This window comes from Vibrio splendidus (assembly GCF_003345295.1).
Lineage (GTDB): Bacteria > Pseudomonadota > Gammaproteobacteria > Enterobacterales > Vibrionaceae > Vibrio > Vibrio splendidus_K.
Genome location: NZ_CP031056.1, coordinates 57,672 through 113,451, shown reverse-complemented (window position 1 = coordinate 113,451; position 55,780 = coordinate 57,672). Strand labels below are relative to the sequence as shown.

Below are 55,780 nucleotides of genomic sequence, written 5' to 3'. Positions count from 1 at the left end.
TTTTGTCGGAGTTTTGTCAGCAATACCCCGACGTTATTCCCTACCTTTATTTGAACGACAATCTGTCGAATATCGCTGAATCTGGCATGGATATCGTTATCCGCTACGGTGAGTTGGTCGACAGCAGTTTGATATCCAGACGCTTATCACCGAGCCGACGTGTGCTGTGCGCGTCCCCAGAATACCTCGCCAAACACGGGACGCCGATCAAGCCTCAAGATTTGGTTGATCATGCGTGTCTGGCGATGCTTCGCAGCAACGAAGAACTCAAAACTTGGCACTTCCAAGATCATGACATGAAGAAGGCTGTGACGGTGGTTCCTAAGCGATTTTCGGATGATGGCGAAGTGATCCGTTATTGGGCGCTACAAGGAGAGGGGATTGCACTGAAATCCATTCTGGATGTGCAAGATGACATCAATAACCAGCGCCTCGTGACGTTACTTAACGGCTACATGAAGAACTTCAATACCGCGATGTCGGTGTCCAGTGCCGATTTGAATGTGGTGTACATCAGCAAAAAGTATCAGCCGAAGCGTATCCGACTGTTTCTGGATTTTCTATTTGAAAATTTTGGCGGTTTGGTTGAGAAATCAGATCAGTCAGATAAAGAAGAATCGCTCACTCGCTAGCTAGCTTATGACGGATCTCTCGAACTCAATGCTAGGTTACGGACAAGGTAAATGGTTCTCGTTAAGATAGTTCGATTACAAGGACGTGATTGGAGAGAAAAATGAAAGTAGTCGGCAACACGGTTATCCAACCTTTTCACAAAGCCACCTGCCACTGTGGTGCAATCGAACTTGAACTCAGCCTACCTAACGGGATAGAAAAGCCACGTCGTTGTGATTGCTCTATCTGTCGTCGCAGGGGAGCGATTGTGGGCTCTGTTGCGCTAGATGGCATCAAGATCCTCAAAGGTGCGGAGCATCTTAAGCTTTATCAATTCAATACCAACACCGCGAAGCATTACTTCTGCTCAAACTGCGGTATCTATACCCATCACCAACGCCGCTCAAGCCCAAATGAATACGGTTTTAACATCGGTTGTTTGGAAGGAGTGAACCCTTTTGATATTGGTGATGTGGTGACCAACGATGGTGTGAATCATCCTGCTGATCGTTAAGTAATGAACATTAAAAAGGAATGGTTCTATGTCTGAATATGGTGCGCTCATTCGTTGGCAAAAAGCGGCAGATGAAGCCTTTAGCGACAATCAATACAGCCGCGGTCATACGTGGGAATTTGATGGTGGAATCACTGTGCCTGCTTCATCTTCTCCTCATGTTGTGCCGCTCCCATTCTCGGTGGAAGCGAATGTTGACCCAGAAGAAGCCTTTATTGCGGCACTTTCTAGCTGTCATATGCTGACTTTTCTAGGAATCGCTGCGAAGCAGAAGTATGTGATCGAGTCTTATGTGGATGATGCGATTGGTGTGCTTGAGGAAGATGAATCAGGCCGCTCATCGGTCACTAAGGTGACTCTGCGACCTGACATTGTGTTTCTAGGCACCAAACAACCAACCGCCAAACAACTCGAAAAACTGCATCACTTGGCGCACAAAAACTGCTTTATCGCGAACTCGGTAAAAACAGAGATAAAGGTCGAGATGCGAGATTGATTTAAATTAATCACAAGATTTCTTTAAAAGCTTCGTCTTTTTGATTTTGCCGTCGTCTTAAGGGTATTCATGCAATTTAGTTGATTGCAAAAAGACCGAACACACTATTTGAGGACATCTCCATGACAGCGTTTAACAGCACATCGAACTATGGTGAAAATGCGTTTATCAAAAGCAAACCGCAGATGCTACAGAACATTTATAACACCACAGATGTATTCCCCTATTGGGTTGCCGATATGGATTTTCAGGTGGCGGAACCCATAACTCAAGAGTTGAACCGTTTGGTTGATCGCGGTGTGTACTCTTATGAGTTTCATGAGCAGGCTGTATTTGAAGCGCTTTCTCAATGGTATTCAAAGCGTCATGGTTTAAACCTTTCTACAGACAAGTTTGTTCAGGTACCGGGTGTGCTTTCTGGTATCGCGCTGTTACTGCGCCAATTCACCAACGAAGGCGATGGTGTGCTTATCCATACGCCGGCGTATCACCAGTTTGCTAATTTGGTGAATAAAGCAGGACGTCAGGTCGTGAGAAGCCCATTGCTCAATGATGAACAGGGTTACCAGATTGATTTCGATGGTATGGAGCAACAGATCATCGAGCAAAAAGTGAAGACGATGATTTTCTGTAATCCGCATAACCCGACTGGGCGAGTGTGGACACCTCAAGAAATTGAACAAGTCATCGAAATCGCCAAGCGCCACGATGTGCTGATCATCAGCGACGAAGTTCATTCCGACATTATTTTTGAAGGTCATTCTTTTACGAGTTTAACCAGCTTTGACTACGACAAGGTTATTACCTTAATTGGTTCTCCGGCAAAAACCTTCGGTATGCACAGCATCTCAAACGGCTATGTGTTCACGAACAATGATGAACTATTTGAAGCGTTCAAAACCAACGTCGCGGCGATGTACCTTGACCATGGCAATGCCTTGACGACCTTTGCGACGGTTGCCGCCTTTGAAAAAGGCGAAGAGTGGCTAGACGGTATGTTGGTTTATCTGCAAGACACGGTTAAGTGGATCACTGAGTTTGCTGAGCAGCGAATTCCTCAATTGAAAGTCTTCCAGCCACAAGGGACTTATCAAGTGTGGTTTGATTTCTCAGAGCTCGGCTTTTCGGAAGAAGAGCTAAAAAACGTGGTGTTTGAGCAGGCTAAAATGGGATTAACGCCGGGCGGTTGGTTTGGTGCTGAAAGTCCTAACTTCATGCGAATGAATATCGCGACTTCACGTGACAATATTGAGCAATCATTTACTGCGTTGGCGGATGCAATTGAGGGGTTTGAGCGAGGAAGTCAGGAGAGTTCAAACTGCTGTGATAGCGGCGCTTCAAAAAGCTGCTGCTGATATCGAGCGTTAGGCTCTAAAGAACAAAAAACCGCGAGGCTGCTTAGTGCATCACTGGCGGTTTTTTTATGTCTGTGTAATCCTACGTACGGTTTTATTGAGTGACAGTTAGAAAGTACTGAGAGATAGGTAGCGATCTCTTGAATGGTAGGAATAGATTGGTTAGCAGAGAGTTATGTTTAGCGTCCCACTGAATAGTTTTGTACATCGTGTGAGTGATAAAAGCCAAGTGATGGCGCATGCTGCAGAATGTGGATGCCAGTTGAAGCGAGTTCGTCGTTCACGCAATTGGCTGTTGGTCGCTCAAGAGCATCAACTCGTTGAATTTAAAACGATGTTAACTCACGAAAAAGACGGTTGGATAGCAATCGCAATCGATAAAGTGCTGCCTAAACCTGTGGTGTGTTTGGCATCTCTGTTGGCCGCGACACCCTCAATGACCGTCGCTCAACTGGTGATGGAATCTGGATGTTCAATGGCAGAAGCAAGGCGTGCTATTGATGAACATGAAGGGCTGTAGGCGTATTCGAATCGTGTGAAAAGAGAATCGCGAGCAGCAAAAAGCCCGTAACGATATTACGCTGGAAAGCGTTATATCGTTACGGGCTTTATCATCTGTGCTTGTGCTGCTTAAGCTAAGCCATGTGGCTTATAAAGCGTTTACACGATTAAGAGTTAGCTACTTTTACACGAATCGTGTTTTTGCCAAGCTTTGACAAGTTCAGCTTGTTTAGTGCCGCTTTAGCTTCTTCGTGCTCTGGCATTTCAACAAAAGCAAAGCCTTTAGATTCGCCAGTTTCTTGGTCTAAAACTAGGCTGCACTCTTTTACTGAGCCGAACTCAGAAAATAGAACACGGATGTCTTGCTCTGCAGTAGAGCGCGATAGGTTACGAACTAGAAGTTTCATAATAAACCTTGAATATGAATTTACGCCGAGCATTGTCGCACACTTTCGTGCTCACCCTCACAAATAATTAGCGGAATAGCTCGGTTTACCTGTTCGCTGCTCTCATTAGCCGTTAACCGCGGTTTATCGTGATATCTGACACATATCCATGCTCGGTGCTGGTTAACGCCTGCTGCAGCATTTGAGCGGTTTCTTGTGCGGTCATAAAGCTTGAGGTATCCATCGCTTTGCCGCTGGTTCTCCAGAACTCGGTTGCCATCCCGCCGGGGTAAACCGCAACGATTTTCATTGGGTGACCTTTTAACTCCAACCTGACCGATTCAATAAAGCCCTTAACTGCCCATTTTGCTGCGCAGTAAGTCGACTCTTCTGCTTTAGCGCCTTGAGCCGCGGTCGACATTACGACAGCAATGGTGACAGATTGATCCTTGTAACGCTGAACAAGCTCGCGAATCAGAAATATCGAGGACTCGATGTTGTTTTTCAGCATGTCGCTAATAGCTGTGGGATCTTGTTGTTCAATTTTACCGAAGTACCCACTGCCTGCGCTATGAATCACCAGCTTTGGTGTTTCTGGTAAGGCATCAAGCAGTTCGCTCACGGAGCGCGGGTCACACAAGTCACAGGCTTGGCTAACGGTATCTGCTGGTAGGTTTTTCGCTAATTCAGCTAAACGTTGGGAGCTGCGGCCAGTGATCATTAAGCGCTGACGGCTGTTTGATGTGTTCGCATATTGCTTGGCTAAAGCTGCGCCTAAACCGCTGCTTGATCCGGTGATTAAAATCATGGTGACTCGGAATTGTTGAATTGAATCGAGATAGTAAGGCTTTGAATATCTGTTTGCTGAGATCTAAGACCAAGATGCAGAGATCCATGAGTAAGATCGATAAAACAGAGGTTTGAGAAAGTCGTAGGAAGATAGGAAGATAGGAAGATAATCAGAAAGGAAAAAATGCCTAAAGGTAAAGCGCGTAAGGTAAAAGCGCCGGCATAGAGCCAGCGCTTTTGAAATCAGATTACTCTTCGTCGAACTGTTTGGTCGTGAATGAGTCTTCGATTCTGTTGAGTTCTTCTTGATCTTTCACTCGCTGTTCTTCTTGGCGAATGACTTTCGCTTCATTGAAGCGTTTCTTTTCCGACTTAGTCAGGAATTTTACAGCTTTCTTGTTGGTCAGTGCGTAAGCAACTACGTCTTCGCCTTTTTCTCTGCGGTCGTTTACACGTTGTGAGAAACGTTCATTGTCGCGAGCTTTACGCTCCGCTGAGGTCAACTTGCTCATGCTTTAAAGCCTTTTCAATTATTCATGGTAGGGAATCTACGCTTAGCGAAACAATGGGGAAGTGCTCTGAATTGGTGGAACTGTGTATCACATCCGCTCAACTGAGTTTAGCCCATTTGTATGCTGGTGGCGCATCTTAGCACAAAGGCTTGAGCATACAGGTATGCTATTCGAGGGATTAAACAGAACAACCCACAATTTTCTGTTGTGGGTTGAGATTGCATTGTGGGCTGAGATTATATGGTAGGCTGAAAGTGTCTTTTGGGGTAAGGGCTACCGTTGATGAAAATGGGAACAGGAAAGAGCGGTTAAATTAAATCTTCTCTATGTATAAGATGACCTCTCCGACTTTAAAGCCGAACTTAGACATCTCGGTTTTATTGAACAGGCGTTTGTCGTCCATCAAGAACATCCAGTCGTCTAATACGACTTCATAGGTGCTGCCGTCGACTTCGATTTCTAAGTCATATTTCCAATACAGAGCAGAACCTAGAGTCTCGCCATAAGCGGTACCGACTACATCATTAGCAGTGCCTGAATAGGTGTTTTCGCCGGTTTTTATCAGGTTCCAAACGCGTGTTGAGCGCTCGCCATCAGCAAAAGAGAACCACTCTTTGATTTCGCCTTTGTCACCGTCCCAAGTCGCGACAAGCTTAGCGTCAAAACGGCGTAGTAGGTTACCAGAGCGGTCTAGTACCATGCCGTAAGCCATTAGCTCCCCATTGAAAAAGGTTTCTAGCTTGAGCTCTGGCGTAGTGTCTACGTGGTTTTCTAAACTCGCAGAGCCGCACCCCGTCAGCCAAGTGAGTGAAAACAGTGCCAAAGCAAATTTTGTTATTGTTGTTTTTGGATTCATTTGTTCAAACCTAATAGTTGCTTGCGTAGACCAGGCTCGGATGTGTTTTCAGATAACCAAATCGCGAGAAAGGCTTCACCAAATTGCTTGTCTTGGATGGTGCCGATGGGTTGCTCATCGAAATAGAACCGACTTACGTTGTCTTCAGCAACTCGGATAGTCAGCGTGCTGCCTTCCTCAACGTTGGGCCACATTGCGTACAAAGGCTTCAACCAACGTTGGATATTGTTGCTGGAGTAACCGAGTTTGCTCCACTGGTCTTTGGTTGCGTCTACAAGGTCTTTGCTGTCAATTGCTCGGTAGTACTCAAGTTTCAAAGCACGCTCAGAGTTAGACGGAGTGGTGTAGAACTCTGCAGAATACAAAGTCCAAAACAAGTAGCTCATTTCTCCCTGACCGCGCTTATTTAAATCATCGACAGCAGAAGCTTTGGCATTCCCGGTAAATAGGAGTGCTGCGTAAATGAGGGTTAAGGTGACTAAGCTAAATAGTCGGATTCTTGATTGCTCGCTTGTTTGAGTGCGAACGCGACTAATATCGCTCTCAGATTTGAACGCTTGCGTAGGGTTGCGTGGAAAAGCCATAAGTCACCTCGTTGTTGCCATTTTGGGTTGTACTAAGTTGGAGTAAGCGGCCACCAGTAAGGGCAACAAAATCCCCCAACTTATTGCAAGGGCAGCTAACACCGATGCGTCTGGCCAAGTAGTCAGAAGGGCGCCTGCTTTGATGCCTCCCCAATAACTACTAGTACCTGCTACGAACCCTATGACAAACAAGATCACTTTCGAGCATTTTAAAAGCCAATTTAGGCTGTGGTTAAAGCTGATTAAAAACATGATCCACAGGCAAACGAGCCAGACTGGAAACCACGATTGATTCGCAATTTCAGAGTCGACTGCAAACACGCCGAAGTGAAGCAAGAGGCTATCAAGCAACAGCCCTAATGGTAATAAAATGAGTATTTTCAGATCGCTACTGCGAGTAGGGGAGAGAAGGAAGTGAACGGCCACAATCAGTGGCGCCACGAACGGGGCTTGCGCGGTAAAGAACGCGCTGCAAACCCAGGTCGCTTGAAACAGAACGAGATTAATAATCCAAAACCGTTTCATCTTTTGCTCCAAAGTAACGAGGTTTTCTAGCAACTAAGTGATGAGTACTGATCACGCGCTCTTTGAATGCACCTTCACAGTAGCAGAAGTAGAAGATCCACAAGCGCTTAAACTCTTCTGAATAGCCGAGAGACTCTAACTCTTCCCAACTGTTTTCAAAGGCAACATTCCAATCATTAAGCGTTCGAGCGTAGTGCAGGCCAATATCATCGATTTCTTGGACAACAAGGTCTGTACTGGTCGCAAGGTGTTGAGTCATCACTGAAACCGAAGGTAGGCAACCGCCGGGGAAGATGTACTTTTGAATAAAGTCGACACCTTTACGGTATTTATCGTAACGGCTGTCGGCAATAGTAATCGCTTGGATCAGCATCTTGCCTGAAGGTTTAAGTAGCGATGAACATTTCTCAAAGAAGGTCTGGAGATATTCATGACCGACCGCCTCAATCATCTCGATAGAGACCAACTTGTCATACTCACCAGTGAGGTTACGATAATCCTCTTTAAGCAGGGTGATTTTGTCTGTTAAGCCAAGCGCTTTTACTCTCTCTTCTGCAAGCGCGTGTTGGGCATCTGAGATTGTGGTAGTGGTGACATGGCATCCGTAGTGTTGCGCCATGAATATCGCTAAGCCACCCCAGCCTGTGCCTATCTCGACCACGTTATCTTTCTCTGACAACTCTAATCGCTCACAGATGGTTTTCATTTTGTTTTGCTGAGCTTTGGATAGGGTTTCTGCTTCTTCGCTGTAGATAGCGGAAGAGTACTGCATCGAGCTGTCTAGGAAGCGCTCGTACAACTCATTGCCAATATCGTAGTGCGCAAGAATATTGCGCTTAGAACCTTGCTCGGTGTTGGCATTCTTACGACGCAGCAATAGGTTTTTGATGCGAGAAATCCATTGTGTTTTATCGTCAAGCTCGTCGAGTTGAGATTGATTTCGAGCCATGATTTGAATCACTTTGGTGAGATCTGGGCTTGTCCATTTTCCATCAATGTAGGCCTCAGATGCGCCAATACTGCCGTCAATCACGACATCTCTAAAAAAGGTTGCATCGTGAATCACGATTCGACCTTTCAAGTCGGCTTCTCGATCGCCGAACACCGAATGCTGGTCGCGCTCAATGATCTCAAGCGTCGCGAATTGCAGGCTTTCTAGAACCTTAAAGATTAAAGCTCGATATTTACAGTTGCTTGAAACAGCAACGGCTTTAGCTTGTTGTTCAATGTTGTTGTTTTGTTTGGCAAGCTGTTCCATGTAAACCTCGCTGATAACTCATTCTAATATTTTGTGCCAACTAAGCTGGGTTATGCCCTTGGTTGGAGCGAACCCAAGCTAAGGTCGAGTTCTATTATTTAGTTGCTGTGAAGACACTTAAGACGTTGAGTCTGGGTGCCCCACAAACGGTACTTTCTTCAGGAATAATTTGAGAGCCTGATAATAAATGCCCATCACGACTTTTATCGTCATCGCCGGAATCTTGAATACCGTTTGTCTAATGTTTGTCTTGGTTACTGACTGTTTCGTCAAGGCCAGTGTCGCATCGAAAAGCTTGTCGTCTCGGCGGCTTTCAATGTGGACCAAGGTGCGTTTCGCTGGTGGCTTAATCTTCCAAAAATAAGTCATATTCAAATCCATGAACGGCGAAACGTGAAACTCTTTCTTAACCTTTAATTCTTGGTGCATGTCGATTAGGTAGTAGTGTCTTTCTCGCCAAGGCGTGTTACTCACTTCAGCCAACATGTACTTACAATCTCCTGTTTCGTCGTAACAGAAGAAACAGTTGATTGGGCTGAAATAGATACCTAAACAGCGGCACTGAGCCAGCATCGTCACACTGTTTGAATCAGACCAAACCCCACCAAGTTTTTGCACTTTGGAAGCTATACGTTGTTTAAGTGATTTTGGTTCATCCGTGGTGGTATTTTCTTTTTTTTCAGCGAGATAATCCGATTCGACGAAGCGAATCGGGTTGTACCATCGAGTTCCGAACAGCGCACTACGCGCTGTGGTTTGGGGCAGTTCATCGAGATCTAACCCCATCATATACAGCTGATAGCTGAACTCATGAGTGATGTCGCCAAAGCGGCGGTGTCTGACGTTGCCCCAATAGATACCGCTGAGTTCTTCACTCTTTTCGGATGCGATCTCCATTTCGGATGTCAGGGTTTGACTGTTCATAGCGCTGAACTCGTACTCAAATCTAAACCGAAGCGTTTGGTCACGTCGAGTGCACTGTGGACGCCATCTTCATGGAACCCGTTGTACCAGTATGCGCCGGCGAAGTGAGTCTGATTTTTGCCACAGATCTGTTCGCGTTTGTGCTGAGCTTCTACCGTGTTCGAGTTAAGTACCGGATGATGATAAACAAAGCTGCGAATGATTTTTTCTGGGTCGATGGCTTCGCTCTGATTTAAGGTCACACAGAAGGTGTCTTGGCTTTCGATGCCTTGCAGAATGTTCATGTTGTAAGTCACACAGGCAGGTCGTTTACTGTCGCCGTCCAACATGTAGTTCCAACTTGCCCAAGCCAGCTTTCTGTCTGGTAACAATCGGGTATCAGTGTGCAGAACCACTTCATTACGGCTGTATGGGATCTCGCCTAGAACCTGTTTCTCTTGCTCTGTTGCATCGCCGAGTAAACGTAACGCTTGGTCTGAGTGACAAGCAAATATCACTTCGTCGAAGTCTTGTGTAGCGCCATCTTCAAATTCAATCGTGATGCCCGCTTCATGGCGAGTGACTTGTTTGATCGATGTGTTCAAAGCGACGGATTTGTTCAAACCTGAAAGGATGATTTCAACGTAAGAGCGCGACCCTTTAGGAATTACATACCATTGTGGACGGTTCGCGATGTCGAGCAGGCCGTGGTTATAGAAGAATTGAATGAAGAATTTAAGCTCAAATTCTTCCATCTCCTCTAAGCTTGTCGACCAAATTGCTGCGCCCATCGGTAGGATGTAATGCTGGCTGAAAAAGTCGGAAAACTGGTTTTCACGTAGGAAGTTGCCCAAGGTAATATCCGGTGTGAACTCGTTACTTTCGAATTGAGCCTTACACAATTTGTTGAACTTGAGAATGTCAGAGACTAAAGACCAAAATTGAGGTTTGAAAATATTACTTCGTTGAGCGAACAGAGAGTTGATGCTGTGGCCGTTGTATTCAAACTTAGTCGTGGTGTTGTGAACGCTGAAACTCATCTCGGTAGGTTGCCTTTCAACACCGAGTTGTTCGAGTAGCTGATTGAAGTTTGGGTAGGTTCGATCGTTAAATACGATAAAGCCAGTATCTATCGAAAACGCCGAGCCTTGATGTTCAATATCAACGGTGGCGGTGTGGCCCCCAACATAATCGTTTTTTTCGAATACTGTTACGTCGTGGTGCTTATCTAATATGTGTGCGCAAGTGAGTCCAGAGATACCTGACCCAATAATGGCGATTTTCTTCATTGTTATACCATCCTTGAAGCGAGTTTTTGCCAAACTGGAGTTGGAAGCATTCTTAGTAGCTTCATCAACATGATGAATCGTCTTGGGAAATCGATTTCACTCTTTCCTTGAGCAATACCATTTACGATTCGCTGAGTTGCGGCCTCACTACTAATAATCATAGGCATAGAGAAAGTATTTCGCTCGGTTAATGGCGTTTCAACAAAGCCTGGGTGCACAATTGAGACATGAATATTGTGCTCGGCCAGATCAACCGACAGTGTTCTGCCTAAGTAGGTGAGGGCTGCCTTTGAAGCGCCATAAGCCTCGGCTCTTGGCAAAGGTAAAAAGCTGGCGCTGGAACTTACTAAAACCAAACGGCCGCCGGGCTTGATGTTTTTTAACCAGGCTTTAAGGGCGTAGCCAATTGAAATTAGATTGATGTTGATGACGCGCTCGAAAAGCTCGGCATCAAAATTCACTGGGTCGTTGATGTATTCACAATCACCCGCATTTAAAATCAGCAGATCGAGCGGCTTGTCTTGGTCGAGCTCTGGGAAGTTGTGGTAATCGGTCAGATCGAAACAGAGCGGTGTAATGGATGAATGCGCGATGTCTGTCTCGTGAGAATCAACCAAGGCTTGCAGCTTGTCTGGGTTACGGCCACAAGCAATCACCTGATGCCCTTGTTGAGCGTAATCGATAGCGAGTGATTGGCCGATACCTGAGGTCGCGCCTGTGATCATAATACGCATTATTGGCTCGCTCTCTTTTTGATGGATTTGATGGCGCAGCCCAGTACTGGAATGTGTTCGTACAACATAGAGCCGACATCAAGATAGTCTCTGTGATAAACCACTTGGCCGTCGAGCATCTTGAGGTGGCTGTGTCCTTGTACTTCGATCGGCTTTTGTCCATTTAATTGCTTGTGAGCAAACTGCATCGTCCAGTAAACAGAAGCTTCGTCGTTCGCTTCGAAAGTGTGTTCGATATGAAAGTAACAGCTCGTTACCTGAGTGTAGAGATTCTCGAAGTAGTGGGTAAGCGCCGCAATTCCGCTGACATGATGCAGCGGATCTTGGAATTCGATATCAGGGTGATAAACCGTCTTAAGCACGTCGAAATTGTCAGTTCCGAGTTCTCGATACATGTTGAGAAAGTTATCAAGCCATAGAGAGTTATCCATAATATTCACTCTAATTATTTGAAAAAGGCTAAGGCTCTCAATCGTGCTTCTTTGTGTTCAACGATGGGTTGCCAGTATTCGCTGTTAATTCCGTTTTTTGCAATGTAATCATGTGGAAAGTGCATATGCTTGTCAGGAATATTTTGCAGCTCTGGTATGTACTTACGAATAAAAATTCCTTTTGGATCAAACTTTTCACTCTGAGTGATCGGATTGAAAATTCGAAAGTAGGGTTGAGCATCACAGCCAGTACTTGAAGCCCACTGCCAGCCACCATTATTCGCGCTGAAATCACCATCGATAAGGTGCGACATAAAGAAACGCTCACCCCAACGCCAATCGATCAGTAGGTGCTTGGTTAGGAAGCTTGCCACCACCATTCTTAGCCTGTTGTGCATCCAGCCTGTCTCAACCAATTGACGCATCGCTGCATCAACTAATGGGTAGCCTGTTTTTCCTTCGCACCACGCCTTGAAGCTCGGGTTGTCGTGATACCAATCTAAGCCGTTGTATTTCTGCTGAAAGTTAGCACCTTTAACCAGTTTAGGATGGTGGAACATCAAATGCTTATAAAAATCTCGCCAAATCAATTCATTAAGCCAAGAAAAGGCTGGCAACTGAGTATCAAATAACAAGTCAGGCTGTTGCTGAATCAATTGAATCGCTAACCAACGAGGGCTGACTGCACCAATAGCCAAGTAAGGAGATAGGCCAGACGTGCCTTTTAACGATGGAATGTCTCTAAGGCGAGAATAGTCATTAACTTTATTGGCTAAGAAATTGGGAATCACATTGCCCAGCACATCTTGGCTTAATGGCCAACGGCTTGAATCAACACGCGGAAAGTCAAAATCGTACTCGCCAGAAAAACCACTTAACGATTGTTTCAGTTGTGATGGATTCTGAAGCGAATCCGTTTCAGATGAACCTGCTTGCGCTGATCCTGTTGAATGCACTGGAGCGTGGCTGCAAATGATGCCTTTCGCTTGCACTTCTTTTAACCATGCGTTTTTGAAAGGTGTGAAAACCTTGAACATCTCACCTTGTTTATTCAGCACGCTACCTAATGGCAGAATCGTATCGCAGTCGGTTATTTTCAGCTTTATACCAGTAGCGATTAAGCGTTTGTCTCTTAACTGCTCATCCACTTCCGGCTCTGAATTGGCATACACACATGTCGCATCGACCTGTTTGCACAAGTTGATGAGTTGAGTGGCTTGATCGTTAAAGTCTGTGGCTTTGAGGTGCAGAAGATCGATCCCAAATTCAGCGAGTTGGGATTCAAGTTGCTGCAGGTGACGATAGATTAAATCGGCTTTGATTGGCGCAAGGTGGTGTTGCTGCCATTGCTGTGGCGTTGAAATGAAAACGGCGGTCGTCACACCGTTTTCAACTGCCGCGACGAGCGCAGGGTTATCGTGAATCCGCAGGTCTCGTCTTATCCATAGAATGTCGCTCAATATCCGTATCTCAGCTTAAGTTCTTGTGGGTGCGGGTTTAGGTAAACCTGTGATTCAAGGTACTCGTTTGGGTATTCCATCAAGTAGTGGTTGATCAGTGTTAGTGGAACTAACAGAGGAACAAGACCTTCTCTGAATGATGAAATCTGATTGGTAAGCTCTTGCTTGTGCGCGCTGCTCAACTGTTTCTTAAAGTAACCTTGCAAATGATGCAGAGTATTGGCGTGGCTACCACGGTTCGCGTGGTGAGATAATGCCGTCATCAAGCCTTCAATATATTGTTTTGCCAACTCATCGATTTCAAGATCGTTGCTTGCTAATAATTTTCCAAGTTTCTTATAGCCTTCAATGTGGTGACACATTACCAAATACTTGTGAGCGCTGTGGAATTGAATCAGCTTGTGTTTAGTTACGCCTTCGTCAACAAGGTTAAGCCATTTTTGGTAAGTGAAGACTCGAGTCATAAAGTTTTCACGCAGAATTGGATCGTTGAGGCGACCATTCTCTTCTACTGGAAGTAGGGGATTGCCTTGTATAACCTGCTGAGTGAACAAGCCAACGCCTGTCGATTCAGAACCGCGCCCGTGGTGGTGATAAACCTTTACTCGCTCCATACCGCAGGTTGGGCTTTTTTGACACACAATAAAGCCAGCGATGTGCTGGTTGCTCTTTGAATAGTTTTGTCCAAACTCGATCAGATCATTGGTCACATCACCAGAACCGTCAGGTCTAGAAACGTGAATGATATTGTCTAGCTGACGAACTTGGCGAATGGTTGGGCGAGGCGTTGGAAGTCCAACGCCCATTTCTGGACAAACTGGCTCAAGTTCTACGTAGTCTGCAAGATCGTCTGTACAAAAACGAGAGCGTTTGTGACCTGTATCGAACCGAACTTTATGACCGGCGACACATGCACTAATGCCTATTTTTATTTTTTTATCCATTGGTCAATTCCTTACGCTCATTGCTCGTTGTTATTCTTATATTGTGTGTTTTGTTGCTTATTAAACATTACTTTAGTTCGGTTTTTACTTTGCTTACTAGCCAACTCTATGAGTCTTGTGACGTACCCGGTAAATCTTTTCAATCTAATAAATGTATTTACCCAGTGGGTTGAATAACTGGCTCACACCTTTTGTGAAGTAAAGTGCATCACTTGAAACAGTTAAACACACACAACCTTCTTTGGTAGCTGGTTGATGGGTGTGGTCACCATCTAACCAGATGAAGTCGCCTTTGTTGTAGACGCCCATTTCGTCTTCGAAACTGCCTTCCAAGAGAAGCGTAATCTCAAAGCCTTTGTGGGTGTGGCAAGGCACTTGTCCATCTTTGTCGATGTGCAGCAAGCTGGTGTGGTGTGCTTCGTCATCAAAATCGAGTCGCGCTCGCGAAATTTTGCCTAAGTTCATCCAGTCTTTTCTCGCCACTGAGTTCAACGCGCGAGGAATAGTGAATGTGGTGTCTGCAACCGTAACTTGCTGAACTTCGGGTGTCACTTCGATAGCTTGAGATGAATCAGCAGTGATTTGAGCAATCGCATCAAAATCAAACTCCCCATCATCGGATAGGAACGCATCCATTTCTCTGTCAGAAAGTTGAAGCCCTGAGGTATCACTTTCAAAGACAGGTGTATCGCTTTCAAAGACTGATTCAGCAGCTTGCGCCGTCAGCATGCTTACTTGTTGTTGGCAGTGTTCACACAGTTCAACATGGCTAGAGACAATCAAAGAAACTGAATCTGCTAGTGTGCCATCGACAAAATCTTTCAAAATTGCGGCATTTGGGTGATGTTTAATCATGATCTTGTTCCCCCATGTGAACCTTAAGTTTGGCTAAAGCGAGTCTTAGACGTGATTTCACGGTTCCAAGTGGGACGCCAAGTTGTTGAGCGAGTTGCTCTTGTGACAATTCCTGAAAGTAAACGCCTTTAACAATCGTTTTCTGAGCCAAAGGCAACTTCTCTATTTGAGTCATTACATGGCGGCTCATCAAATGATCACCAAACGGTAATTCATCGCTTTGAGATTCAGCGACCATTGCATCTATTGGCCAAATGTCGTCAGCAATGGTTTGTTCTGCTTTTGCTTTCACCTTTCGTAACATGTCGAAGGCCGCATTTCGCATCACGGTGTAGACCCAAGTAGTCGCAGCACCTTTCTCTTCGTTGTAGAGATGTGCTTTTTTCCAAACGTTAGTCATTGTGTCTTGAACTAGCTCGTTTGCAGCAGCCTCTCCGCCCAACTTGCTGATTCCAAAACGCTTGATCTTAGGTGCGAAGAACTTGAACAAACAGGTGAAGGCTTGTTTGTCTCGGTCTGAACCAACCAAAATCAACCAACTTGAGAGCTCTGTAGGTACCTTATTTTCATTAGGTAATTTGTTGTCGGGAATAATGACATGCTCCTTGCCGTTCCCTGAACTTCTGCTTTCGACTTGCATAGTACTTAACCATCATGCGAATTTGAGTGGCACTACGTGAAAGGAGAAGGTCGGGATCACTTTAATTTAAATTAATTTCCACTATACAAAATTATAGTGAAGAAAAGTGCTTATTGCCCCGTAATGATTTGATTCAAAAAAGGAACTAAAGAAGGAAAGCTAGCGGGTTCGGTAAATTCTGTTTTCTTTTCCAATGGGATAGGCATCATTTCGAGTAATCGCGCACAAATCCATCGTGGGCTTTCGAAGTCTGGAGTGGGGTAGAGCGTTCTGATTGAATCGTGGTCTCGAAACAGCTGTACTAAGAATGCAGTAAATACGTTCGGTACTTTGCATTCTAGATCTGGCCAATGAGGTAACAACCTGAACTGGCTTTTTATCAGATCATCGTCGTCTCGAAATGGTCCGTGAAGCTGAACCAGCTGTTGGCCTTCGACATCGATTTCCAAAATTTGGTCGTCAGACATGTTGAAATCAACGATGGACACTTTGGTTCCCCAAGAACTGAGATGTTCAGAGTTGGTGCTGTCTTGGGTGGCAATAATGAACCCATCTCCTTGGGCCGCATGTGCAACCATAGCAAGATATTTTGGTTCAAAGATGCGTAGCCTCTGGCGACCTCCGGGCAGAAGGAATATCGGAAGGGGAAATACGGCGAGCTCGAGAGAAGACTCTACGAGTGCCTCTGGTTCGGCGTCTGGCCGTGTGATCTGGCTCGATGAATTCGGCACATAGCACTCCTTAGTTCAAATTTAATTTGAGAAGATATACGCGGAGTCGGTGGTGTTCGATCAATTGATTGTGGTTGTTGTTATTGGGTGATGAGCTACAGACATGAGCCAAAGCAGATTGTTTTTTGTTGCACATGCTCATAAATTCATTGTTTTTACCTTCTTTCATACGCGTCATTAGGTAATATATGTACGAATAGTAAGCGGATGGGTGGTCGCCAAACGATGCTTCTATCTATCCTTCTTCTTTACCTGACATCGCATCAAAGGAATGGTCATGATTGTTATATATGGTATCAAAGAGTGCTTGAATCCAATTAAGTTGCAGCTCTCTAATGTGTTGCAACAGTGCTTAAACAGTGAAATGGGTTTACCCGATGACAAGCGAGCGCATCGATTTGTACCATTGGAGCGAGATGATTTCTTTTATCCAGAAGGAAGAACAGAAGCCTATACCGTTATAGAGATCAATATGATGGAAGGTCGAGCGGTCAATACCAAGAAGCGCTTAATTAAGAAGATATTTTCTGAGATAGAGAGGCAGTTAGCTATCTCTCCTATTGATATTGAAATAACCATCAAGGAACAACCTGCACACTGTTGGGGGTTTCGAGGCATGACCGGTGATGAAGCCCAAGACCTGAAGTATAAAGTGAAGGTCTAAGGTCGCAGGACTAAGATATATTCCACTTCAAATCTTGGATTTATAGAATACTGAGAGCGGCTTTAGAAAAACACTAAGCCGCTTGTTATTGAAGAAGACCAATAGAGAAGGTTAAACCATTAGATCTCGTGGTTCTCTTTTAGGTAACGGTGCCAGTTGGCATTGATGACATCAAAGTGCTCCACACAGAACTCTTTCCTATCTTTCAAATAGTCGTTTTCTACTTCATTGAGCAAGTTCTTGTAGGCATCAGGATCGCTGCCATACACCAAGCATAATGTGGAGAAGTAGCGCTGTAGATCAAAACTGTGCTCATCAATGTATTCACCCAAGTCGTAATACTCAGGGCGGTCTTCTGACTCGAAAGCGAACATGTCAGCGGCGCTGATTGCGGCATCACCTCCATGTTCTACATAGTTAAGTAAAAGCACTGTCGCGAGGTTATCAACGGCATCTTCCTCTTTGCCCAGTATGGCAATATTCTGGTCTTCGATATAAGCGTGCCCAGCTTCGTGCAGTAGAGTATGAAGCAAGGTATCGATAGCACCAGTTTGCGCGGTCTTTCCATACTCTTTTTCGTATTGATTCTTTTCAAAGTAATTAAGCGACTCAGAGTAGAAGCTATACGGGATAAGCACTTGATGCGTTTGTGGATCGTAGAGTGGACCTTCTTCCCCGCCGTATTGAATGGTTAATGGCTTTTCAAACATGAAGAGTTGGTTTGACAGGTCAATCACAGTGTCATTGACGCCACTGTTTTGAATTTCACGTTTGAGCTGCTCTTCTTCAGTATTTTGTGGTGAAGAGAACTCAACGATCAGGTTATTTTGGGTTGTTTGTTCACTAGATGCATAAGTTGCGGCAAACACTGAGCTAAGGGCTAGGCTGTAGGTCAGTGTTCGTTTCAATAATGTCATCGGCTATCCTTGTGATTATGCTGCGATTCAGGCTCGGTGTTAAGGTGATCCCGCTAAGTCATGTAACTCAAGTTACGCGATCTAAGTTATGTACCTTAAGCTGTTTAAGCTGTTTGAGTTAATTGAGTTATTTACTGTGGTTAGATTACAAGTTTAGACTGAATTTTGAAGCATCGAGGACAGCAATTTTTGAAGTCGACACGAGCTGATTAATGAGTGATCCGCTTTGAGGTTCGGCTACAAAGAATTGGCGAGCTGAATGACCAGCGGTGATGTGATTCGTTTCTGTTGGTAATTGATAGATAAATTTCGGTTCAAGTGAACCCTTGTGCTATACTCCGCGCCCCAATCCGAATTGGCTTGTTAAATCTTAGGAAATTATTATGAGTGTTAAAAACGAACTTCAACAAATTAACAACCGTCTAGACAAATGTCGCAACAAGTTAGCGGCTGCTAAAACTCGTAATGATCGTCCTGTTGTTCGTCAATTTGAAGACGAGATTAAGAAGCTAACCAAGAAAATTGCTCAGTTGAAACACAAAGAAAGCTTCGATGTAAATCAAGAGCGTAAGTCTTTGGTTGATATGCCATTTAGCCGTGAGATTACAAAAGCTGAGCAAGCGGATATGGGTAAACTTAAGAAGTCTGTAAAAGGGCTCGTAATTGTTCACCCAATGACGAAGATCGGTAAAGAGCTTCGCATTGAGGTTATGACTGGTTACGCACCGAAAAAATTCTAATTACCAGTGATGGTGATGAAAGAGGAGCTAGTAATAGCTCCTTTTTGCTTTTTTAGGTATTAAAAAAGCAGAGTTAGCGGCAAGGATACTCACGCCGTTATCAACTTTTTGGAGGTGATTTTTGTCACAAATCCTTTTATCTCCTATAAAAGTTAACGTGTCACTAACATGGCACCAAGTGAACGCAGTAATGTGTTCGCTTTTCGAATCTACAATTTCTCTCCAGTTTGTATAAATATAGGTAGAGCAGCACAGATAATTACAGATAAAACTAGACTCATTAAGGAAGATGAGAACGTAAAAAAATAGAGGTTATATGAATCAATTAATTTCAATTGGACCACTAGAATCCTTCCTAATCGCGATTAGTGTTTTGTTTCTAGGTCATTTCGTCAATGCAAAGCTTCCGGTTCTCAAAAAGTACAATATTCCAGAGCCCATTGTCGGCGGCTTGATTGTCGCTTTTGCTATTACAGCCCTGCACTTTAACGGCCTTGATCTTGAGTTTTCCTTGCCCCTGCAGAACACTTTTATGTTGATGTTCTTTGCAACGGTCGGTCTTGCGGCTAACTACACGCAGCTGATAAAAGGTGGCGCTAAGGTATTCCTATTCTTAGGGGTGGCTTCGGTTTACATCATTATCCAAAACGGTGTAGGTGTAACACTTGCAACGGCACTAGGCCTTGAACCCTTGATGGGTTTGATTGCTGGATCTATCACGCTTTCGGGTGGTCACGGCACAGGCGCAGCTTGGTCTCAAACTTTTTCAGACACGTTTGGCATTGCCAATACTCTAGAAATCGCGATGGCTTCAGCGACGTTTGGTTTGATCATCGGTGGTATTATCGGTAGCCCAGTAGCACAAAAGCTGATTGATAAAAACCAGCTTGAATCTGAGTACGGCACTGGCACACAAACCCACGAGCGTTTTCCTGAACTTGTTACTTACAACGAGTATGAAGAAGACAAAGTAACAGCGAAGAAGGTGATTGAAGTATTGTTCATTCTTCTAATCTGTATCTCGGGGGCGAAATACTTAGAAGAGTGGGTAGCGACTTTTGAAATTTCTTGGTTGATGATTCCTGACTTCGTTTACGCGTTGTTTATCGGTGTGTTCATCACTAACGTTTTTGAAGTGACTAAGCTGCATAAAACCGACAGTGAAACGGTCGATATTCTTGGTACGGTGTCATTGTCGCTGTTCTTAGCTATGGCGCTAATGAGCCTTAAGCTTTGGAACATCTTTGACCTTGCGATTCCGTTCTTGGTTATCCTTGCGGTTCAGGCTGTGGTGTTGGGTATCTTCTCTTACTTTGTGACGTTCAAAGTAATGGGTTCTAACTACGACGCAGCGGTTATGGCGGGTGGTCACTGTGGTTTCGGCCTAGGTGCAACACCAACAGCGGTAATGAACATGGGTTCTTTGGTGAACCGATTCGGTCCGTCGCCACAAGCCTTCATGGTTGTGCCAATCGTTGGTGCCTTCTTTATCGATATCGTTAACCTGATCATCCTTCAAGGTTACATCTCGTTTATCGGTTAATGTTCGCCTTTGCTTAAATGCGATGAGCTAATCGCACTAAGATGAATACAAGAAAGCCAGTCTGTTGACTGGCTTTTTTATTGTCTAGCGTATCCGAACTTATAGATTTTATCTTATGTCGGTGAGCTGATCTGTAGTTCTTTAAGCAGAGGAAATGCTGCTTTAGTGTGTTCCCCTGTGACAATGAATCCGACGAGTTGGTTTGCCTCATTAAAACCTTTGGCGACAATCCCTTTTGGATCAAACCGAGTCTCCCAACTCTGAGCAGTTTGAATATCACGGCCTGCCAGTTGAATCGGATAACTAGGCGTTTTCACTTTAGTCATAATATGCGGCAAGCTTAGCTTTCCTTCACCCGTAGTGAGTTGTTTCGCTAATACGTTGGCCGCTAATATCGCGGGTTGCAGGTAAGCCATTACTCGTCCTTGAATCTCAGCACAGTCCCCAATGGCATAGACATTTTTGATGTTAGTTCTCATTGCTTCATCAACGATGATACCTCTGTTCACTGCCATTCCTGTCTGTTGCGCGAGTGCTGTATTTGGCATTAACCCAGCTGCAGCGATGACCACATCGGTTTTGATTAATCGAGAAGAGGTCGTTTGTAACCTTACTCCGTCAGCGAGATAGGTGGCATGGCTTACCATTGCATCCGTCTCAACTGTCACACCGGCTTTACGAAGCTCTCGTTCCAGTTCTAAAGAGATAAAAGGTGGCACCAAACTACCTAATAGATAACTTGCTGGTTCAATGATCGTGACACTTTTCCCCGCAGTTTGAAGGTCGAAAGCTAACTCGACGCCAATGAGCCCGCCACCGATAACGGTGATTCGTTGCGCAGCGTCGATCTGAGCTTTGTGTTTTTCGAACTCTTCCAAGCTATTGAGAGTAATCGTTGCCTGAACACTCAACCCCTCAGCAGCAGGTATGAAAGGCGTAGCACCGGTCGCCAGCACTAGTTTTGAGTATGGGATGACATCATCGCCAGCGACAATAAACTGTTGCTCGGTGTTAATCTCGTTTACCCAAACGTTGGTTTTAATGACAACGTTATGCAGCTCAGCTAATTGTTGAGCAGTATTGATCGAAAGTTGCTGAGGTGTTTGAGCTTGACTGAATACATGCGAAAGATTCGGCTTACTGTATTCAATACCCGCATCAGCAGTGACCATTGTAATAGCGATATTTGGGTCAGTTTTACGGATCATCTTTATGGTTTGTAAGGCAGCGAAACCAGCGCCCACAATAACAATGTTGTCCATATTACTTCTCCACAAACACTTCTTTGCCTAAATGGCATTCTGGGCAAAGGAAGTCATCCGGCACTTGTGCCCAAGGTGTTCCTGGTTCAACGCCTTGGTAGGGTTCACCCAATTGTGGGTCGTACACCCATTCACAGACAGTGCAGCGCCAGCAAGTGCAGTCTGCAGTGTGTACTGACTTATCTTGAGCTACTTCTGTTTCTTGCTCTGTCGTGTATTTGAGCTCGGCAGTGGTGTTTGCCGGTGCTGGTGTGGCTTCAAGCGGTGTAACATTGCGTGATACTTGCTTTGGTGCGCTGACTTCGTCTGGATTTACACGCCAAACTTCAGCAAGTGTCATTCCGTAATCAATACATTGGCGAAGTGCGTCTGTATCTGGTTTCCAGTGAATATGCTGAGGTGCGCTCACTTCGAAGTTAGCTTCACGTAAGCGAGCATCGATGCGTTTTACTGCGCCGCCAGTCCACCCTGAAGAGCCAAATGCTGCGGCTCTTTTTTCTGCAAAGCGCAGGCCGTGTACTTCTTCAAGTAGTGCGGCGATTTGCGGCATCATCACATTGTTCATGGTCGATGATCCAACAAGCACGCCCTTTGAACGGAAGATATTAGCAAGGATGTCATTCTTATCGTGCTTTGAAATGTTGAAGACCTTGATGGCTGTTTCTGGGCTGCCTTTACGAATACCCTTTGCGATCGCGTCTGCCATCATGCGAGTGTTATTGGACATGGTGTCGTAGACAATGGTGATACGATCTTCTTTGTAGGCTTTTGACCACTCGTAATATTGCTCAACGATTTGAGTCGCGTTGTCACGCCAAATACAACCATGAGAAGTAGCAATAACATCGATTGGCACGCCTAAACTCAAGACTTCTTCTATCTTCGCTTTCACCAAAGGCGCGAAAGGCGTGAGGATGTTTGAGAAGTAACGCAGACATTGATCATGCAGCTCTACTTGGTCTAGTTGGTCATTGAATAGGTTCTCGTCGCAGTAGTGTTGTCCGAAAGCATCGTTACTAAACAGGATTTCATCACCGGTTAGGTAAGTCGCCATTGAGTCTGGCCAGTGCAGCATTTTCATCTCAACAAAGATGAGTTGCTTACCGTTACCGACATCGAGCGTGTCGCCTGTTTTAACGGTTCGGAAGTTCCAGTCAGGCTGGTGGTGATGGCCAACAATAGAGTTAACGCCAGCTTCTGTGCAGTAGACGGGTGTGTTCGGAATTTTAGCCAGTAGCGCAGAAAGGGCACCAGAGTGATCTTCTTCGGCGTGCTGACAAATGATGTAGTCGATCTCGTTGATATCGATTTCCATCTCAAGGTTTGCAAGGAATTGCTCAGTAAAGCGATGATCGACAGTATCGACAAGCACTGTCTTCTCTTCACGGATCAGGTATGAGTTATAGCTCGTACCTTTGTTCATGTGGTATTCCTTACCGTGGAAGTGCTCGGTTTCCCAATCGTGGACGCCGACCCAATGAACATTTGATTTAACGTGAATAGTCATAATGATAATACCTTATTTAAATATCTAAGGCTCCTATTGCACTAGTTATGCCATGTTTTTAAGTGTTTGTTTTTATAGTGTTTATTTGTTTTTTTATTGTCATGATGTGTCTTTGTGACCTTTCTGTTTGTGTAATCAAAATAAACTCATCGTGTCTTTATGACTAAGTTATTGATGGTTGGTAATTGGTAGTTACTTGGATAAATAACAGATACAAAAAAGGCCAGACGAATGTCTGGCCAAAACAAGGCAGTGTAATCTAACAGTCTAAAGTGCTGTTAAAACTATATTTTTGTAAAACGAAAAAGCGTTTTAAAAATTAAAGCGTTGTAGCTATCAGTACATAATGCATATGCATTGGATTTATTACAGTGTAGTAACCACTTCATCAAGCGCTAGACGCGCTTTTGGTTTACCGTGGTTATAGTCTTCGCCGTCTTTGTGGTAGCCGATAGCCAGTGCTACATCAACAACGTGACCTTCCAGTTCGTCAGCAAACTCTTCGCCGATCATAGCGGCATCTACGCCTTCCATAGGTGTTGATGCAATGCCAAGACGAGCCAGTGTGTGCATTGTGTTACCTAGTGCGATGTACACTTGAGACTTAGTCCAGTTACCGTTGAAACCCGTTTCGTCTGTGTTCATTTCTGCGAATGCGTAAGCACCTAAGAATTGCTCGTACATTTCAGCGGGTAGGTGACCAGAGCTTACTTCTGTGTCAGCACGCTTAGCGAATTTCTCTTTAGTGTACTTAGGATCGTGAGCAAACAAGATCGTATGTGATGCTTCTTTCGCATGTGGTTGGTTAAACTGGAACATGTTCTCGAAAGTATTGTGGAAGCGTTGTTTTGCTGCGTCACTCTCAATGATGATGAATTTCCAAGGCTGAGAGTTGATAGAAGAAGCTGATAAACGAAGTGCTTCTTTGATTACTTCCATGTCTTCCGCAGAGATGCGTTTGTCGGCATCGTATTTTTTAGCTGTGTAACGAGTGTTTAGATCAGTAATGATTGGATGAGTCATGTTGAATCCTAATATCTATCAATAATAAATGTTGTAGGGTTTTATGTTCGGTAACGTCAACAATAAACGGATAACGCATTTAGGCTATATCTCTATAGAAGTCGTTTCTAGAACAGTCAGCCTCTAAAAGGCTGAACGCTTAAATGGCTATCGAACATGCCCCAATAAATCGAGTATCTGCGGTAGCTCAAGTCGATGGGTGTAAGATAATAGAAGATTGGCTCGGGAAAAATAGCGAACACATCAAATCACTATGGTTAATAATGTCCACAATGATTTGATTTGTGTGATCTTGGTGTGTTTTGGTTTTCGAAAATCAGCCAGTTAGTACGCCTTGATTCCATATTGGCGTAATAAAGAAGGAAGTACGCTGTCGAGGTTTGGGATATCTTCAGGGTTAAGTTCAATCAAGCTAAAACCATGCTCTTGGTAAACTTTCTTGGTCGCACTTCGTTTGTCTTCTTCTATAGAGCCTGAATCTGTTCCCCAGAACTGAATGTATACTTTGCCGCTTGGCAGGTAGAAATCGCTCATTACTTCTTTTGATATCGGGAGCGGACGTTCATAGGCATGAACCACTCCCGCCATATAAAGCCAGTTATCAATGATCAGCTCTCCCTTTGAACGAACATAGTGCCCATCTAAGGTTCGGTGTTTCGCTTCAAACTTCTGGCGAAAGCTAGAAAACGATACATCAGTAGAATGGCTTTCAGCATCGTGTCCTAAAAATTCGACAACAGATTGCTTTAATCGTTTATTGCGGACTAACGAATCGTGCCACACCACAAATAAGTTCTGAGTCGCTTTATCTTCTCTCTGCTCACCACCGGCCTTCAGTCCCGTTGAGGTGACGTGCCAGCCGTCGTCTTCTTTTGTTATCCAGCCAAGCTCATTGAGCAATAAGTTGATTTTCTTTGCGCTGAGCTGAAAGGCACCGCCGAGCTGAGTGGCGGTTAGCGTTTTTCCTGAGAATGAGTCTAAGTCGATGAGCAGTTTTTCTGGCCAGACTATAAAGACACCAAACTTTTTGTGTTCTACATACTCTCCACCAAAGCTTTCTCCACGCTCTGTGAGCACCCAACGTTCTTGTGAGCGCACTATATAGCCAGCAATTTTTAAATCGCTAAATAAAGTTTTAGCTTCTATGCCTTTTTGTTTAGCGAGTGCGGATGTGGAAATTTTGTCTGGCATAGTTTATTTCTCAATTAGCAGTAGAACTGCTGAATAATGTTGAGGGGCTGTTGTATAGAATAGATAAATACAATAACACAACTGTTGATACTAACTGCAGTTCACTGGTCTATGTTTTTAGTAGAAAGTCATGTCTGATTTTGATTTTGTGGGAAATGTGGCTCTTTTTGTAATTAAATTACATAATTAGCGCTTTTGTTCATCTAGGTGCATATTTACCATACGTGGCACGATGTTCTTTTATACGGTTTATATAGATTTTAGATTCTATATTTTATTAAGTGTGATTTTGATCACTATTTATTTTTAAGTACTACAAAATAAAATGTGATCTAGATCTTGTGTTAATGATATTTATTCTCATTAACTTGGCTTTGTAATTTAAATTCATGGTGTTTTTGTGATCTAAGGTGCCCTTGTTAACCCTAAAGTGTTTTTTGTGTGTGATGGTTGTCACGAAAGTTGGGCTGAGGTGCATTTTGTAAATGTTGTGATACATTTTAATCGACTTTTGAGTACACACTTTCGGTCATTTGACCAACCAATACATTACGGGGTTCTACCTATGTTATCACCAGAAGCTAAGATTAAGGTTCAAAACTTTGGTCGTTTCTTATCCAATATGGTAATGCCAAACATCGGCGCATTTATTGCGTGGGGTTTCATTACAGCACTATTTATCCCAACAGGTTGGTGGCCTAACGAAACGTTAGCATCAATGGTTGGTCCTATGATCACATACCTTCTACCGCTATTGATTGGTTACACTGGTGGTAAAATGGTAGGCGGCGACCGTGGTGCGGTTGTTGGCGCGATTACAACGATGGGTGTCATCGTTGGTACTGATATCCCTATGTTCATGGGAGCGATGATTGTCGGCCCTCTAGGTGGTATCGCAATTAAGAAATTCGATGAAGCTGTTCACGGTAAAGTGAAGAGTGGTTTCGAAATGCTAGTGAACAACTTCTCTGCTGGCATCATCGGTATGATCTGCGCAATCATCGCATTCGTTGTGATTGGTCCTGCAGTTAAAGTACTGTCTGGTGCTCTTGCTGCTGGTGTTAACGCAATGGTTGAAGCTGGTGCCCTTCCTTTAGCTTCTATCTTTGTTGAACCTGCGAAAATCCTTTTCCTAAACAACGCAATCAACCACGGTATCTTTTCTCCATTAGGTATCCAGCAATCTGAAGAAATTGGTCGTTCAATTTTCTTCCTAATTGAAGCGAACCCAGGTCCTGGTTTTGGTCTTCTACTTGCTTACATGGTATTTGGTAAAGGTAGTGCGAAACAGTCTGCTGCTGGCGCATCTATCATCCACTTCCTAGGTGGTATCCACGAAATTTACTTCCCTTACGTACTAATGAACCCACGTCTAATTCTTGCTGTTATCGCAGGTGGTATGACAGGTGTATTCACTAACGTAATGTTTGATTCTGGCCTTATCTCTCCAGCATCTCCAGGTTCTATCTTTGCAGTTCTATTGATGACGCCAAAAGGCTCTTACGTTGGTGTTGTTCTTTCTGTTATCGCATCAACCGCTGTGTCTTTCATCGTAGCTTCAATCCTACTTAAGACTGCAGCTCAAGGTGACGACGAAGATTCATTAGAGAAAGCATCAGCGCAAATGAAAGACATGAAAGCGTCTTCTAAAGGTGCGGCATCAGGTGCAAACGTGAACCTAACTGATGTAGAAGCAGTGTATGTAGCGTGTGATGCGGGCATGGGGTCAAGTGCAATGGGTGCCGGTCTACTGCGTAAAAAAGTAGAAGCAGCAGGCCTGAACATTGTGGTAACCAACTACGCAATCAACAATCTACCAGCTGATTCGCAAATTGTTATTACACACAAAGACCTAACAGACCGTGCACGTAAAACCGTACCAGGTGCAATGCATATGTCTCTTAACAACTTCTTAGATGGTGCTGTATACGACCAGCTAGTTGCAGACCTTGTAGAAGCAAAAAGTGGCGAAGCAAAAGCGCCAGTGACTGCAGCCGCTCCTACACAGAAAGGCAACAAACTTGCACTAACTAACGACAGTATCTTCCTTGGCCTTAAAGCTACGCAGAAAGAAGACGCTATCAAGTTTGCTGGCGACCAGTTAGTAAAACTTGGCAACGTGTCACCTGAATACGTAGACGGTATGTTTGCTCGTGAAGAGCTTGTGTCTACTTACTTAGGCGAGTCTATCGCGGTACCACACGGCACAATCGAAGCAAAACAATACGTACAAAAAACCGGCATCGTGTTCTGCCAATACCCTGAAGGCATTCAGTGGGGCGAAGACGAAGATGATATCGCTAAGATGGTTATCGGTATTGCAGCACAAGGCGATGAACACAACATGGTGTTGATGGCTATTACCAATTCACTTGATGACGAAGAAGCAGTGGAATGCTTACAGAACACAACTAACCCAGATGATGTTCTACGTATTCTAAACGGAAATTAATACGCTCTAGTCAAGCTCCTGAGTGAAGGAGGCCGGTGTCCCCCCACTGGCCTCATTTTCGGTCTTACTCTTTATCGGTTTATTAAAGATTCAGTCTGAATAGCTTACTGCTTAATGCCTAGGGCACGTCGTCAAGGCATGTTGTTGAGCCGTTAGCTATCTAGATTCAAATATTTATAAGGTCAAAATTATGAAAGCGTTACATTTTGGTGCAGGTAATATCGGTCGTGGTTTCATTGGTAAGCTTCTTTCTGATGCAGGTATGAAGGTTACGTTTGCTGACGTAAATGAAACGGTTGTAAATGCGTTAATTGAACGCCAAGAATACCCAGTTAAGATTGTTGGCGAAGAGTGTGTTGTGGAAGTGGTTAAGAACGTGACAGCAGTAAACTCAGCGACAAGCGCTGTAGTAGATTGCATCGCTGAGTCTGATCTTGTAACAACAGCGGTAGGCCCAACGGTTCTTAAGATTATCTCTAAATCGATCGCTCAAGGTATTGAAAAACGTGCTGCGGTAAACAACACGGCACCAATGAACATTATCGCGGCAGAGAACATGGTTCGTGGTACTAGCCAATTGAAGGCAGCAGTGTTAGAGCACCTTTCTGATGAAATGAAAGCGTTCACTGAAGAGCACATTGGCTTTGTTGATTCAGCGGTCGACCGTATTGTTCCACCGGCAGAAGCGGGCGAAACAGATCCTCTAGCCGTAACCGTTGAAACGTTCAGCGAGTGGATCGTAGATCAAACACAATTTAAGGGTGAGATTCCAAACATCCCAGGTATGGAATGCACTGACAACCTAATGGCTTTCGTTGAGCGTAAACTGTTTACCCTTAACACTGGTCACTTAGTAACAGCTTATCTTGGTGTTCTTGCTGGCCATGAGACAATCAAAGATTCTATTGAAGACGCCGTAATCCGCGCTGAAGTAACTGCAACAATGGAAGAAAGCGGTGCTGTGCTTATTAAGCGTTACGGTTTTGACCCGGAAGCTCACGCAGCATACATCCAAAAAATCCTTGGTCGTTTTGCAAACCCATTTTTACGTGATGAAGTTGATCGTGTTGGCCGTCAGCCAATCCGTAAACTAAGTCCTCAAGACCGCCTAGTTAAGCCATTAAACGGCACATTGGAGTATGGTCTTCCAAACGCTCATCTCGTAAAAGCGATTGCAGCGGCTTTCCATTATAAGAATGAAGATGACCCGCAAGCGGTTGAACTTCAGGCAATGTTTGCAGAAAAAGGGTTTGCTGAGACATTAGCGCATTATTCTGAGCTGAATAGTGACTCAGAAGTTGTTAAACTAGCGGAAGAAGCTTATCTAGCATTGAAATGATAAACCATCAAAGTGCCACACCAGTGGCACTTTCTTATTGTCGAGCCGTTATGCCAATACAAACTAGCCACGAAACTGAATTACTCGAAGCACTATCTGAAGCTGAGAGCGCTAGCGCCTGTCTAATGGCGGCTTACGATGCATTGGACGACACGGTAGATGCCGTATTAAAAAACATTTTCAAGAAAGACGACACGGCAATTAAATTTGTTGTTGAACCACTTCTCAACAGTGGCGGGCCGTTGGGCGAGATTATGATCCGCGCTAAGCTGCTATTAGGGCTTGGTGTGATCAGTAAAGAGCTCTACGATGATTTAGAGATTTTCGTTACCTTGAAAGAGTGGGCGAAAATACAAGGTGAAGACACCAGCTTCACAGAAGTCGACGTTATATTTGAGCTCAACAAGGTGCACGCGGTTCAGCGTATTATGCCTATCGAATATGATGCGGAGATGGTGGAAACCATGTCTGGCCCAATGCTTCAAATGTTCTTGGGTCGACACAATCAGAAAGTGAAGTCGACGATCGTTTTGGCTATCACTGACATTATCACGACCTTATGCCGAGATAACGCACTGAGTTCTTAGTTCTAGTTTGCAGTCCTGCTTATCTTGTTTCGCATCCTACATATCTTGTAGCTGTTCGTTTCGTATCAATACAAAGTTTAAAATGATGGCGGTTTCTCTCGTTGGAGAAATCGCTTTGTTGTTTTTGTGTCTATAAAAAATACCCGAAACCTCTCTTCCCATTAAACACAAAAGCAGCAGGTACAAAAAAAGCCACATTCAGTGGCTTTTTCTATTCAAGACGTTCTCTTTATTAAAAACGCCCTTCTATCCAAGACTATGCGGATTATAGGTCTTGGATGTTCTCAGCTTCTAGCTCTTGGAAGTAGCGTAGAGTCTTAACTTTTAGCTCTTGTTGAGCTGGCTCATCAGCAACGATGATAGCTTTACGGTGCATCTGTAGAGCTGTAACAGTCCACATGTGGTTTACAGAACCTTCGATAGCCATTTGAAGCGCTTGCGCTTTGTTGTGGCCTAGAGAAAGGATCATTACTTCTTCAGAATCTAGAAGAGTAGCAACACCGATAGTTAGTGCGTATTTAGGAACTTGGTTGATGTCGCCATCGAAGAAACGAGAGTTCGCGATACGAGTGTCTTCAGTCAACGTTTTGATACGAGTGCGTGAAGATAGAGAAGAACCTGGCTCATTGAATGCGATGTGACCGTCGATGCCTACGCCGCCCATGAATAGGTTGATTTTGCCGTATGAACGGATTTTCTCTTCGTATGCTGCACAGTGAGCATCGATGTCTTCAGCTTTGCCGTCTAGCAGGTTGATGTTTTCTGCTTGAATATCAACGTGGTTGAAGAAGTTCTCGTGCATGAATGTGCGGTAAGATTCTGGGTGGTTAGGGTCGATACCAACGTACTCATCCATGTTGAATGTTACAACGTGCTTGAAGCTTACTTCGCCCGCTTTGTGTAGTTCAATTAGCGCAGCGTAAGTAGTTAGAGGTGTGCTACCAGTAGGAAGACCTAGAACAAATGGACGCTCAGCAGTAGGAGCGAATTTGTTGATAGAATCTGCGATGTGACGAGCAGCCCATTTACCTACTTTAGCTTTGTTGCTTAATGGAATAAGTCTCATTGATTTTGCCCCTAGAAATAAAATTTTATAGTGTTCTGAAACATTAATTCGCATTATAAAATAAGTTATTAAATTCCGCTATTGTTTTAGGTCAAGTTTTTGCTTTTTTCGTCGTATCTGTGACCAGAACTCTCAAATTTGCACAATTATTGTATGGATATTTGGTAGCGTTAAACAAGATTAATACGTTTGTCATATATCGTCAGGTGGTTTTGATTCAGGGTCTGAAAGATCAACAAGCTTCGTTGAGTGGATGGTCAGGAGTGCAATGGACGTATGATCAAAGAGTGATACTTATGTGGCACTGCCGTGCAAAAAAGAGGAGAAAAAGTGAGGAAGTATCACCGACAGGCGTGAATGAGCATGGGTATATTTAAGAATAGTGATTATTCAAAGCTATCACTATGAATTTTATATAAATATTTGTAAAACTGGACAGGTTGGCTAAACTTACTAATTACGAAGAAGATGCGTGTTTGTTTTAAGTTGCCGCTAATATGCTATGAAAAAAAGCCCAAAGTGATTAGGTATCACTTTGAGCAGTTTTACTAATCTTCTAACACTAACTCTCTTTCGTATTCTTCCCTAGGCACTTCTCCGCGTTTGCAGCCGTTTAGGGTATGAAAGCGACGGCGTCCACGAGCCAGTTGAATGTACTTCAACCAAACACGGTCTAACTTGGACTTAGCCTTATGAGGGTGAGCCAATACTTTGATGAAATGTCTTTCTTCAGCATTGGTCGGTGTTAGTTCACCAGTCTCAAGTGCAAGCATAGTGTCACCAAACAAGGTTAGGATTTCTTCTTCTGAAAGAGTAAAATCACCTGACTTAGCGAACCCTCGTGGGAATTTAATGGTGTCATAAAAACGTTTTTTTCCGTGTCGGAATTCGGTCTCAGACATATCAGCCTCAGTAATGTGGTTAGATAGAAATTAGTGTTTATTGCTCACGCGAAAATATTGTTAAAAGGCTAAAATAGGAAACAAAACGTTTTTGCCTTTACGATAAACAATCCTAGATCGGCTAGTTAGCAGATTTATTACAGAGATGTATTTTTGATGGATGTGAAAGTATTTAGAACCTTTCTTGAGGTTGCAAGGGTGCGCCACTTTGGGCGCGCAGCTGAAAACTTGTATTTAACACAAGCAGCGGTGAGTGCGCGGATCAAACAGCTTGAAGGCTATTTTGATACTCAGCTCTTCATTCGTGACCGCAATAACATCAAGCTTACCTCTTCCGGTGAGCGTTTGATTGGTTATGCTGAAGTGATGGTATCCACCTTACAACAAGCCAAGTTTGAGCTGTCGTTAGAAAGTGGAAAAGCCTTGCAGTTAACACTAGGTGGCACTCCGAATATTTGGGATGCGTATCTGCAAAACTGTTTAAGCGTAGTGACCGATTCTTTTGGTGGTTATGGCTTCATGGCTGAGGTGATGGGGCGTGAGCAACTGAACCGTAATTTGCTAGAGCGAACCTTAGATATGGCTTTCGCCTTCGATCAAATTAAAGCGGAAGAGCTGAACTGTAAAAAAGTCGCTGATTTGGTTTTGGTGCTGGTATCAACGCAGCAAGATGATCTGGAATCTGTGTTCCAACATAAGTATGTGTATGTTGATTGGGGAACGCGCTTCGGTTCAGAACACGCAGAACGTCACCCTAAAGTTCCAGCTCCGTATTTACGTACCTCTACGGCTCGTATTGCCCTCGATTTCATTTTAGAGAAAGGTGGCAGTGCGTATTTACCTGTGTCTATGGTTGAACCTTTTATCGATTCGGGTCAGCTGCATAAGGTGAAAGGGGTAGAAGATTGGTATCGCCCAATTTATCTCAGCTACCGTAAAAGCAGCACCTCGGTTGATGCGATCATGCAGGTCGAGAAGCTGGTTAACGAGATTGACCCATCGACCGCCTACACGCTGCAACAAGCCGCTGAACAAGCACCAGAGTAAGGGCGTTGTAATGAATATCGTGTGTTGCAACCAATATCGCTTGTTGAAATATGCGTTGCTGACTTAACGTGACTGAATTAACTTTGTTGATTAAATAAAAAATGGCTCCTAACTAGTTATATAGTTGGGAGCCATTTTCGTTTTAAACCAGAGATGATCTTCATTGCCCAATCAGAGATAACCCTAACTCGGATAAATCAGTTTAAGCCTGGTATGCGTAACCTTTTTTAAAAGCCCTATCACTTCAAAGCACTATTCTTCGAAAATTCTAGAGATTCATTAGATTCTCAATGGACTCTTCAAGAGAGTGTGACAGGTATGAATGGATTTTATTGCCATCCGTTGCGTCAATCTCAATTTTAGAAATCCCCTTACTCGCTTCGTCTTCAAGAAAGCTGAGAGACTGCTCGACTGATTGACTGGTGAGAACCTGTTGGTTTGATAAAACAATACGACACGTGTGAAGAACCATAGCCTTTTCCTTTTTATATTCGACAGGTCTCTGCATCTTAGTGTGCTAAGTACCTATCGTTGACGTTGTGAGAAGAGTTTCTTCTCAAGGTTAAATTTAGTCGAATTGCGTAAAAAGAAAACCCTTTTTTGTGATTTATCTAACCTTCAGTTCCGAAAGTGGCTAGCGACAATGACAGTTCACGGTAAACTTTTATGTATCGGAGTAAAAGTTATGGCAAATGGGAAGAGCACAGCATGTCGAGAAATATTCATCACAACAGTACGTTAACGAGTGAGCAGTGCCATTTGGCTCGATATGCGCGAGACGCTCGCTTTGACGGGATGTTTTTTACAGCGGTAAAAACCACCGGAATTTTTTGTCGTCCGATTTGCCCAGCAAGCCCGCCCAAAGAAGAAAATGTCGAGTATTTTTCTCATCAAGCTCAAGCTTTGAAGGCTGGATATCGCCCATGCTTACGTTGCCGGCCAGACAGCGCACCTTTTTCTCCGGCTTGGAAAGGTGTTGAAACGACTTTCTTGCGTGCTTTACAGTTGATTGATCATGGTGCGCTGAACTCAGGAACAATCGTCGACCTTGCCACTCGATTAGGTATTTCAGACCGCTATTTACGAACCTTATTCGATAATTACATCGGCGTGTCGCCGAAGCAATATAGCCTTTATAGCCAATTGATGTTTGCCAAGCAGTTGCTGCACACCAGTAGCATGAGCATTACCGATGTTGGCTTTGCGAGTGGTTTTAATAGCACGCGTCGTTTCAATGATGCCTTTCTAAAAGAGCTGCAGCTCTCGCCAAGCCAAATCCGACGAACAAAGCTAAGTGAAAACCTGAGCAATCATATTCAGCTAGTCTTTCACGGCCCATTAGACTGGAAGCATTTACTGGGTTTCTATCGACGAAGAATGATTGAGGGCCTAGAAGACGTTGGCGAAGACTATTACAAGCGCACAGTGAATGTTAATGGGTCAAAGGGTTGGTTCAAGGCCACTTTGGCTAAAGAGAACCGCTTAGATATTGAATTTGAGTTGGACGATATAAGCCAGTTAAGAAGCTTGATTGCGAACATTCGACGCATGTTCGACCTTGATGTCGATATTGCCAAGGTTGAGGCCTTCTTTACAACCATTGACCCCAACTTAGTGGCTAAGAGTGGCATCCGCATTCCTGGCGTGTGGAGTGCTTGGGAAGCCGGAGTAAGAGCGATTCTAGGGCAGCAAGTTTCGGTAACCGCGGCGATTGGGCAGCTTAACTTGTTGGTACGAGAGATTTCTGGAACGCATTCGGCATCTTCTTTAGAAGATCCTGCTAATTCACAAGAGTCGTCTGGAATCCAAGAGAAAGCCTACTTCCCAACACCTAAACAGATAGCGGAGGCTGATGTCAGCTTCTTAAGAATGCCGGGAAGTCGCAAAGAGACCTTAAAGCGCTTTGCCGAATACATGGTCGACAATGAAGCCGAACATCCTTCTAAGTGGATTGAGCTAAAGGGCATTGGGCCTTGGACGATTCAATACGCGCTACTTCGCGGGTTAAGTGAACCTAATCATCTGTTGGTTGGCGACCTGGTGGTGAAGAAGTTCATTGAGCATCGCCCAGCCATCAATACAGAGAGTGTTTCGCCTTGGGGAAGTTACGCCACGTTCCATTGTTGGAATCAATCTTAATCGGAATACTAAGCTAGGAGATATCATGGACAACCGTTTTACTTACTATGAGAGCCCGTTGGGCACGGTGACTTTACAGGCGAACGATGAAGGGTTGCTAGGTCTTTGGTTTGAAATATACACCACCAAGCCTGAAGAATTAGGTGTTCGAGATGATGGCTTTCCGATCTTTGAATTGGTTGCCGAGCAGCTCAATCGCTATTTTTCTGGTGAGGTTATCCAATTTTCTGTGCCGATCGCCGCAAAGGGCACGCCATTTCAGCAATCGGTTTGGCAAGCGCTCATGGCTATTCCTTATGGAGAAACATGGAGCTATGCACAACTGGCTGATGCGATTGGTAACCCAAAGGCCGTTCGAGCCGTGGGTTTAGCGAATGGTAAAAATCCAGTGTCAGTGATTGTGCCGTGCCATCGAGTTATTGGTAAAAATGGCAAGCTGACCGGGTATGCGGGTGGCGTAGAACGCAAACAACGCTTGTTAGTTATTGAGGGAAGAGAAGAAGATTAAAGAGTCTTTTTCGGAATGTTTGTTGAAAATTGCGTATCAATTATTGGTGAACGTTAAGGGTTCTTAAAGTGTGACTTTGCAATAAAACTGCCACTTGCTGGAAAATACTTGTTTGGTTGCATATCCTTTAACCATGTTCTCTAGGCAAGGATGCCCAAATGAATAGCCATCATTCACTTATACTCTGCTGCAGTAGCGCACTATTGCTGACCGGTTGTTTAACCGACACCAGTCGACCCTTCGAAGTACCACAACTTGTTCTGTTTAAGGGCATGTATGAGAACGCTGACAATGACAGTTATTTGCTTTTTGAATCTGGGCAAGTGACTTATCAAACAACGGATAAGTCTGTTACTCGAACTTATCGTGTTGAAGATGACTTAATCAATATTGAGTTGAATTCAGCGAACCGCCGATCTGACTCCGGGCTAGTGATGCGAATTCAACACGAGGGTGCAGTGTTAACCTGCAACCAGTGTCCAGCGATGCAGTTAAGTAACGTCTGGACACGCGTTGAGAAGCCTCTAGCTGATATGCATTAGAGCGTTTTACTAGAAAAGAGCACCATTAAGCCATAGGTGAGCGGCGATGCTGACGACATAACCAATCATGATCACTGGCATCCATTTTAAGTGTCCAAAGAAGGTGTATTTTCCATGCGCCGCACCCATTAAAGCCACGCCTGCTGCACTACCAATTGACAACAAGCTGCCCCCGACGCCCGCGGTTAAGGTGATCAGTAGCCAGTTGCCCATCGACATTTGGGGTTCCATGGATAACACGGCAAACATCACCGGAATGTTATCGACAATAGCCGATAAGATCCCCACCATGACGTTGGCCCAAATTGGATCCCATTGGCTATACATCACGCCCGAGGCTAATTCCAAGTATCCAAGTAAACTCAAGCCACCGACACACATTACGACGCCGTAGAAGAACAGCAACGTGTCCCATTCGGCATGCGACACTCTTCGAAATACATCGAATGGCACAACAGAACCGAGTCGTTTCAGGGCGCCTTCATCGTTATTGGCGATCGCCACCGCTTTTTTCTTCGCGAGTGAGTTGGGTAAAGTCTTACGTAAGTAATAACCAAAGAACTGAAGGTAGGCGAGCCCCATCATCATGCCCATCACAGGAGGGAAGTGGAGTACGGCGTGGAAAGCAACCGCGGTCGCTATTGTCATGATGAACAAGAAGACGATTCGTCTTGCTCCACGCTTTAATTCTATGTGCTGATGAACCGTGTCAGGTTGAGTCGTCGGAACAAAGTAAGACATGATCAGTGCTGGAACAAGGTAGTTCATCACTGAAGGAATAAATAGAGGAATGAACTCGGTAAAGCTGACATGGCCAGCCTGCCATACCATCAGCGTTGTGATATCTCCAAATGGACTAAATGCGCCGCCAGCATTGGCTGCTATGACAATGTTCACACACGCGAGATTGACAAATTTAGGGTTGGACCCTGCGACTTTAAGAACAACGGCACACATCAATAGAGCTGTCGTGAGGTTGTCGGCAATAGGGGAAATGAAGAAGGCCAGAATACCGGTTATCCAGAACAGAGAGCGGAAATTAAAGCCTTTGCCTACCATCCACGCTTGCAGCGCATCAAACAGTCTTCTCTCTTCCATGGCACTAATGTATGTCATGGCGACGAGTAGAAAGAGTAATAGCTCGGCGTATTCCAGAAGGTTGTGTTCGAGCGCTTGTTTGGCGACTTCAACAAGGTTGTGTTCTTGGTAGATAAAACCAATGATTATCCAGATCAGGCCCGCCGCAAGTAGAACGGGCTTGGATTTTCGGAGTTTTAGGTATTCTTCCATCATCACCACGATGTAGGCGACAACGAAAATGGTCAGCGATAAGTAGCCAGCAAATGAACTGGTTAGCTTGAGCGGCTCTCCCAACTGAGAAGTGGCAGCGCCTGCTACCGTAGAAAAAAATAATAAAGAGAGAACAGCAGAAAGCTGGATACCTAACATGGATTACGCTCCGAAGTTAATAAGTTATTAACACGGGTAAAAGCGTAGACCTAAATAACCATGTGCAGTGTGATAGATATCTTAATAATTCAATAGATTATATAGAAAACAGTAGATTGGGTGAAAACGTGAGGTCACAGTGAAAGCCGTCGATTATAGGAACCCATCGTTCATAGGAAAACGGTCGATCATCGGTAACTCGTCAATCATAGAGAAATAGAGAAATAGAGATTATAGAGAAAATAGAGGTTAGGGAAAAAGCCCTACCGGGTTTATTACCGATAGAGCTTATTCGCCATTGCCAATATTATGCAGCATTGAGATCAAACGTTAGTGTTTGTTCTGCGGCACATACTTCAACAGGCCAGCCGTAGGATTGATATTCCAGCGCAAGTTTGTCCGCTACTGCGCGAGATACTGTTGCAGTGATCCACATGCCTTTGCCCATTACTTGATATTTAAGCGTTCTCATTTCCATCATCATCACCACCGTTCTCCTTCGATATTGGCAGCGCGAAGTCTATAGCACCTCTAAGGGCTGAAATTTCGGATTAAGCTCAAATTCTTTATAAAATGGCTCACGGTTTAGCCATGGTTCAAAACTCAACCAATAATAGGTAAACGATTGCATTTTAGAAGCGTAACCACTATTAAAGCCGCTGTATTATAATCGAATTAAAATTGAACAGAAAAAGTATGTAAGAGATCACTCACATCATTATCAGAGATCAGACTAGGTAAAAACCTGTCATTTGAAACCTTATTTGTGTGGTGATTGTGTGCGTTTTTGGTTGCGCTGTTGAAGCGAATTTTGTTTAGTTTTGTATGTTAAATATTCTAATTATTTTAGCGTGTACCTCTGCTTTTAAATCTAAATAACAGTTTTATATGTTGCTGTGGTTCTTTTGTTCAAACCGATACGCTATTTGATTTTGGTCATTAACCTATTGTTCATTAGTTTGCACTATCTATACGTGTTCTGTTCCACATAAACGAGATGTATAGAGGTCCTTATGACTAATCCAACTAAAACCGATCGTAAAGTCACGATCGGCAGCTATATCGCACTCGCATTCGCGATTGTGTTCTTTTCAGGCTTAATGCAGTCCAATGAATGGTATGGAGTGCTCGATTTTACAACGCTCAACGGTTCATTCGGTAAGGTCGCTTACGATGTAAGTGAAACGGCCGATGGTATACAAGCGGCAACGACGTCATTGCGTGGCAAAGGCGGTAGTGGTGCTCGTGACGGTTTCATTTTTGCTTTGACACTTATTCCGACCGTGATGTTTGCACTGGGTATGATCAACGTACTTGAGCACTATGGTGCACTGGACGCGGCTCGTAAACTACTGACACCGCTGCTTCGCCCTCTAATGGGTATTCCGGGTAATTCAGGCTTGGCACTGATTGCTTCTTTGCAAAGTACCGATGCAGGTGCAGCGATGACCAGGCAACTGAAAGATGAAGGGCATCTGACTAAGCGTGAAACCGATGTCTTCACCATGTTCCAGTTTACGGCGGGCGCGGCGATCGTTAACTTTTTCTCTTCAGGTGCGGTTCTGTTCACTCTAACGGCGATGGATGGTTCTTTGGCGGTAACATCGTCAATTGGTTTGGCTGTGGCTGTGATGTTCATCTTCAAGTTTGTCGGTGCGAACCTGTTCCGTATTTACCTCAACATTACTGAAGGCAAAGAAGACAAACCAAAATCAGACAAAGAACAAAAACTGGAAGAGGAAGTAGCATAATGAGCGAAGTTAAAGCAAAGAAACCAATGGTTACTGATATTTTCGTTGAAGGTGCTAAGAAAGGCTGGGTTATTGCGACTACCTCTACGGTACCGAATGTTCTGATGGCGTTTGTGATCATCAAGGCATTGCAGATCACCGGTGCGCTGGATTTGATGGGCAGTGTATTTGCTCCAATCATGGCGGTATTTGGTTTACCTGGTGAAGCGGCAGCAGTATTGATTGGCGCTTGGATGTCGATGGGCGGTGCTGTGGGTGTGGTTATCACGCTGTTTGACCAAGGCATCCTGAACGGCAACCATATCGCTATCTTGGCGCCAGCTATCTACTTGATGGGCTCTCAGGTGCAATACATGGGGCGTATTATGGGACCAATTGGTACTGAAGGTCGCTACATCCCAGTGATGATCGCGATTTCGGTATTGAATGCGTTTGGTGCAATGTTTTTGATGAACATTATTTTGTAACGTGACTTTTAACGGTTAGCTACTATTAACGGTTAGCTGCTAACAGCTTTTAGACGTTACAAAAAAAGGAAACCCCGTTTGGCTTTCACCAAACGGGGTCTATTCTTTTCGTAGCCATCCTGCTACTGCGCGTTACTTATCTTTCAATAGATAACTGGTGCTCCCTGCATCATTCCTTGACGTGGCTAAATCCTTTAACCTATCCAATTCATCGCCTTCCTAGCGGTGTCCTTGCTAACTCATCATCCTGACAAGTGACTCTATCCTAGAGCAAAACTTCCTTGCTGATAACTCATCCTAAGTCATCAAATCTTCATCCTGAAGATACCTAATCCGTTAGGCTTTTTCCTGTTCCTGCCAACTCCCTGTCGACATGTGTATTAAACACTGCAGAGGCTTTACTCACAATCCACCTCAAGAAATAAATGTACTCACTAACCGAAATAAATATGCGTGGATTCATACAAAACAAGGGGTTGGGTTTGTATTTTAGGAATTTTCTGCGAAGCTTGATTGTGATCTCTTACGTTCGGTGTGAGAGATCTCTTACAAACTTTCGGGCTCGACTATCATTTTGCGTTGACCGCATCAATGAATTGATGGGTAATGGATGATGAATAAACACCAAGTAATAGGGAAATATAATGGTTACAGCACTTTACGCAGCCTTGCTTACGGTAGTAATGATCTGGTTAGCGATCGAAGTTATTAAGCAAAGACGAATCAATCTTGTTGCTCATGCCGATGGCGGTGTTGAGTCGTTACAGATAGCACGTTCGGCACAAAGTAACGCGATGGATTACATCCCAATCACGGTGATTTTGATGGGGTTGCTAGAGATGAATGGGGCTGGTGTGTGGCTTATTCATGTCATTGGTGTGGCGTTTATTCTGGGGCGAGTGATTCACGCTAAAGGGATCTTAGCGAAGAATTTCAAAGGCAGAAAAGTGGGTATGGTGTTAACGCTTATCTGCATGATCTCGTTGATTGTCCTAAACTTAGCTTACCTACCTTTTGATAAAATGTTCTAGGGAGCATTATGGCATTGCGCCTTCCTCCTGCTTGGGCGATTGTCCTTGCAGGGCTAATACTCAACATCATGGCGATTGTCATGTCGAGCTTGGTGTTGGACAAAATTGAAGCGGAGAAATCGGAATACAACGATCGTAAATACGGCAATGTGTATTCTATACAACTGTCCTGGAATACGATCGAAACCTTAGAGCGTAAGCGTGAAGCGATCCTGATTCACCTTGATAAGCTATCCCCAGAAATCGCTCAACCTGCCCCTGTTCTTGATGAAGCGCTTCGCGGACAACTTCGGAGTTGGGTGAGTGACGAGGTGCCGGCCATCTCGTTGGTTAACTTACCTAAGCTTATGATGCTGATAAACAGTGCCCAAGAATCGCAACGAACCCGAATTGATGACTACTATTTGGATAATCTGACCTTGGTTGAGTTAATCCAAAGGCTTGATGAGAAAATGGCTTTCTATAAGAACATCGCCCTGTTTCTTCAGGTGTTTGGTTTAGCGCTTATCTTAGCTCGCGACCTAGCAAGAAGACCTTAGATTATCTAGCACTGTCGCTGCCTGCCTCACTAAGCCTGTATAGTTAACGAGACTCACTTGGCAGGTTGGGGTGCTGCTGGCCTTGGTATTTTGGTAGCTGTTCTTTCAGCCCCTTAAACGTGCTCAGCGCACTGCCTATCGATAACTTATTCATCAACCAATTGGGCAAGATGCCACCTGCGTTCGCATATGCGGTGTAGGTGATGTAAGTATTGCCATTAGTGAGCGGTTGCAGCGTCCAACGTGCGTCCACATCGTAAATTCGAATATACCCCGACTCTTTCGCCAAATAGTTAGATGCATCTTTAATCGACAAGACAAACTGCCCATCCTCAATGCTGTATTTTGAGTAGGTCACCATATCGCGATCTCTAGCAGGCCAAGGCGCTTTGAATTGGGTATAGACGATGTTTTCTGCCTCAGATATCTGCATCAAGACACGGCTTTGCGACACACTGTCTATCCAGTTTGGCACGTTCTCGCTGTCTTCCAGCAACAGTAAAAAACCAGAATAAGTGGTGGGCGTTTGCATTTGTGCTCGTATCTCTACTAAGCCTTCACTGTGAGGTCTCTTATCAATGATGATGCCGTCTTCACTTTTGACGAACTGCCATGGAGATGCATAAGTCAGTGTTGATAAGGCGCAGAGCCCAAGTGCAAAAATCCTAGGTAATATCATTATTCTTCCATAAAAAGAAAAGCTTATCTTCTAGGAGTATAGAATAGAAATGGGTTTGATTCGTGCTAAAGGCTGGCGGTTTTTCCTGATTTGAGCAACGCATCGCCATTTATTGTGGTATACCAATAGCTGGAGGCTTATTAAGATTTGGAACGTCGAAATGAAAACGGAAGCGTTCGGTCGCTTCCGTTTTTATTAATGGGCAATGGATAAAGGTTAAAGTTACTAGGCTAAAACTTGTAGGTTAAAGCTTATAGACTAAAGCTTATAGGCTTCTACGGTTTTGATCGTCGTCCAGTTGCTGTTGGCGTCTTGGATGAACTCTTGCGTATCTTCCAACCATCGTTTTTGTACTGATTTGTCTAAGTTCAGATACAGCTTTCCATCTTCGACTTTCCATGCGTTAGGGTCGGTCTCAAATTTCTTACCCATAGCCACACCAAAGGCACAATAGCCACCGTATTGAGGCGCATAAGCTTCAGGGTTGGTGCGGAACTGATCTCGGTTGTCACTGTTTGCGAACTGATAAATAGCGTTCTTATAAGTAGCAGTGAATTCTGATGAACCTTGAACGGCACCAGCATCAGTAAAGTAAGCCACTGGGTCATAGCCTTTGATCGCGATGTCATTGCTATCAACGCTCATGTCGATGTCTGCTGCCATCAGTGAAAAGCTGGTTCCTAGTAACGCGGCCAATAGAGTGATTTTTTGACTGGTCGATTTCATGTGTGACATATCAAGTTCCTTGTCAGTGTTGGTTATCTTGTTTGAAATAATTTAGCCCACTCGTCCGGTCTATAGAGGGACAAAAGAACTTAAAAGTAAGCGAATCGTTCGGAGGATGCATGGATCTGCTTTCACAACTAATGGAACACTTCTCGATACGTACCGGTGTTTTCTATTCTGGCAATTTGTGCGGAGTGTCGTCATTTAAGCCGCAACAGGGTAAAGAAGGGCATCTTCATGTATTGAGCGCGGGTGAGTTGACCTTGTCTAGTGCGCACACGGAGTACAGGCAACTGGCACAGCCCTGCATTGTTTATCTGCCGAATAGCACTCCACATGTGATAGAAGGCGTGGGAGACGGTGCTGAGGTCGTGTGTGCGAATGTCGAATATCGTTCAGGGCAGATGAATCCTTTATTGTCTGCTCTGCCTGACGTGATAGTGATTCCGTTTGCGGATGCACCTAACTTAATGCCAGTGATAGAGGTGTTATTTCGAGAGTCGAGTCAAGATTCATCGGGGCAACAATATCTAATGGACAAGTTGAGTGACGCCTTGATGGCTTTGATTTTCCGCCATCTCATTGAACAACAGCAGATCGATCAAGGCGTATTTTCTGCACTTGCTCATCCGCGGCTTGCTCCGGTCGTTACTGCGATTCACCTAATGCCAGCTCGCCACTTTTCGATAGAGCAAATGGCTTCATTGGCAGCGATGTCTCGAACTCAGTTTATAGAAGCGTTCAAGCGTGAAGTGGGTGAAACGCCTGGAGATTATGTGCAAAAGTGGCGAGTCTCAGTGGCTCAATCCCTCTTATTGCAAAATAAGCCCATCAACTGGGTTGCTGATGAAGTGGGTTACAGCAGCTATTCGGGGTTTTCACGCGCTTTTCAGCATGTTGCTGGGGTGTCACCGCGTTTGTGGCTAAAGCAAAATGTGTCGTGAATCGCTGGGCAACCCTAACTGAAATGTGGCTATTAGCATGAGGCTAGTCTATGTTTTAGCGGAAATTGAGCGTAGTTTGTTCAATTCTCAACTGACGGTGTAAAAAGGTGGACTTTATAAGCTCGTTGTAACATTCTGCCCGTCCTATTTTATCAGACATCAATGAGACGAAGTGCCTGCTGAACATTATTCAGCCTCCCGTATCTCATTAAAGCACTAAGGAGTTCAACTTGAACCTATTTGTAAGAGACCTTACCGTTATCGATTCTTCATACATCTGTGAACATAGAGGGGTCGTAGGAGATAGTTGGATTTTAGATGTCACCATGTCTGGTGAACTTAATGAAATGAGCATGGTGCTGGATTTTAGCAAGGTCAAAAAGCAGATCAAACACCTCGTTGATGAGCACGTTGATCACCGTTTGCTACTGCCGATGCAAAGCGCTGCAGTTGTTCTTCAAGCGAGCAAAGCGGGCTACTCTCAGGTTGATGTGTTGCGTGGTGACAAGAGCCTCCACCTACATTGCCCTGACGAAGCGTACTGTCTTATTGATGCAGAGGCGATCACCATCGAGAGCGTGACCGCACACGTTTATCATATTCTTCGCGATAACCTACCAAGTAACGTCACTGGGTTAGAGATCACCCTTCGTCATGAGAACATTAATGGCGCGTTTTACCACTATACCCATGGTTTGAAAAAGCATGATGGCAACTGCCAACGCATCGCCCATGGTCACCGTTCTCCGGTAGAAATCGTAGTTGATGGTCAGCGTGACGAGCAACGCGAACGAGCATTTGCTCAGCGTTGGGAAGACATTTATTTAGGCTCTAAAGAAGACCAAGTTTCAGTTTCATCGCTTAACCTGAGTGAACACGCGAAAAGTGTTAATGATGAAAGTCACTATGGCTTCCGCTACACTGCGCCACAAGGCGAATTTGAGCTAGCGATTGCTAAGAGTGAGACGGAAATTTTGCCGACGGATACCACGGTGGAATTACTTGCGGGCTATATTGCGGATCAAGTTGAGCCTAGCCTAGCGGAAAGCCAATCACTACAAATCGTTGCTTATGAAGGTGTTGGCAAGGGCGCAATGGCGTTCCGATAACACTTCAATGAGAGATACAGTCTCGTTACTGACATGATGAAATAAAGGCAAGATAATCCGTTATCTTGCCTTTATTTTTTGTTGCTCTTTAAAACTGATTTAGCGGATAGTTTTAGCTAGCGAAGTAGCACGCGTCGCAGTGGCGTTTTCTCGATTCCAACAACCAACCCGAAGCTCAACAATACGGTGCCAAAAAATACCGTAACGTCTTTTGCCAATTCCGTAATGCCTAAGACTCCACAGACATTGAACAACACAATAATGATCAGTAAATGGCTTACGTAGATACCCAGCATGCGATTTGAAATGGCACAAACCCAAGCGTAGTTACCCATGTTTGGATTAGCCAAAAGCCACATAAACACGCCCATCCCCCATAGCGCCGTGCCAAACAAGAAATCATTCATGTTGAATCCGACGTCGAACGTGGTGAGCCATGCCGCCTCAGCAAAGTGAATCAACATGCCTAACGCTAATAACCCCAACGCTTTAGTTGATGACACCTTCCATTGATTCTGACGAATAAGGAAACCTAAGGTCACCATTAACGTGCCAAAGAACGGGCCATTACGCGTGAAGAAGGGTGCTTCTAATCCGGTCAGCGTTGCGTAGCTTCCTGCCAAAACACCATAGCCATAGAGCGCTATGGCTATCGGTAATAGAAGTTTGTTGAGCTTCAACTCAACCAATAAAGCGATGCTCAACACTGCGCAAACAAGGGCTGGAATGAACCACAAATGCACCAGACCGCCCTCTAAGAATGAGTTAAGAGGAGTGCTCATTAAGAAACCCCAATAGCCTTCACGTTCACCTAGATAGCCAAACTCTTCTACCTTTGCGAGATTGAATGGCATCACTAAGCAAATGATGCTCCATGCAAACCAAACCTTAAGCAGTGGTTTAGAGTAGTTCAGGACGGTTTCCCATGGCGATGCAGCCAACTTAGGCTGAATAAGGTAACCAGAAATCAGGAAGAACAGAGGTACCGCAAAACGAGCGGTTTGGTTGAGCACATAACCGATCCAAGGCACTTCATCTATTTGCCAATAAGTGAGTGCCATTTGGCCGTGTAAACCAATGATCGCCAAGATAGCAATCACTCGGCCTAACTCTATACTGGCGATGTGTTGTGAAGGCGTATGTTGAACGGAAGACATATTAGATCTCTTAGTGAAATTTTTACGAAATCTAGCAGCCTTTATGCCCAACCAGTTAGTCCTAAATCAAGGCTTATGACCTTTATTTCAGGGCTTGTGTCGGTTTTTTGAAGCCTGTCGCAGCTATATTAAACCCATTGCGGTGAGTGCAAAAATACCTAGTGTACAAGTGATAAGAGAAACAACGGTCGTGAGCGCGATGATGTTAGCCGCCAGGGTTGAATTCCCTCCCATTGCACGCGCCATAACATAGCTCGCTGCTGCCGTTGGTGCAGCGCTCATCAAGAAGATAAGCCCGAGATCGAGCCCTTCAAACCCTAAGTACCCAGCAGCCAATGTAATCAGTAACGGTGAGGCAATTAACTTGTAGCTAGAGGCGAACCACGTCGACAACTTTTCTTGTTTGAGCGAGCTAATATCCAGCGACCCGCCAGTACAGAGCAGGGCCAAAGGTAATGTCATATTGGCAAAGTATTGCCCAGCGTCAGCCACCATTTTTGGAATAGGAATTGAAAGCGCATAGAAGACGACCGCTAAGAAAATAGCAATAATTAACGGGTTTTTGGTGATGGACTTGACGATCACTTTAATGGCTTTAGCGCCGGTGTCTTTGCCTTTGGGTGTCAGTGCAATCACGGCTTGAATGTTATACAGCACGGTTAGGGATGCGACATAGATAGCCGCCAATGCCACGCCTTGGTTGCCATAGATATTAGCCACATAGGCGAGGCCAATGATCGCGGTATTAGCGCGGAACCCACCCTGGACAATCACACCTTGATCTTTCGAATCTTTGAATACCAACTTTGTTGAGAAAATCGTGAACAAGAAAAAGATAAAATTTGCGATGACGCCAAAGGCAACTAACGCGCTACTGGCTGAAAAATTATGATTTGATTGAACAATACTAAGAAATAGCATCGCGGGTAGGGTGACTTGAAATACGACCTTAGATGCGACATCAATGAAATTATCATTGATCAAGCCGATTCGCTTGAGCATCACACCAAGAAACAGCATTAAACAGATAGGGCCTGTTACTGACGCCGAAAACGCAAACTGTTCCCAAAGTGTGTTCATTCTTTTTCCTTTGTTAGTCGATTTCAATTTCCTTTGAATACTGTCGCATTTTTCCACAATTCTTTGATAATACAAAATGAATACCAAGGGTTAAGTAAAAAACTTGAAAAAAAGTACGAACGTGCTAAAAATAAAGCATCAGATTTATTATTGGTGAATAATGAGCAAAGGAAAGATAACCAAAGAGTATATTTTGAGCCATGCATTTTCACTTGCGAGTGAGAATGGTCTTGAGAGTTTGACGATTGGCGAATTAGCCAAGCAGTGTGGTATGTCTAAGAGTGGATTGTTTGCGCACTTCAACTCTAAAGAGAACCTGCAACTCTCTGTACTCGAATATTCCAATGCCATATTCACTGAAAGAGTCATCATTCCGGCGAGAGAGTTGGGCGACGGTGATATTGAAGCCAAGCTTAAACAATTGCTCGATAACTGGCTTGGCTGGAACCACTCATTCCAAGGCAGCTGCATGTTTATTGATGCTTGGAAAGATGCAGGCAGCGAAACCTCTGTGATTCAGAAGGCACTGCAGAAAACCATTTCAGTGTGGATTGATTACTTGACGATTCAAGTAGCAAAAGCGGTTGAGAGCAAACAATTCAGAGCCGATTTAGAGCCTAAGCAGGCAACCTTCGAGTTGTACGGTCTCTATTTAAGTGCGAACTTGTTCTACTCATTACGAGGCCAACAAGCGAGCCACACTCATTTTTGGAGTGGTGTCGAGCGCTTGGTAGCCAGTTGGAAAGCGGTTTAACTCGCCAAGCTACTTAGCTCGCAAACTATTGAGTTCGCAAATCATGTTAGTCTTGCTGAAGTAAGGTTTACAACAAAATTTTAGAGAAGTGGTGGTAAGCGATAATAAATCGCAGTAGCGCCATTTTTTATATCAACAAATAGCACGGTCGTTCGATTTTTAGGGCCGAGCTCGATCCGCCAACTAAGATGGCGATACAAGGAACGGTCATGAGTGACAAAATCTATTTCAATACATCGAACAAATTTAGCTTCAAGCGCAGCTTAATTGGCGCAACAACTAATTTGCACTACATTTTAGCGCCAAGTCATGCAAAGAAAACGGCACGTAAACTGCTGCTCACTCCAATGCGTACCGAGCAAAAAAATGCAGATCCGCAAGGGCTTATCAAGAGTGAAATCGAAGGTCGTGATGGCGTTATAAAAACGTATTCTCTGGGTACTGGTCCAGTTTGGGTGCTGACCCATGGTTGGTCTGGCACCGCGAGTCAGTTCTTTCCTTTAATGGAACACATCGCTGCTAAAGGCTTTACTGCAATGGCTTACGACCACCCTGCTCATGGTGGCAGTGATGGCGTACATGGTCATATCCCAGCGTTTGTGAATGGTTTAGAAGCTGTTCTAGATTCGGTGGGTGAAGTGGCAGGGTTGGTCGGTCACAGTATGGGTACCGCTTCTGCGTTGGAATGTAAGCATGTTAAATTGGAAAACAAGCCGTTATTGCTCATTGCACCTGTGTTGGATTATCTAGAAAACCTATTTGGCAGCGTTGCGCGTTCTGGTTACTCAATGAAGCTGTTTGAGGCGGTAGTAGGTGAAGTGGAAGAGCAGTTTAATTACCCAATTCAGTCTGTCGATCCTTATGGAAAGCTGGCGCTTCGTGAGTCTCAGACGATCATTGTTCATGATGAGCAAGACAAGTTTACTAAGTTTGATGTGTCTCAGCGTGCAGCTAATGAAATGGGTCGAGTTACCTTGATTGCGACTCAAGGCCAAGGTCACGGGCGAGTGATGAAGTGCCCACAAGTATTCGAGAGCTTTGATAACTTAATTGGCTAAGTCCAACGATCGCAAGTCAGTAGGACGCCAATAAAAAGATCGTAAGCCCAAAGCTCAGAAAACATAAATAAAAAGGCCAACCAGACATTATCTGGTTGGCCTTGCTTTTAGGTGTTTAGTCGACGCTTAGTTAGCGTTTAGCTAAACCCTATTTTTAGCTTGCACAGTTTGCAGGGCCGATCTCTTTCCACACGCCCCATTGGCCTGTCGTTGTTGGATCTTCACCTGTTGTCCACCACTTCGCTTCCCAAACCTTACCGCCTTGAGTCACTTGGTCGCCGCCAGTGTAGACCGCACTTGAATCCCAAGCGTTAGTACACGTACCGCCGCCTGTGGTTTTCTTAAGAACGTTCACTGAAGTAGCCGCTACCGATGTATCAGTGCCATCGCTGACCGTTACAGAGAAGTTCAGCGTCGTATCTTGCGTGTATTCCGCCGCGACAAAGCTCACTGAAGAACCTTGAACCGTAGCATCAATACCAGCAGGCACATCCCACGTGAAGGTCAATGTACCTTGGTCAGCATCGCTCGAAGCCGAAGCATCAACCACGACTACATCACCCGCATTAACTTCAGACGGAGCCGTAACCACAGCAACTGGTGCTGTATTGACTGGGCCTGTGTCTTTAGGAGTTACCGTTACAACAACGGTGTCAGTTGCAGTAGCACCTTCGTTGTCAGTTACCGTTAGGCTGAACGTGAGTACTTCTTGTTGAGCGACTTCAACCACATCGAAGCTTGCAACTGCAGCATTGGCGTTGGCCAGAGTTACGGCTGTTCCGCTTACTTGTGACCAAGCGTAGCTTGCAATCGTGCCGTCGCTGTCTTTTGAAGCGCTACCGTCTAGAGAAACAGAAGCTGGGCCTTCAACCGATTGGTCTGCGCCCGCTGCTGCGGTTGGTTTACGGTTGACAGGATCTGTTGTTCCGCCCGTTAGGCCTTCATGCATTGCGTTAAGGATGTCGCCGTTATCTGCATCAATTTCCCAAGAGAATAGACCCGCAAGGCCAAGGCTACGAACGTACGCGCCTTTTGCTTTTACTGAGCGGTCATCATCAAATGTGATCAGCTTGCCCGAAGTACGGTTCCAAACGTAAGGCGCTTCTGCCATTTCGTCGTAACCATATTCAAAGCCGTTGATGCCTTGGTTGTTTGCACCAAGCATGTTCGCTTTAATGCCTTTGTAGTCAATAACGCCACCTTCCCATACGCCTTGCGCAGAGCTGCCGGTTAGTTTGCCATTACCCACGCCTGTCATTGGATCGCTTGGATCTGAAAGTGATGATGGTAATACGCCTTCCCAACCACGACCGTACATCGCTGTACCAACCACAAGTTTGTTGGCTGGAACACCTTGTTCAAGCAGCAATTGGATGCCGTTGTCTGTGGTGTAAGCAGGGCCAGTGTATTGTTCGCCATTTTCATCAAGGCCTGTGCCATCACATTGACCAGGGCGCATGAAGTTACCGCAGTTGAGTGCTGTTTGGTGACCTAAGACGTTGTTCCAACCGCCGTAGAAGTCGTAAGTCATTGCGAAGATGTAATCCATGTATTGGATAGCATCGCCGTAGTTCACGTCTTCAATCTTATCGTGACCAACACCGATCGCTGATGTTAGCTCGTAAGTACGGCCGTTCTCAGCTTCTAGCTCATCCAACATAACGCGCAGCTCTGCCATCAATGCAATGTAAGCAGGGCCGTCATTTACAGGATCACCAAGATCGGGAGCAGCACCGCCTCCACCAGGGAATTCCCAATCGATATCGACACCATCGTAGAATTTCCATGTGTTGAGGAATTTCTTAACCGATGCAACGAACGTGTCGCGGTTGGCTTTAGTCGTGAAATCGAAGAACGGGTCAGACAGTGTCCAACCACCAATTGATGGGATGATTTTCAAGTCTGGATTGCGCTGTTTTAGCGCCATCATCATTGCGTAGTTACCCTTGATAGGTGAGCTGTATTCGTGACCAGCTTGCGGGAAACTCTTTTGGAAAGCGGCCCAAGGGTCATGAATCACCACTTCGTAATCGTTTACACCCTGACAGGCTGTCATGAGTGCGTTGTAGCTGTTGCCGCCTACCGATTTTACTGATTCATTAGGACCACAAATTGGGATGAAGCCATAAAGGATATGGGTCAAGTTGTCAGCGGGTAGGTTATCAACGGTGTAATCACGACCATAAATACCCCACTCAACAAAGTAAGTACCTACTACCGTGCTTGGGTCTGTATTGTATGACTTGTTGTTCGGATCAACATTCATTGCAAGTGGCGCTAAGTGTGAACCATCGGTATCTGCAATCGTGATCTGAGCAGGAGCACTTTTGGCGCAGCCTGTTTCGTCACACGCTTCGATTTCCATCTGAAATAAGCCGCCTTGGCCGTATTCGAATGAAGCTGTAGTTTGGCTGCCAGTAATAGGGCCAGTGGCCACTTTAACGCCATCGAAGTAGATGTTGTACGTGTTTCCTGACGTTCCGCTCCATTGGTTGAACTTGACGTCGACCTTTGCTTTGTCGTGATATTTAACCATCTGGTTGTAGCCTGATGTGGTTTCCATCGCGAGTTCAATTTTGGAAAACTGCAGGTTGTTGGAACCGTACATGTCGATGCTAGGTGCTGTTGGAGCAGCTAATGCTGTACCAGATAGCGCTAGAGCAATGCTCGCAGCACAGGTATTTATACGAATCATACTTTTTCTCTCATTCCTTGAAGGTTACGAGAACCAAATGGCCCCATAAACGGCTCCAGTCAGTTTTGAAGGAGCTTCCCAGTCAGTATTCGAGAGAGTTTTAATTTTATAACTGAAAATAAATCCGTTTTCGATGGACAACTAAAAAATAGTATCTCGTTACAATTCTGTTGCTTAATGAGTGAGAGGCTGAGTCCATGTTTTATAAAATAAAACGCCCTTCAGAAGTAAAATCTCATAAGTGAAAATCCACGACATGAAGTTATGAAAAGATGCGACAAATGATAAGAAAATATCGCAAGTTGAAGCAGTATCACAAAGCTAAGTGTGTTGGGTGAGCGGCGCAGATCGGTAGGTAAATATGAAAGTAGTGATGCGGAGAATACTTTTTACGGAGAAGACTATTATTTAGACGACTGAAGAAGACTGAGAAGGGGATTATCTTTTGAATTGCTCTGCTAAAGAAGCCCGTCTTTGTTGCATCACACTGTGGGTATCACCAGCTGCAGTATCCTCGTAGCCTTCTTTAATAAATTGCTGAGATGGTACGCTTGGCTCTAGTCGCTTCAAGCGAGGAGAATCGTAAGTGCCACTGATGGTGTAAACGGTGGTTCCAGAGCCTGTGCTAATCGTGACAATCTTGCCATCAAAATCAAACGAGGTAGCAATGAGGCGATGATTCATCATCACACCATTATCTGAAAGTGTCAGGGTATCAGTATTGTAAGGTGGTGCTGCAATCTCTATCCATGTGCCATAGACATTGCTTGGGCTGACAGATTGTTGGTGGGCTTGGTAAGCAAAATAGCCCGCGGTGAGGGCAATCATAAAACCAGCTAATAGGAAGCTGTAGAGTAACGAGTTGGCAAATAAATCTCTGCTTTTGACCGACTTTTTTGCCATTATCTCTTCATTTTCCCACTGATATTATTTTAGATTCTATTAACTAAAATCTTAGTTTGCAAAAATTGTTATAAGAGTTAGAAGCAGGATCGAATGTTCCAATAAATTTGGTTGCGTTGGCGATTTTTTGCCTGATTCCTTGGTATTTACGTTATCAATGAAAGCGAATTCAAGAAATGCCTAAGCTATGCGTATTTATTTCTTGTAGGACAGTCTCGAATTGGTTAAAACAATTATCACCTAGATTTACGCATAGGCTCATTCGTTGAGTCCAATAATTGCAATTTTGAGATAACAAGGAAGTACAATGATTAAAGAAAACACATACTTTGAAGGTGGCGTTAAGTCGTTAGCGTTTAACCAAGCTGGTGCTGATGTGAGTGTTGGTGTGATGGCGGCTGGCGAATACACGTTCGGTACTGCGGCTCCAGAAAAGATGACCGTTGTTAAAGGTGCTTTAATTGTAAAGCGTGTTGGCGATGATGACTGGACGACATACCAATCTGGTGAGTCTTTTGACGTTGCGGGTGATTCTTCATTCGACTTACAGGTAAAAGAAGCGACAGCTTACCTGTGTGAATATCTGTAACTCGCTTTAAATTCGTTTAATCAGGGAATCGTTTGTCTCTGATTTAATAGAAAAAAACCACGCTCTAGGAGCGTGGTTAAATAAGTGATAGTAACCGGCAGTGGATAGTGTCACTTGTTTTTGCAGTCATCAAATGGATGACCAAATCGTTGTTCGTTGCAAAATCTCTTCAATCTTCAATCTTCAATCTTCAATTCAAATCTCAAAGACAGACATTGGTAAATCAGTAAGTCTCAAATACGCCGTTGTTGTAATCCTGAATCGTCTGTTCAATCTCTTCCATTGAATTCATGACGAACGGACCATAGTGCACAACAGGTTCATTAATCGGCTGACCAGAAAAAATCAGTACACCTGAATCTTCTAGGCTTTCTAAAGACAACAATTCAGCTTTTGTTAACAGGGCAAGCTGACCTTGCTTGATCACTTTGTCGTTGATCTTAATACTGCCTCGGTACACATAAGTCATGGCATTGTGATTAACATTAGTCCCTAACGTCACTTTTTGCCCAGAATGAGAGCGCCAATCCGCAACGCTTAATGGCACACCTGTTTTCTGCAATGGACCTTGCGCTCGTAAAGCCTCTGAATCATCGTTAGTTTGGTTATGCAGTTCAAACCCACCGGCTATCACTCTCAATAAACCACGTTGTTCACTTTGGTGTTCTGTAATGCTTTCACTCTGGAAGTCGTGATATTGCGCGGGCAGCATTTTGTGTGACGCAGGCTGGTTTATCCAAATCTGAAAACCGTGCAGTGCGCCTTCTTCCATCATCGGCATTTCGCTGTGAATAACACCACGACCCGCAGCCATCCACTGTGCGCCACCGCTACGAAGTTCACCGACATTACCCATGTGGTCTTTGTGTTGGAAGTGACCTTGGAGCATGTAAGTGAGCGTTTCTATCCCACGGTGAGGGTGTGGAGGAAAGCCACCAACATAGTCTTTGCTTTCATCCGACTTAAGTTCATCAATCATCAAAAATGGAGAGAAACGCGTGTTATTGAAGCCAGCGAGTCTTTGGATTTTGACGCCATCACCATCGGAGGTGGCATGTGCTGCAATCACATGATCTACTGTTCTTACACTCGTCATTTTGAAATCCTCATAAACTTGAATAGCTGTAGTTTATGTAATTTGATTTAAAAAGAAGATGGCATAGCGTTGAGTGACTTATTCGAAAATTTTGAACAGGTAACAATAATTTTGAACAGGTAACAATATGAAATTATGTCTATACTCAATATAGAGTAGACCGCCAAGGAGGCCGCTATGGCAGTACAGCAAAAACATGGCGAAAGGCAAGGTCGGATGGGCTTTGATAACGACTTTACAACGGAGCAGGGGCAGCGTTTTACCGAGGTTGCGAACAGCGCGGTTAAACGTCGCGTAAAAAAACGTGCGATTGAAGCACCGTTTATTCAGTCGGCTAAGCAAGCTGCTTTTAAAACGGTAGTGAGACCTAGAGGCAATAACCCAAACCGAACACGACAAGTCATATGGATGATTGTGATCGGGTTAGTGAGCCTATGGCTTATGTATATGGCAGGTTAGTGCGTTTAGCAGTCAGCGATATTAATGGTTAACGTTGACGCGTTTTTAACAGCGTAACATTGTTCCCTTCGACTTTTGCTTCAAGACAATCTTCAAGCTCAGATGAATCCGATTCTGAGAAGGTTAGGTTCGTCGGTAGTTCTTCGATCAATGTCGATACTGGATTGTCGTGATAATAAGCGTATCGGTTTTTTCCTGAATGCTTGGCAACATACATCGCTTTATCAGCACATCTCGTCAGTTCATGTAGCTCTTGAGCATCTTGCGGATACAAAGACACCCCAACACTGAGCGTCAATTCCTTGATTCTCTCGTTTGTCTGGCAACCACTTTCGAATAACCCACAAATCCTATCTAAAATACCGTCTAGATCTTTACGAGTTGGTACATCGTAGAGCATCAAAACAAACTCGTCGCCAGCAAAGCGCGCAATCGAATAGTCGTATTCATGGCTTTTTCTGTCTCTGGTTCGAATGTTGTTACTCAAGCGATTGGCAAAGTGCTGTAAGACACTGTCTCCTACGTCGTGCCCGTAGCTGTCGTTAATGCCTTTAAAGTCATCAATATCTAAAAAGACCAATGCCGTAAGTGATCGCTCACTATCCACTGTCGCAAGCTTTTCCACCGCCCAGCGCTCAAAGCTCCAACGGTTGGCCAATCCGGTAAGTTGGTCTCTGTAGGCGAGATCTTCAATGCCTTCTTTATAAAGGCGTTGGATATAACTGACGGCTTTTGTGTAGTAATAAGCGGATGTGTGACACACCAAGCTCATGGTAAATAGGCTAAGAATAAATCGGTGTGTACTGTTAAATGGCAAAGAAAAGTTATTGGGCATCGCCGTAATTAAGGTGCTGATAAACAGACAAAATGAGGTGCTGAAGATAATGCCAATTCTGAAATCGTTAATGAAAATGACGGCTGCCAGAATCGGATAGAGCCAAAGTATCCGGTCGGGAATCGCGTGACTGTACAAGAATAGGATAACCCCTTGTACCAGAAGAACGCCACTCAGAATCAATTCTGAATATTCAGGGTTAATGACTTTTCTTACGTAAAATGCATTGGAGATAGCGATCAGTGCAAAACACAATTCGAAAACCGACAGTGTGTAATGTTGGCCTTGGAAGTAAGCCCAAGTGTAGAAAATGAATAACGCAGCGGCAGTCAGTGAAAAGGAGTGGACAATTTTTTGCTTGCGGGTGGATCGTATGTCCGCCATTTCTTCTAGGTGTCTGCCGACCAGCCTTTTCATGTGATTTGTGCCAAAGATTTTGATAATGGAGTTAATAGTAGATTAAATAATAAGCTACGCAGAGGTTTAGAGGGCTATTTAGTGTGATTGTTATCAAGGTTTTATATTAAAAAATAATCAACCGATAATAAATAGTGATGTGTATCACTGACGGTGCAAGCTTGTCCGATAGTTAGGATAATCAAGGTTCGATTTGGCAAAAGCGATTTAGTTATTATCTACTTGCTTTCCAATGATT

General features: G+C 44.4%; 59 protein-coding genes (1 of these 59 running past the window's edge). 25 read left to right on the top strand and 34 right to left on the bottom strand.

Going from position 1 to position 55,780, the window contains the following annotated elements; translation table 11 throughout:
- From DUN60_RS16475 to DUN60_RS16455, 5 genes are all read left to right on the top strand, one after another.
- On the top strand, positions 1-632 hold the 3' portion of the coding sequence (locus tag DUN60_RS16475) for a LysR family transcriptional regulator (protein ID WP_114634387.1). The gene continues 328 nt to the left of window position 1, outside the view; 632 of the gene's 960 nt are visible here — the last part of the coding sequence; the start codon falls outside the window, past its left edge; the stop codon is at positions 630-632.
- A 101-nt stretch (positions 633-733) separates the two neighbouring features.
- Positions 734-1,126, top strand: coding sequence for a GFA family protein (locus DUN60_RS16470; RefSeq protein ID WP_102550830.1), 393 nt, complete (start codon positions 734-736; stop codon positions 1,124-1,126).
- Positions 1,127-1,154: 28 nt separating this feature from the next.
- Positions 1,155-1,622, top strand: coding sequence for an OsmC family protein (locus DUN60_RS16465; protein ID WP_114634386.1), 468 nt, complete (start codon positions 1,155-1,157; stop codon positions 1,620-1,622).
- 122 nt (positions 1,623-1,744) lie between these two features.
- The gene (locus tag DUN60_RS16460; RefSeq protein ID WP_114634385.1) at positions 1,745-2,977 is read left to right on the top strand and encodes a MalY/PatB family protein; all 1,233 of its coding nucleotides are present in this window, start codon (positions 1,745-1,747) and stop codon (positions 2,975-2,977) included.
- Positions 2,978-3,152: 175 nt separating this feature from the next.
- The gene (locus DUN60_RS16455; protein ID WP_004732696.1) at positions 3,153-3,497 is read left to right on the top strand and encodes a ribosome recycling factor family protein; all 345 of its coding nucleotides are present in this window, start codon (positions 3,153-3,155) and stop codon (positions 3,495-3,497) included.
- A 148-nt stretch (positions 3,498-3,645) separates the two neighbouring features.
- On the opposite strand, the gene DUN60_RS16450 is transcribed toward DUN60_RS16455, so the two are convergent.
- The 16 genes from DUN60_RS16450 to DUN60_RS16375 form a co-directional block, all read right to left on the bottom strand.
- A complete protein-coding gene (locus DUN60_RS16450; RefSeq protein ID WP_004732698.1) occupies positions 3,646-3,885 on the bottom strand; it encodes an RNA recognition motif domain-containing protein in 240 nt (79 codons plus the stop codon).
- 112 nt (positions 3,886-3,997) lie between these two features.
- Positions 3,998-4,672, bottom strand: coding sequence for an SDR family NAD(P)-dependent oxidoreductase (locus DUN60_RS16445; RefSeq protein ID WP_114634384.1), 675 nt, complete (start codon positions 4,670-4,672; stop codon positions 3,998-4,000).
- A 229-nt stretch (positions 4,673-4,901) separates the two neighbouring features.
- Positions 4,902-5,165: a hypothetical protein gene (locus DUN60_RS16440; RefSeq protein ID WP_004732701.1), complete on the bottom strand. Its 264-nt coding sequence runs from the start codon at positions 5,163-5,165 to the stop codon at positions 4,902-4,904.
- Between the two features lie 313 nt (positions 5,166-5,478).
- Entirely contained in the window at positions 5,479-6,021 is a 543-nt protein-coding gene (locus DUN60_RS16435) for a DUF3833 domain-containing protein (protein ID WP_114634383.1), read from the bottom strand.
- Positions 6,018-6,605, bottom strand: a complete 588-nt coding sequence (locus DUN60_RS16430; protein WP_114634382.1) for a chalcone isomerase family protein — start codon at positions 6,603-6,605, stop codon at positions 6,018-6,020. The genes DUN60_RS16435 and DUN60_RS16430 overlap by 4 nt, the downstream gene beginning before the upstream one ends.
- A gap of 3 nt (positions 6,606-6,608) precedes the next feature.
- Complete coding sequence (locus DUN60_RS16425) at positions 6,609-7,130, bottom strand: DUF2878 domain-containing protein (RefSeq protein ID WP_017082959.1); 522 nt, start codon at positions 7,128-7,130, stop codon at positions 6,609-6,611.
- On the bottom strand, positions 7,108-8,388 hold the full coding sequence (locus DUN60_RS16420; protein WP_114634381.1) for an SAM-dependent methyltransferase: 1,281 nt from the start codon (positions 8,386-8,388) through the stop codon (positions 7,108-7,110). The genes DUN60_RS16425 and DUN60_RS16420 overlap by 23 nt, the downstream gene beginning before the upstream one ends.
- 117 nt (positions 8,389-8,505) lie before the next feature.
- Positions 8,506-9,312 carry a DUF1365 domain-containing protein gene (locus DUN60_RS16415; RefSeq protein WP_114634380.1) on the bottom strand — a complete coding sequence of 269 codons (807 nt, stop codon included), beginning with the start codon at positions 9,310-9,312 and terminating at the stop codon, positions 8,506-8,508.
- Entirely contained in the window at positions 9,309-10,580 is a 1,272-nt protein-coding gene (locus DUN60_RS16410) for an NAD(P)/FAD-dependent oxidoreductase (protein ID WP_114634379.1), read from the bottom strand. The genes DUN60_RS16415 and DUN60_RS16410 overlap by 4 nt, the downstream gene beginning before the upstream one ends.
- Positions 10,581-10,582: 2 nt before the next feature.
- On the bottom strand, positions 10,583-11,314 hold the full coding sequence (locus DUN60_RS16405; protein ID WP_054546096.1) for an SDR family NAD(P)-dependent oxidoreductase: 732 nt from the start codon (positions 11,312-11,314) through the stop codon (positions 10,583-10,585).
- The gene (locus DUN60_RS16400; RefSeq protein ID WP_054546097.1) at positions 11,314-11,745 is read right to left on the bottom strand and encodes a nuclear transport factor 2 family protein; all 432 of its coding nucleotides are present in this window, start codon (positions 11,743-11,745) and stop codon (positions 11,314-11,316) included. The genes DUN60_RS16405 and DUN60_RS16400 overlap by 1 nt, the downstream gene beginning before the upstream one ends.
- A 14-nt stretch (positions 11,746-11,759) precedes the next feature.
- Positions 11,760-13,205, bottom strand: coding sequence for a deoxyribodipyrimidine photo-lyase (gene phrB, locus DUN60_RS16395; RefSeq protein WP_114634378.1), 1,446 nt, complete (start codon positions 13,203-13,205; stop codon positions 11,760-11,762).
- Positions 13,202-14,149, bottom strand: a complete 948-nt coding sequence (locus DUN60_RS16390) for a YbgA family protein (protein ID WP_114634377.1) — start codon at positions 14,147-14,149, stop codon at positions 13,202-13,204. The genes phrB and DUN60_RS16390 overlap by 4 nt, the downstream gene beginning before the upstream one ends.
- A gap of 144 nt (positions 14,150-14,293) precedes the next feature.
- A complete protein-coding gene (locus DUN60_RS16385; protein WP_114634376.1) occupies positions 14,294-15,004 on the bottom strand; it encodes a ChrR family anti-sigma-E factor in 711 nt (236 codons plus the stop codon).
- Positions 14,997-15,644: a sigma-70 family RNA polymerase sigma factor gene (locus DUN60_RS16380; RefSeq protein ID WP_065206472.1), complete on the bottom strand. Its 648-nt coding sequence runs from the start codon at positions 15,642-15,644 to the stop codon at positions 14,997-14,999. Before DUN60_RS16380 ends, DUN60_RS16385 begins: the two co-directional genes overlap by 8 nt.
- Before the next feature lie 110 nt (positions 15,645-15,754).
- Positions 15,755-16,375 (bottom strand): LON peptidase substrate-binding domain-containing protein, encoded by a 621-nt coding sequence (locus DUN60_RS16375; RefSeq protein WP_114634375.1) that lies wholly within the window; start codon positions 16,373-16,375, stop codon positions 15,755-15,757.
- Positions 16,376-16,652: 277 nt separating this feature from the next.
- Here DUN60_RS16375 and DUN60_RS16370 point away from each other — a divergent pair, with 277 nt between their 5' ends.
- A complete protein-coding gene (locus DUN60_RS16370) occupies positions 16,653-17,039 on the top strand; it encodes a tautomerase family protein (RefSeq protein ID WP_065206470.1) in 387 nt (128 codons plus the stop codon).
- A gap of 119 nt (positions 17,040-17,158) precedes the next feature.
- Here DUN60_RS16370 and DUN60_RS16365 read toward each other — a convergent pair whose 3' ends face one another.
- On the bottom strand, positions 17,159-17,956 hold the full coding sequence (locus tag DUN60_RS16365; RefSeq protein ID WP_114634374.1) for a DUF4344 domain-containing metallopeptidase: 798 nt from the start codon (positions 17,954-17,956) through the stop codon (positions 17,159-17,161).
- A 383-nt stretch (positions 17,957-18,339) separates the two neighbouring features.
- Between DUN60_RS16365 and DUN60_RS16360 the strand changes: the two genes are divergently transcribed.
- Positions 18,340-18,696, top strand: coding sequence for a YibL family ribosome-associated protein (locus DUN60_RS16360; RefSeq protein WP_004732722.1), 357 nt, complete (start codon positions 18,340-18,342; stop codon positions 18,694-18,696).
- Positions 18,697-19,012: 316 nt separating this feature from the next.
- Positions 19,013-20,239, top strand: coding sequence for a sodium/glutamate symporter (gltS, locus tag DUN60_RS16355; protein WP_004732723.1), 1,227 nt, complete (start codon positions 19,013-19,015; stop codon positions 20,237-20,239).
- Between the two features lie 113 nt (positions 20,240-20,352).
- Here the strand turns inward: gltS and norW are convergent, their stop codons facing one another.
- From norW to DUN60_RS16335, 4 genes are all read right to left on the bottom strand, one after another.
- Positions 20,353-21,501, bottom strand: coding sequence for an NADH:flavorubredoxin reductase NorW (norW, locus tag DUN60_RS16350; RefSeq protein ID WP_114634373.1), 1,149 nt, complete (start codon positions 21,499-21,501; stop codon positions 20,353-20,355).
- 1 nt (position 21,502) lies between these two features.
- On the bottom strand, positions 21,503-23,008 hold the full coding sequence (gene norV / locus DUN60_RS16345) for an anaerobic nitric oxide reductase flavorubredoxin (protein WP_114634372.1): 1,506 nt from the start codon (positions 23,006-23,008) through the stop codon (positions 21,503-21,505).
- 366 nt (positions 23,009-23,374) lie between these two features.
- A complete protein-coding gene (locus DUN60_RS16340; RefSeq protein ID WP_004732726.1) occupies positions 23,375-24,031 on the bottom strand; it encodes an NAD(P)H-dependent oxidoreductase in 657 nt (218 codons plus the stop codon).
- 324 nt (positions 24,032-24,355) lie between these two features.
- Complete coding sequence (locus tag DUN60_RS16335) at positions 24,356-25,222, bottom strand: glycerol kinase (RefSeq protein ID WP_114634371.1); 867 nt, start codon at positions 25,220-25,222, stop codon at positions 24,356-24,358.
- A 565-nt stretch (positions 25,223-25,787) separates the two neighbouring features.
- Between DUN60_RS16335 and DUN60_RS16330 the strand changes: the two genes are divergently transcribed.
- From DUN60_RS16330 to DUN60_RS16320, 3 genes are all read left to right on the top strand, one after another.
- Positions 25,788-27,674, top strand: coding sequence for a PTS mannitol transporter subunit IICBA (locus DUN60_RS16330; RefSeq protein WP_054546108.1), 1,887 nt, complete (start codon positions 25,788-25,790; stop codon positions 27,672-27,674).
- Positions 27,675-27,864: 190 nt separating this feature from the next.
- On the top strand, positions 27,865-29,013 hold the full coding sequence (locus tag DUN60_RS16325) for a mannitol-1-phosphate 5-dehydrogenase (RefSeq protein WP_114634370.1): 1,149 nt from the start codon (positions 27,865-27,867) through the stop codon (positions 29,011-29,013).
- A gap of 50 nt (positions 29,014-29,063) precedes the next feature.
- Positions 29,064-29,600 (top strand): MltR family transcriptional regulator, encoded by a 537-nt coding sequence (locus DUN60_RS16320; RefSeq protein ID WP_208638372.1) that lies wholly within the window; start codon positions 29,064-29,066, stop codon positions 29,598-29,600.
- A 265-nt stretch (positions 29,601-29,865) separates the two neighbouring features.
- On the opposite strand, the gene nagB is transcribed toward DUN60_RS16320, so the two are convergent.
- Both nagB and DUN60_RS16310 read right to left on the bottom strand, forming a co-directional pair.
- A complete protein-coding gene (nagB, locus tag DUN60_RS16315) occupies positions 29,866-30,666 on the bottom strand; it encodes a glucosamine-6-phosphate deaminase (RefSeq protein ID WP_004732731.1) in 801 nt (266 codons plus the stop codon).
- Positions 30,667-31,214: 548 nt separating this feature from the next.
- Positions 31,215-31,568: a MaoP family protein gene (locus DUN60_RS16310; RefSeq protein WP_009846107.1), complete on the bottom strand. Its 354-nt coding sequence runs from the start codon at positions 31,566-31,568 to the stop codon at positions 31,215-31,217.
- A 156-nt stretch (positions 31,569-31,724) separates the two neighbouring features.
- Between DUN60_RS16310 and DUN60_RS16305 the strand changes: the two genes are divergently transcribed.
- Positions 31,725-32,615, top strand: coding sequence for a LysR family transcriptional regulator (locus tag DUN60_RS16305; protein WP_004732733.1), 891 nt, complete (start codon positions 31,725-31,727; stop codon positions 32,613-32,615).
- Positions 32,616-32,883: 268 nt separating this feature from the next.
- Here DUN60_RS16305 and DUN60_RS16300 read toward each other — a convergent pair whose 3' ends face one another.
- Positions 32,884-33,087, bottom strand: a complete 204-nt coding sequence (locus DUN60_RS16300; RefSeq protein WP_114634369.1) for a hypothetical protein — start codon at positions 33,085-33,087, stop codon at positions 32,884-32,886.
- A gap of 236 nt (positions 33,088-33,323) precedes the next feature.
- Between DUN60_RS16300 and DUN60_RS16295 the strand changes: the two genes are divergently transcribed.
- The 3 genes from DUN60_RS16295 to DUN60_RS16285 all read left to right on the top strand — a co-directional run bounded on the left by DUN60_RS16295 (position 33,324) and on the right by DUN60_RS16285 (position 35,804).
- Complete coding sequence (locus DUN60_RS16295; RefSeq protein WP_114634368.1) at positions 33,324-34,754, top strand: DNA-3-methyladenine glycosylase 2 family protein; 1,431 nt, start codon at positions 33,324-33,326, stop codon at positions 34,752-34,754.
- Positions 34,755-34,779: 25 nt separating this feature from the next.
- Positions 34,780-35,262: a methylated-DNA--[protein]-cysteine S-methyltransferase gene (locus tag DUN60_RS16290; RefSeq protein WP_114634367.1), complete on the top strand. Its 483-nt coding sequence runs from the start codon at positions 34,780-34,782 to the stop codon at positions 35,260-35,262.
- A 158-nt stretch (positions 35,263-35,420) separates the two neighbouring features.
- Positions 35,421-35,804, top strand: a complete 384-nt coding sequence (locus DUN60_RS16285; RefSeq protein WP_065206460.1) for a hypothetical protein — start codon at positions 35,421-35,423, stop codon at positions 35,802-35,804.
- A 9-nt stretch (positions 35,805-35,813) separates the two neighbouring features.
- Here DUN60_RS16285 and nhaD read toward each other — a convergent pair whose 3' ends face one another.
- Together nhaD and DUN60_RS24575 are read right to left on the bottom strand one after the other, a co-directional pair.
- The gene (gene nhaD, locus DUN60_RS16280) at positions 35,814-37,253 is read right to left on the bottom strand and encodes a sodium:proton antiporter NhaD (RefSeq protein WP_114634366.1); all 1,440 of its coding nucleotides are present in this window, start codon (positions 37,251-37,253) and stop codon (positions 35,814-35,816) included.
- Between the two features lie 307 nt (positions 37,254-37,560).
- Complete coding sequence (locus DUN60_RS24575) at positions 37,561-37,737, bottom strand: hypothetical protein (RefSeq protein ID WP_004732739.1); 177 nt, start codon at positions 37,735-37,737, stop codon at positions 37,561-37,563.
- Between the two features lie 529 nt (positions 37,738-38,266).
- On the opposite strand from DUN60_RS24575, the gene DUN60_RS16275 reads away from it, so the two are divergent.
- The 4 genes from DUN60_RS16275 (at position 38,267) to DUN60_RS16260 (ending at position 41,041) form a co-directional block, all read left to right on the top strand.
- Positions 38,267-39,004: a nucleoside recognition domain-containing protein gene (locus DUN60_RS16275; RefSeq protein WP_017082976.1), complete on the top strand. Its 738-nt coding sequence runs from the start codon at positions 38,267-38,269 to the stop codon at positions 39,002-39,004.
- A complete protein-coding gene (locus tag DUN60_RS16270) occupies positions 39,004-39,471 on the top strand; it encodes a YjiG family protein (protein WP_004737023.1) in 468 nt (155 codons plus the stop codon). Before DUN60_RS16275 ends, DUN60_RS16270 begins: the two co-directional genes overlap by 1 nt.
- Before the next feature lie 644 nt (positions 39,472-40,115).
- Positions 40,116-40,502 (top strand): MAPEG family protein, encoded by a 387-nt coding sequence (locus tag DUN60_RS16265; protein ID WP_004732742.1) that lies wholly within the window; start codon positions 40,116-40,118, stop codon positions 40,500-40,502.
- An 8-nt stretch (positions 40,503-40,510) separates the two neighbouring features.
- Positions 40,511-41,041 carry a DNA mismatch repair protein gene (locus DUN60_RS16260; RefSeq protein WP_114634365.1) on the top strand — a complete coding sequence of 177 codons (531 nt, stop codon included), beginning with the start codon at positions 40,511-40,513 and terminating at the stop codon, positions 41,039-41,041.
- 43 nt (positions 41,042-41,084) lie between these two features.
- Here the strand turns inward: DUN60_RS16260 and DUN60_RS16255 are convergent, their stop codons facing one another.
- Both DUN60_RS16255 and DUN60_RS16250 read right to left on the bottom strand, forming a co-directional pair.
- Complete coding sequence (locus DUN60_RS16255; protein WP_114634364.1) at positions 41,085-41,720, bottom strand: START domain-containing protein; 636 nt, start codon at positions 41,718-41,720, stop codon at positions 41,085-41,087.
- Between the two features lie 258 nt (positions 41,721-41,978).
- On the bottom strand, positions 41,979-42,455 hold the full coding sequence (locus DUN60_RS16250; RefSeq protein ID WP_017077045.1) for a YHS domain-containing (seleno)protein: 477 nt from the start codon (positions 42,453-42,455) through the stop codon (positions 41,979-41,981).
- Positions 42,456-42,565: 110 nt separating this feature from the next.
- Between DUN60_RS16250 and DUN60_RS16245 the strand changes: the two genes are divergently transcribed.
- Both DUN60_RS16245 and DUN60_RS16240 read left to right on the top strand, forming a co-directional pair.
- Positions 42,566-43,390 (top strand): AraC family transcriptional regulator, encoded by an 825-nt coding sequence (locus DUN60_RS16245; protein ID WP_114634363.1) that lies wholly within the window; start codon positions 42,566-42,568, stop codon positions 43,388-43,390.
- A gap of 230 nt (positions 43,391-43,620) precedes the next feature.
- Complete coding sequence (locus DUN60_RS16240) at positions 43,621-44,499, top strand: 6-pyruvoyl trahydropterin synthase family protein (protein ID WP_114634362.1); 879 nt, start codon at positions 43,621-43,623, stop codon at positions 44,497-44,499.
- A gap of 116 nt (positions 44,500-44,615) precedes the next feature.
- Here DUN60_RS16240 and DUN60_RS16235 read toward each other — a convergent pair whose 3' ends face one another.
- Together DUN60_RS16235 and DUN60_RS16230 are read right to left on the bottom strand one after the other, a co-directional pair.
- Positions 44,616-45,656 carry an acyltransferase gene (locus DUN60_RS16235; RefSeq protein WP_114634361.1) on the bottom strand — a complete coding sequence of 347 codons (1,041 nt, stop codon included), beginning with the start codon at positions 45,654-45,656 and terminating at the stop codon, positions 44,616-44,618.
- A gap of 123 nt (positions 45,657-45,779) precedes the next feature.
- Positions 45,780-46,736 carry an AEC family transporter gene (locus tag DUN60_RS16230; protein ID WP_102457843.1) on the bottom strand — a complete coding sequence of 319 codons (957 nt, stop codon included), beginning with the start codon at positions 46,734-46,736 and terminating at the stop codon, positions 45,780-45,782.
- A 160-nt stretch (positions 46,737-46,896) separates the two neighbouring features.
- On the opposite strand from DUN60_RS16230, the gene DUN60_RS16225 reads away from it, so the two are divergent.
- Complete coding sequence (locus DUN60_RS16225) at positions 46,897-47,490, top strand: TetR/AcrR family transcriptional regulator (protein ID WP_114634360.1); 594 nt, start codon at positions 46,897-46,899, stop codon at positions 47,488-47,490.
- A 209-nt stretch (positions 47,491-47,699) separates the two neighbouring features.
- Positions 47,700-48,548, top strand: coding sequence for an alpha/beta hydrolase (locus DUN60_RS16220; protein WP_029221922.1), 849 nt, complete (start codon positions 47,700-47,702; stop codon positions 48,546-48,548).
- A 154-nt stretch (positions 48,549-48,702) separates the two neighbouring features.
- On the opposite strand, the gene DUN60_RS16215 is transcribed toward DUN60_RS16220, so the two are convergent.
- Together DUN60_RS16215 and DUN60_RS16210 are read right to left on the bottom strand one after the other, a co-directional pair.
- Positions 48,703-51,243 carry a glycosyl hydrolase family 18 protein gene (locus tag DUN60_RS16215; RefSeq protein ID WP_114634359.1) on the bottom strand — a complete coding sequence of 847 codons (2,541 nt, stop codon included), beginning with the start codon at positions 51,241-51,243 and terminating at the stop codon, positions 48,703-48,705.
- 438 nt (positions 51,244-51,681) lie between these two features.
- Positions 51,682-52,146, bottom strand: a complete 465-nt coding sequence (locus DUN60_RS16210; protein ID WP_017092427.1) for a DUF2850 domain-containing protein — start codon at positions 52,144-52,146, stop codon at positions 51,682-51,684.
- A gap of 307 nt (positions 52,147-52,453) precedes the next feature.
- On the opposite strand from DUN60_RS16210, the gene ppnP reads away from it, so the two are divergent.
- Complete coding sequence (gene ppnP / locus DUN60_RS16205; protein ID WP_017089998.1) at positions 52,454-52,735, top strand: pyrimidine/purine nucleoside phosphorylase; 282 nt, start codon at positions 52,454-52,456, stop codon at positions 52,733-52,735.
- Positions 52,736-52,958: 223 nt separating this feature from the next.
- Here the strand turns inward: ppnP and DUN60_RS16200 are convergent, their stop codons facing one another.
- Entirely contained in the window at positions 52,959-53,831 is an 873-nt protein-coding gene (locus DUN60_RS16200; RefSeq protein ID WP_114634358.1) for a pirin family protein, read from the bottom strand.
- Positions 53,832-54,008: 177 nt separating this feature from the next.
- Here DUN60_RS16200 and DUN60_RS16195 point away from each other — a divergent pair, with 177 nt between their 5' ends.
- The gene (locus tag DUN60_RS16195) at positions 54,009-54,290 is read left to right on the top strand and encodes a hypothetical protein (protein ID WP_004732756.1); all 282 of its coding nucleotides are present in this window, start codon (positions 54,009-54,011) and stop codon (positions 54,288-54,290) included.
- Between the two features lie 28 nt (positions 54,291-54,318).
- Here DUN60_RS16195 and DUN60_RS16190 read toward each other — a convergent pair whose 3' ends face one another.
- A complete protein-coding gene (locus DUN60_RS16190) occupies positions 54,319-55,509 on the bottom strand; it encodes a GGDEF domain-containing protein (protein WP_050546407.1) in 1,191 nt (396 codons plus the stop codon).
- Positions 55,510-55,780: the final 271 nt, after the last annotated feature.

What these genes read in the sequence shown, in the direction of transcription:
- DUN60_RS16405 (WP_054546096.1), bottom strand. Translation starts at nt 11,314, where the DNA reads ATGCGTATTATGATCACAGGCGCGACCTCAGGTATCGGCCAATCACTC.
- DUN60_RS16275 (WP_017082976.1), top strand. Translation starts at nt 38,267, where the DNA reads ATGACTAATCCAACTAAAACCGATCGTAAAGTCACGATCGGCAGCTAT.
- DUN60_RS16245 (WP_114634363.1), top strand. Translation starts at nt 42,566, where the DNA reads ATGGATCTGCTTTCACAACTAATGGAACACTTCTCGATACGTACCGGT.
- DUN60_RS16465 (WP_114634386.1), top strand. Translation starts at nt 1,155, where the DNA reads ATGTCTGAATATGGTGCGCTCATTCGTTGGCAAAAAGCGGCAGATGAA.
- DUN60_RS16305 (WP_004732733.1), top strand. Translation starts at nt 31,725, where the DNA reads ATGGATGTGAAAGTATTTAGAACCTTTCTTGAGGTTGCAAGGGTGCGC.
- ppnP (WP_017089998.1), top strand. Translation starts at nt 52,454, where the DNA reads ATGATTAAAGAAAACACATACTTTGAAGGTGGCGTTAAGTCGTTAGCG.
- DUN60_RS16225 (WP_114634360.1), top strand. Translation starts at nt 46,897, where the DNA reads ATGAGCAAAGGAAAGATAACCAAAGAGTATATTTTGAGCCATGCATTT.
- DUN60_RS16325 (WP_114634370.1), top strand. Translation starts at nt 27,865, where the DNA reads ATGAAAGCGTTACATTTTGGTGCAGGTAATATCGGTCGTGGTTTCATT.
- DUN60_RS16310 (WP_009846107.1), bottom strand. Translation starts at nt 31,568, where the DNA reads ATGTCTGAGACCGAATTCCGACACGGAAAAAAACGTTTTTATGACACC.
- DUN60_RS24575 (WP_004732739.1), bottom strand. Translation starts at nt 37,737, where the DNA reads ATGATGATGGAAATGAGAACGCTTAAATATCAAGTAATGGGCAAAGGC.
- DUN60_RS16215 (WP_114634359.1), bottom strand. Translation starts at nt 51,243, where the DNA reads ATGATTCGTATAAATACCTGTGCTGCGAGCATTGCTCTAGCGCTATCT.
- DUN60_RS16365 (WP_114634374.1), bottom strand. Translation starts at nt 17,956, where the DNA reads ATGACATTATTGAAACGAACACTGACCTACAGCCTAGCCCTTAGCTCA.
- DUN60_RS16290 (WP_114634367.1), top strand. Translation starts at nt 34,780, where the DNA reads ATGGACAACCGTTTTACTTACTATGAGAGCCCGTTGGGCACGGTGACT.
- DUN60_RS16285 (WP_065206460.1), top strand. Translation starts at nt 35,421, where the DNA reads ATGAATAGCCATCATTCACTTATACTCTGCTGCAGTAGCGCACTATTG.
- DUN60_RS16360 (WP_004732722.1), top strand. Translation starts at nt 18,340, where the DNA reads ATGAGTGTTAAAAACGAACTTCAACAAATTAACAACCGTCTAGACAAA.
- DUN60_RS16415 (WP_114634380.1), bottom strand. Translation starts at nt 9,312, where the DNA reads ATGAACAGTCAAACCCTGACATCCGAAATGGAGATCGCATCCGAAAAG.
- DUN60_RS16220 (WP_029221922.1), top strand. Translation starts at nt 47,700, where the DNA reads ATGAGTGACAAAATCTATTTCAATACATCGAACAAATTTAGCTTCAAG.
- DUN60_RS16190 (WP_050546407.1), bottom strand. Translation starts at nt 55,509, where the DNA reads ATGGCGGACATACGATCCACCCGCAAGCAAAAAATTGTCCACTCCTTT.
- DUN60_RS16435 (WP_114634383.1), bottom strand. Translation starts at nt 6,021, where the DNA reads ATGAATCCAAAAACAACAATAACAAAATTTGCTTTGGCACTGTTTTCA.
- nagB (WP_004732731.1), bottom strand. Translation starts at nt 30,666, where the DNA reads ATGAGACTTATTCCATTAAGCAACAAAGCTAAAGTAGGTAAATGGGCT.
- DUN60_RS16425 (WP_017082959.1), bottom strand. Translation starts at nt 7,130, where the DNA reads ATGAAACGGTTTTGGATTATTAATCTCGTTCTGTTTCAAGCGACCTGG.
- DUN60_RS16440 (WP_004732701.1), bottom strand. Translation starts at nt 5,165, where the DNA reads ATGAGCAAGTTGACCTCAGCGGAGCGTAAAGCTCGCGACAATGAACGT.
- DUN60_RS16370 (WP_065206470.1), top strand. Translation starts at nt 16,653, where the DNA reads ATGATTGTTATATATGGTATCAAAGAGTGCTTGAATCCAATTAAGTTG.
- DUN60_RS16430 (WP_114634382.1), bottom strand. Translation starts at nt 6,605, where the DNA reads ATGGCTTTTCCACGCAACCCTACGCAAGCGTTCAAATCTGAGAGCGAT.
- DUN60_RS16265 (WP_004732742.1), top strand. Translation starts at nt 40,116, where the DNA reads ATGGTTACAGCACTTTACGCAGCCTTGCTTACGGTAGTAATGATCTGG.
- DUN60_RS16400 (WP_054546097.1), bottom strand. Translation starts at nt 11,745, where the DNA reads ATGGATAACTCTCTATGGCTTGATAACTTTCTCAACATGTATCGAGAA.
- DUN60_RS16260 (WP_114634365.1), top strand. Translation starts at nt 40,511, where the DNA reads ATGGCATTGCGCCTTCCTCCTGCTTGGGCGATTGTCCTTGCAGGGCTA.
- DUN60_RS16230 (WP_102457843.1), bottom strand. Translation starts at nt 46,736, where the DNA reads ATGAACACACTTTGGGAACAGTTTGCGTTTTCGGCGTCAGTAACAGGC.
- DUN60_RS16200 (WP_114634358.1), bottom strand. Translation starts at nt 53,831, where the DNA reads ATGACGAGTGTAAGAACAGTAGATCATGTGATTGCAGCACATGCCACC.
- DUN60_RS16335 (WP_114634371.1), bottom strand. Translation starts at nt 25,222, where the DNA reads ATGCCAGACAAAATTTCCACATCCGCACTCGCTAAACAAAAAGGCATA.
- DUN60_RS16390 (WP_114634377.1), bottom strand. Translation starts at nt 14,149, where the DNA reads ATGGATAAAAAAATAAAAATAGGCATTAGTGCATGTGTCGCCGGTCAT.
- DUN60_RS16445 (WP_114634384.1), bottom strand. Translation starts at nt 4,672, where the DNA reads ATGATTTTAATCACCGGATCAAGCAGCGGTTTAGGCGCAGCTTTAGCC.
- DUN60_RS16420 (WP_114634381.1), bottom strand. Translation starts at nt 8,388, where the DNA reads ATGGAACAGCTTGCCAAACAAAACAACAACATTGAACAACAAGCTAAA.
- DUN60_RS16380 (WP_065206472.1), bottom strand. Translation starts at nt 15,644, where the DNA reads ATGCAAGTCGAAAGCAGAAGTTCAGGGAACGGCAAGGAGCATGTCATT.
- DUN60_RS16410 (WP_114634379.1), bottom strand. Translation starts at nt 10,580, where the DNA reads ATGAAGAAAATCGCCATTATTGGGTCAGGTATCTCTGGACTCACTTGC.
- DUN60_RS16300 (WP_114634369.1), bottom strand. Translation starts at nt 33,087, where the DNA reads ATGGTTCTTCACACGTGTCGTATTGTTTTATCAAACCAACAGGTTCTC.
- gltS (WP_004732723.1), top strand. Translation starts at nt 19,013, where the DNA reads ATGAATCAATTAATTTCAATTGGACCACTAGAATCCTTCCTAATCGCG.
- DUN60_RS16330 (WP_054546108.1), top strand. Translation starts at nt 25,788, where the DNA reads ATGTTATCACCAGAAGCTAAGATTAAGGTTCAAAACTTTGGTCGTTTC.
- nhaD (WP_114634366.1), bottom strand. Translation starts at nt 37,253, where the DNA reads ATGTTAGGTATCCAGCTTTCTGCTGTTCTCTCTTTATTATTTTTTTCT.
- DUN60_RS16385 (WP_114634376.1), bottom strand. Translation starts at nt 15,004, where the DNA reads ATGATTAAACATCACCCAAATGCCGCAATTTTGAAAGATTTTGTCGAT.
- DUN60_RS16195 (WP_004732756.1), top strand. Translation starts at nt 54,009, where the DNA reads ATGGCAGTACAGCAAAAACATGGCGAAAGGCAAGGTCGGATGGGCTTT.
- DUN60_RS16320 (WP_208638372.1), top strand. Translation starts at nt 29,064, where the DNA reads ATGCCAATACAAACTAGCCACGAAACTGAATTACTCGAAGCACTATCT.
- norW (WP_114634373.1), bottom strand. Translation starts at nt 21,501, where the DNA reads ATGGACAACATTGTTATTGTGGGCGCTGGTTTCGCTGCCTTACAAACC.
- DUN60_RS16250 (WP_017077045.1), bottom strand. Translation starts at nt 42,455, where the DNA reads ATGTCACACATGAAATCGACCAGTCAAAAAATCACTCTATTGGCCGCG.
- DUN60_RS16210 (WP_017092427.1), bottom strand. Translation starts at nt 52,146, where the DNA reads ATGGCAAAAAAGTCGGTCAAAAGCAGAGATTTATTTGCCAACTCGTTA.
- DUN60_RS16470 (WP_102550830.1), top strand. Translation starts at nt 734, where the DNA reads ATGAAAGTAGTCGGCAACACGGTTATCCAACCTTTTCACAAAGCCACC.
- DUN60_RS16460 (WP_114634385.1), top strand. Translation starts at nt 1,745, where the DNA reads ATGACAGCGTTTAACAGCACATCGAACTATGGTGAAAATGCGTTTATC.
- DUN60_RS16270 (WP_004737023.1), top strand. Translation starts at nt 39,004, where the DNA reads ATGAGCGAAGTTAAAGCAAAGAAACCAATGGTTACTGATATTTTCGTT.
- DUN60_RS16255 (WP_114634364.1), bottom strand. Translation starts at nt 41,720, where the DNA reads ATGATATTACCTAGGATTTTTGCACTTGGGCTCTGCGCCTTATCAACA.
- norV (WP_114634372.1), bottom strand. Translation starts at nt 23,008, where the DNA reads ATGACTATTCACGTTAAATCAAATGTTCATTGGGTCGGCGTCCACGAT.
- DUN60_RS16450 (WP_004732698.1), bottom strand. Translation starts at nt 3,885, where the DNA reads ATGAAACTTCTAGTTCGTAACCTATCGCGCTCTACTGCAGAGCAAGAC.
- DUN60_RS16235 (WP_114634361.1), bottom strand. Translation starts at nt 45,656, where the DNA reads ATGTCTTCCGTTCAACATACGCCTTCACAACACATCGCCAGTATAGAG.
- DUN60_RS16340 (WP_004732726.1), bottom strand. Translation starts at nt 24,031, where the DNA reads ATGACTCATCCAATCATTACTGATCTAAACACTCGTTACACAGCTAAA.
- DUN60_RS16455 (WP_004732696.1), top strand. Translation starts at nt 3,153, where the DNA reads ATGTTTAGCGTCCCACTGAATAGTTTTGTACATCGTGTGAGTGATAAA.
- DUN60_RS16295 (WP_114634368.1), top strand. Translation starts at nt 33,324, where the DNA reads ATGTCGAGAAATATTCATCACAACAGTACGTTAACGAGTGAGCAGTGC.